Here is a 55426-nt window from a genome sequence, read left to right as displayed (position 1 = left end):
GTGCAGGACACATCGGTGCTGAATCGCGTGCTGCGCACACACCCGGCGCAGGACGCAGCCAAGGCCGCGAGCCTGGCGCTTTCGAGCCTTGGCGATGCCCTTGCAGGCGCTGGACAGCCGGCCCTCGGCGCGCTTCAGGCGGTGGCGGTGTCATCATCGGCCACATCGCCGGATTCACCCCGCGCCGATGCGCTGCTGGCCGGACCGCTCCATTTCCTGCTCGAAGACCTGCAGCGCCTGGCGAGCCTGTCGTCGAAACTGAGCGCCTGAGTTGTGCCGCAATTCTGTGGATAACGTTGTGTGTAGCGGCGGGAGACCCTTGCACGGCGCCTGATCTGGCGCGGGTTTCCGCCGCATTGCCTCCCGAATAAGCACCTGAAGAACCATTCATGACCACCATCCAGTTCAGGCGCCGACTCATCGTGATCATCCTGCTGTGCGTCGCCGTCGGAGGCGCCTTCGTGCGGCATTTCGCGGCGCCCGGATCGACCTTGCGCGACATCGGCACGCTGATGCTGCTGCTGTGGGTGCCGATCATCGGCAACGTGATCGCCTGGCTCATCGGGCGGATGCGGCGTCCGGCAGCGCCCGCGGCCTCACCCTTCGACGCGCGTGGGCCCTTCGAACCTCATGCGCTCGTCGAACTGACGCTGCGACCGCCCAAGCTGCCCTCCCACGACGCCCCGGTCGCCGAAGGCGAGCATCGCTGCGCGCTCGTCGTCGACAACGAGGCCTTCTCGGTCAGATGGTGGGTGCAGCCCGGTGAAGGTTTTCGACGCGGAACGGCGCAGGCGATCGAAGTCGAGTTCCTGGCTCCGGCGCTGGCGCGCCCCCGGTTCCTGCGCGATACCGCATTCCGGATGTTGGTGGGCGAGTCGTTCATCGGGGACGGTCGCGTGCTCCGCCTGCTCGACCCGACCTGAAGGGAACGCCGCTACGCGGCAGCCGCAGCCCGAATGAACCCTCGGTGGTTCAGCGAACGTCGCGACGCGCCAGCAACACGTTGCCGCCGGTGGTGTTGAACGAGATGGTCGGTGCACTGAAATCGCTGAGCGGTGCCCCCAGGCCGATCTCGCCGCTGCCGTGAAGCACGCATTCGTCGCGCCTCAACGCGATCTCGCCGCTGGCCCCTGCCGTTCCGTGAAAGCGGACCCAGGTGCCATAGGTGCTGACATCGACCAGCACGCAACTCCCCTGGCGCGCTTCGATGCGCGCATGGAGGCGCGACACGCGCGGGTCGTTCACCACGAACTGGGCCTCGTCGACCCGTCCGAGGTGGATGGGCAGTTCCGCAGCACGGAACATCGAACGCACGTCGAGCCACGCCAGTTCGATCTGTCCGAAGGACGAATCCGCGCCGCGCGCCGGCTGGATCAGCGCCGCGGGCATCGTGAGGAACTCGGACACCTCGTCCTGCCAGTCGACGCGATGAACGACAGGCATCTCGTTCTTGCCGCGGATGTTGATCGGACCGAGGTTGCGGTGGCGGACTTCGCCTTCATGCAGTTGCTCGATGACCGATTCGGTCGCCCAGATCTGGCCGGGGCCGGCCAGGTCGCTGAGACGGGAGGCCAGGTTGACCGCGTCGCCGTAGCAATCGCCATCGACTTCGACCACCTCGCCGCTCGCGACGCCGATCTGGAGTTCCATGCGCAAGGGCGCCGGCCAGGTCTGCAGTCGCTTCTGGTGGTTGCGCTGCATCTCCAGCACGGCCCGCGTGGCCGTCACGCCGTTCGTGAAGATGGCGAAGACCCCGTCGCCCAGCGACTTCACGACGCGGCCGCCATGGGCTTCGCACACGCCGCCGATCCACTGGGTCAGCCGCGTCACCGTCTCGGTCGCACGCGCATTCCCCATGGCCTCGAAGACCCTGGTGCTCCCCGTCAAGTCAGCAAATACGACAGTGGAATTCGCGCCCATGTTTTGTGCAGTTTTTGGTAGCTCTCGCTGTTCGATTATGGCAAAGGAGCGGGAAAACACCGTCACAGGCGCTCAAATCGTGCCGGATGTCCGCAAAGCTGTTGCTTTTTCATTTCGTGACATCGAGTACGCAACGTTTCATTTTTGAAAGTAACACTTAGGTATCCATTCTTCAGCCAACACTCGAGCAGTTCCGTGAAGTATGTTGTTTTTAAACATGAATAATTGTTTCCACCCTTGTGCGGCCGGGAACCCAGCCTTAACGTAGCGGCCATCAAGGCTCACGGCAACTCGCCTTCATCTCCATGGCCCTCACCAGGTTCTTCCGCTTTCTGTCCCTCCCCGGGCTCGGCTTTCGCCGTTCCGCGGATCGCCAGATGGGTCAGATCCGTACCGCCATGCTGTCGCTGCTGCAGGTCCATGGCGGCCATTCCATCCAGCGCGTTGCACAACGCGTTCGCTTTGCGGGTGATCTCGAAGCGCTCTGGTATCTCCGCCAGGACGTGCTGACGGCCCTCAGCGCTGTCGATGGCGAAGTCGCCGCCCGTCGCCAGATGCGACAGATCAATCGCCTCTTCAAGGGCGGTCTTCCCGGCACGATGGGCCCGAGAGCCCACAACCGCATCACCACCTGACCCGGCGCGCCGCCCTCGTGGCCGACGCGCTTTCCGGCTCGCTCAGTGGGAATGGGCGTGCCGATGCCCCCACACCATGAAGACGTCGCGCCCGTCGGCGGCCAGTTCCACCTTGGCGCCAACCGGCAGGAGCACCTTGGTCGGCACGTGACCGAAAGGCAGCCCGGTCAGGACCGGCGGCTTGATCAGCTCGCGCAGTCGCGCGGTGACGGTCTGCATGCCGAATCCACGATCGTGCGGCACCTTCTTCGTGCCGGTGAACGAGCCCAGGATCACGGCTTTCTGGCGGCCCAGTACGCCCGCGTGACGCAACTGGTCGATCATGCGTTCGACGCGGTACGGATGCTCATTGACGTCCTCGAGGAACAGCACACCCTTGTCGATCGCCGGGAAATACGGCGTGCCGAGCAGGCTGGTCAGAACGCAAAGGTTGCCGCCCCACAGCACGGCATCGTGGATGCTGCGAATCTTCGGCAGGTCGGCGCTGTCGCGCGCCGGCATGCGCCAGCCGGTGCCCTCGCCCTGCCCGCTGAGCAGGTCGTCGAAGCAGGCTTCCATGATGTCGTCCGCGCCGGCCTCGGCGCCGAAGTCTTCGCCGACCGCGGGGCCGGCCCAGGTCACGGCGCCGGTCTTGGCCAGCAGCGCACTCTGGAAGGCCGTGAAGTCGCTGACGCCGACGAACTCCGTGCCGTGATGGATGGCCTTGGCCACCGCCTTGTAGGGGATCGCATCGAGGATGCGCGTGAGCCCGTAGCCTCCGCGCGAGATGAGCGCGATGTCGGCCCCGCTGGCCGCGGCGCGCGAGATGGCAGCCAGCCGCGTGGCGTCGTCACCTGCGAAACGCTGGTGGGTGGCAAGGGTGGCTTCGTCGATCTCGACTTCGTGACCCAGTGCCTTGAGGCGTTTGACGCCACGCTTGAATGCAGCCTTGTCGCGCACGGCGCTGGAGGGCGAATAGATGTAGATGTGCTTTTTCACGGGGCGAAGTATCCCATTGCGTCCCGGGCCAACTGGGCCGCCTGGGAGGCCGTAGGGCCGGAGCGATGCTTCGGAATGGGGCCCAGCGCGCGCAGTGCGGCCTCGTAGCCGCGATCGGGAAAAGGCGCGCGCCACGCATCGGAGGCAGATTCACCGCCATCCGGCGCGACCATCACCCAGGGGAACTGCCCAGGCGCCGCTTCGACGAGAAGCGACGCCAGCGGCGACGCACTTGCACTGTGGACCAGCGCCAGCAATCCGGGCTGCAGGTCGTCGAGCCATTCGATCAGCACATCGCGATGCCATGCCAGTTGATGCACGACCTCGCGCTTGGGCTTGTCGCTCTGGCCGAAGCCGATCAGGTCGGGCGCCAGGACACGCAGCCCCTCCAAACCCACGAGATGCCTGAACAAGTAGCTCCATTCGCCCGGACCGTGGAGGCAAAGACATGCATGGCCCGCGTCGCGCGGACCCTCGTCCAGGTAGTGCATCCGCCAGCCCTTCAGGCTCGGAAGATCGCTCACGTAGTGCGGCTCGAAGACATAGTCGGACAGCGCGCTGAAGCACTCGGCCGGCGTGCGAAGCGCATCGTCGCGCAACGGTTCGGCCGCCTCGCGTGCCGCGCTTCGTCGGCCGCGAAAGAAGGCCTGCAGGAGCGACTGGCATTCCTCCGCCAGGACACCGCCCTGCACCTGCGTGTGATGGTTGAGCTGCGGCTGTCCGAGCAGGTCGATCACCGAGCCAGCAGCGCCAGTCTTCGGGTCCGCCGCACCGAACACCAAGCGAGCGAGCCGCGCATGCAGCATCGCACCGGCGCACATCGCGCACGGCTCCAGCGTGACGAAGAGCTCACAACCGTCCAGCCGGTAGTTGCCGAGCGCGGCGCCCGCTGCGCGCAGCGCGTTGATCTCGGCATGCGCGCTCGGATCATGCAGCGCCACCGGCGCATTGCGGCCGCTGGCGATGAGTACGCCATCCTTCACCAGCACGGCGCCGACAGGCACTTCACCGGCATCGGCGGCCTGTCGCGCTTCGGCCAGCGCAAGACCCATCCAATACGCGTCAGTTGTCATCGGGGACGGGACGACGCTGCTGCATCGCGGCGTCGAGCGACTGCTTGAACTGCTGCTGGATCTGCTGGCTCTGCGCACGGGCATCGCCCGCCGGTGCGCTACCGCCCGGCGCCGGGGCGGACGACAGTGCGGGCGCCGCGATGCTGCTCATCTGCTTCTTGACGAGCAATCCGACGATCGCAAGCGCGAGGACGAGGCCGATCAGTCCGATGACTCGCATCTCAGGTCTCCGCCGCCGGGACTGCGTCGCTGATGTTCATGCCCAATCGCTTCATCCAGCCGGCCAGCGCCTGCTCGTCGGACGATCCCACGCTGTAGCGCGCATGCATCGCTGCGTGCGATTCCTTGCGGTGCTGGTTGAGCTTGAGCTTGCATTGCAGCGCCGTCACGCGCAGTTCGAAACCGACGATGCCGTTGAGCATCTTGAGCTGGAACTCCTCGCCGAGGTCGCGCCACTGCTGCGCATACGCCGGCTCATGCTCGCCGATCAGGCGCTTGAGCAGCGCATCCTTCTCGACGGGTGTTTCGATCAGCCGGGCTTCGACCGTGCAGTTCACCGCAAGGTAGTTCCATGTCGGAACGCGCGCCAGGTCCGGATAGACCGACGGCGACAGGTAGGCATGCGGACCCAGGAAATCCACGACCGCCGTCGGCCGGGCCTGCAAGTAGCGCCAATGGGGATTGGGCTTGGCGCAGTGGCCCAGCAGAGCGAAGCCGCCCTCCTCGCCGCGATCGTCCAGCACGAGCGGCAGGTGCGTGACGAAAGGCAATCCGTCGTTGTCGTTCGAGATCAGCGTCGCGAAGGGATGCGCGCGCATCAGTTCCGCGGCGATCGCGCGGTCGGTGGCGTTGAACTGGGGTGGCATGTACATGGGGCGGCCCTGCGAAAAGGATCGCCCGATTGTCCCCGAGCCGCCCTACTTTGCGCCCGAGGCCTTCAGCTTTTCGACCATCGCGTTGTAGCCGCGCGCCTTGGCCAGTTGCAGCGGCGTGTTGCCCTGCCGGTCGGCGAGCTGCAGATTGGCGCCCGCATCGACCAGCGCGACGAGCGTGCGCTGACGGCGCGGTCCGCCATCGCCGAGCACGATCGACTCGATCAGCGCGGTCCAGTGCAGGTTATTGACGTGGTCGAGCGGCGCGCCTGCCGCGATCAAGCGGCGCACGACCTCGTCGTGCCCAAGGTGTGCCGCCGCAATGAGAGCGGTGCCGTCATAGCGGCTCGTGGTCTGTCCGGGGCTCGCGCCGAGCGACAGCAGCAGCGCGAGCGTCGGCACGTCGTCCGCGACCGCGGCGATGGTGACGGCGTCATAGCGATCGTCTTCCAGGCGATCGAGATTCGCTCCCGCCTTGGCCAGTGCGGTGACGGCTTCGCGCTGGCGCGCATAGGTCGCGACGTGCAAGGGCGTGCGCCCCAGCCCATCGCGCGCATCGAGGTTCGCGCCGGCCGCGATCAGCATCTTCAGCCTGGGCGTGTCGCCGCGCCACGCCGCCTGATGCAGCCCCTGGTAGGCCTGCACCTCGGTGGTCGTCGGCGGCACCTGCGCCAGCGATGTGCCGCCGCCCGACAGCAGCAGCGCCGCAACAACGGCAAGGCACGAACGGCGGAGCGCGGCTTTCGTCATGATCAGCCCAGTTGGCCCTTGACCTTTTCGAGCGCCGCGTTGGCACACTGATCGTCGAGGTGGCCGCCCGGCGCGCCGCCCACGCCGACGGCGCCGATCACTTCGTTGCCGGACTTCACCGGCACGCCGCCGCCGAGCAGCAGGAAGCCGGGGATGTTCACGAGGTTCGCCGCGCCGGGGTTCTTCTGCGCGTTTTCCATCATGGCGAGGGTCGGCGTCTTGGCCGATGCCGAGGTCCATGCCTTGCGCTCGCTGGCGGCCACAGTGTGCGCACCGGCGTTGTCGGCGCGCTGCACGGCACGCACGGTGCCGGCGCGGTCAACCACGGTCGCGGCCACGGCATAGCCGTTGGCGGCGCAGGCGGCGACGCTAGCGGCAGCGATCTGGTTCGCGAGTTCGAGCGACATGTTCTTTTCGGCGCGCACGGCCGGGCTGGGCGCCTGGGCTTGCGCCTGCGCGGTCATCGCGGAAGCGGCGAGCAGGACGGCGAGGCCGCCGAGGCGAAGGGTCGAATGCATGGAGTTCTCCGATGTTGATGGGTTGCTTGCGCCGGCATTCCGCCGATCGCCTGGCAACTGTAGAAACCGCCCGGCCCGGAGACCATTCGTACGGCTACGCCCGCCGCTCCGTAGAACTACGGAATGTCGACCAGCGCCGCGTAGCGCCGGATCAGCTGCGCGAGCGAATCGCACTCCAGCTTGGCGAACAGATTGGCGCGGTGCGTCTCGACCGTACGCGGCGACAGCGACAACGCGCGGGCGATTTCCTTGTTGGTCAGCCCGGTCACGATGTAGCCCAGCACCTCGCGCTCGCGATCGGAGAGCTGCTGGTAGCGTTCGCGTGCCGCCTGGTCGGCCTGTGTGCGCTCGCGCGAGTTGACGTGCTGCCGCACCGCGTGCTGCAAGGCTTCGAGCAACTGCTCGTCGTCCACCGGCTTTTCGAGGAATTCCGCGGCGCCGGCCTTGAAGGCGCGCCGGCACATTTCCACCGTGCCGTGGCCGGTGAGCATGATCACCGGCTGGTCCACACCCTGCGCGATCAGGGTGCCGAGCACCGTGAGGCCGCTGATGCCCGGCATGCGCACGTCGAGCACGATCGCGCCGATGCTGCTGCGGTCGAAGCCGTCGATGAAGGCCTGCGGATCCGCCCACGCTTGCGTGCGCAGCCCCACCGTGCCGATCAGCAGTGCGAGGCTCTCGCGCACGGCGAGGTCATCGTCGATCAGGTGGATGAGGGGCGACAGCGGCTCGTTCATGCGTGCCGCTCCGTCGAAGTACGCGCCGATGCCGCCAGCGGCAGCCGCAGCGTGAAGCGCGCGCCGCGCGGCGAGGCGGACTCGGCGCCGAGCGAGCCGCCCATGCCGACGGCCAGCGTCTCGCAGAGGCTCAGGCCAAGCCCCAGGCCCCCTTCGCGCGTGCTAAAGAAGGGATCGAAGATGCGCGGCATGGCCTCCGGCGAAATACCGCGTCCGTTGTCCGTCACGGTCAGCACGCCCTGGCTTCCTTCGCGGCTGGCCGAGATTCGAAGGCCGCGTTCGCCCGCAGGCACGTCCTCCAGCGCCTGCAAGGAATTCATCAGCAGGTTGTGCAAGATCTGTTCGAGCGCGATTGGATCGGCCTGCACGGCGATCGGTACATGGCCCGTATCGTCGACGGTCGGCGCGACTGCACGCTGGTCGAACTCGGGTGCGAGCAGATGCAGCGCACCGCGCAGCGCCTCCTGCAGCGCGATCGGCCGCGTCTCGGCTTGGCGGTCAGGTTTGGCGATCACGCGGCGGAGTCGGCCGATCACGTCCGCCGCCCGACGCGCCTGCTCCGCGGCCTGCTGCATTGCGGTGCGTGCGGTTGCCAGTTCGGGCGGCTCGTCATTCAGCAGTCGCTGGGCCGCCTGCGTGTTCGCAAGCACGGCCGTGAGCGGCTGATTGAGTTCGTGGGCCATCCCGGCTGCGAGCTCGCCCAGCGCATTGAGCCGCGCCACCTGCCCGAGCCGCAACAACTCTTCAGCGCGCCGCCGGGCGATGCGCTGCCGAAGCAGTGTGCAGGCGCCGCCGAGCACGACCCCTGCCGCGATGGCCCAGGCAGCCATCGAAGCCCAAGGCAGTTCGCGCCAGGACACGACGCGCTCCGCCACGAGATCGAAGGACTGGCTCTCGGAAGCCAGTGCCTTGCGGAAATCGAAGCGCCAGCCATTGGGCGCGGTCGCATCGCCCGGCTGCACCAGGAAGGACTGCCCTGCCCTTTCGAGCGTCACGCGCACCGGGCTGGTCTTCGGATCCATCGGCCAGTCGCGCCAGGGGACGGCGGTCGCGAGGTCGATGTCGAGCGCGTAACTGGTCGGCACTGCGCCGATCACCAGCCGGTAGCGCCCGCTCGCGAAGTCAGCCGTCGCAAGTTCCGGGCGCCGCAGTTCACGCGATCGGGACTCGGCATCCGCCAGCGCCGGGTCGGGCCAGGACGCACCAGCCTCGCGCCGCTGCACGTCGAGGATCGAGGGATAGACCGACGGCAGCCGCCGCTCGGGCTGGTTGGCGCCCGGCATGGGTTCGAGCAGCGCGAGCGTCGCGAGCACGGCGTCGTACTGCACCACTTGCTGGCTCATCAAGCGGTGCGCGATGCGCCCGTTGACCTCGAAATCCTCATGCAGTTGCTGGATCTCGGCGCGCGCGATCCAGACCGCGCCGGCGCCGGTGACCAGCAGCCATGCGAGCCACCAGCCACCTTGCGAACGCAACCATTGCCTCATGGCGCGGATTGTGCCTGCGCCGTCCTCCGCCAGAATTGCGTCCATGAGCGATCGTCGAATCCCACTCATCCCCTTGGTCCTCGTGCTTCTTGCCTGGGTCACGGGCTGCACCACGGCCGTGAAGACGTCGATGGCCGAAGCGCGCGTCGAATCCCTCATCGGTCGCATGACGGTGGAAGAAAAGGTCGGCCAGCTCAGCCTGTATGCACCGGCTGGCGTGGACATCGTCGCCAATCCGCAGGCCGCGCAGCAAAGCCTCGACCAGCAGCTGGCCGACATCCGCGCCGGCCGCGTCACGGGCCTGTTCAACAACGAGGGCCTGGAGGGCAAGCGCCGCGCACAGCAGGTCGCGGTCAATGAATCGCGGCTCGGGATTCCGCTGATCTTCGGCGCGGACATCATCCATGGCTTTCGCACCGTTTTTCCGGTGCCGCTGGCGGAGACGGCCAGTTGGGAACCCGCGCTGGCCGAGCGCACCGCGCGCGCCTCGGCAGAGGAAGCGAGCGCCGACGGCTTCCGCTGGACTTTCGCGCCGATGGTCGACATTGCGCGCGACGCCCGATGGGGCCGCGGTGTCGAAGGCGCGGGCGAAGACGTCTACCTCGGTCGGCAGTTCGCCGCGACGCGCGTGCGCGGGTTCCAGGGTAGCGACCTCTCGCGCGGCGATGCCATGCTTGCAACGCCCAAGCATTTCGCCGGCTACGGCGCTGCGGAGGGCGGCCTGGACTACAACACCGTCGATCTGTCGGAGCGCACCCTGCGCGAGGTCTACCTGCCGCCCTTCCGCTCGGCGATCGACGCAGGCGCACTCTCGATCATGAGTGCGTTCAACGAGATCGGCGGCATTCCGTCGAACGCGAATGCCTCGCTGCTGACCGGTGTCCTGCGCAAGGAGTGGCACTTCCAGGGCTTTGTCGTGTCCGACTACACCGCCGACGAGGAACTCATCGCGCATGGCTTCGCGGCCGACGGACGCGAAGCCGCCCGGCGCGCCTTCATGGCCGGCACCGACGTCAGCATGCAGAGCGGCCTCTACATGAAGTACCTGCCCGTCCTCGTCGAGTCCGGCGAAGTGCCGAAGTCGCGGCTCGACGACGCAGTGCGCCGCGTGCTGCGGGTCAAGGCCAAGCTCGGCTTGTTCGACCAGCCTTTCCGCGGGCTGGACGACCCGAAAGGCCCGCGCTTCGACATGGCGGCCCATCAGGCGCTCGCGCGGGAATCGGCGAGCCGCTCCATCGTGCTGCTGAAGAACGATGGCGATGTGCTGCCGCTGCCCAGGTCCGGCAAGAAGATCGCGCTGATCGGCCCCTTCGCCGGCACGTCGGACCTGTTCGGCCCGTGGCGCCTCTTCCCGGACCAGGCGCCGCCCGTCGGCATCGAGGAGGCGATGCGCAGCGGGCTGGCTTCGCCCGAAGCGCTGACGGTGGTGCGTGGCTCGGATGTCGATACACCCATCGCTGGCGGCATCGCAGCGGCGGTCGCAGCGGCGCGCGAGGCCGACATCGTGGTGCTGTCGATCGGCGAAAACGAGCAGATGTCGGGCGAGGCACGCTCGCGGTCGGACATCGAGATCCCGAAAGCACAGCAGGACCTCGCCGACGCCGTGGTCGCGGCAGGCAAGCCGGTCGTCATCCTCCTGCGCAACGGCCGCGCCCTCGCGCTCAAGGGCGGCGTGCGGCAGGCCAACGCGATCCTCGTCACCTGGTTCCTGGGATCGCAGACCGGCGGCGCGATTGCCGATGTGCTGTATGGCGACGTCAATCCCTCGGGGCGGCTGCCGGTGAGCTTTCCGCAGACGCCGGGCCAGGTGCCCTACTACTACAGCCACAAGCGCACCGGCAGGCCGCAGCTCCCGGATGCACCGGCGCAGATGTACAAGGCCCGCTATCTCGACGCGACCAACGACGCGCTCTACCCCTTCGGCTACGGGCTGGGCTATGCGCGGGTGCGCTACGACACGCTCGAAGTCCAGTCGGGCCGCATGGCGTGGGACGGCGCGCTCAAGGTCCGCGCGCGCGTCACCAACACCGGCCGGCGCGAGGCCGACGAAGTGGTGCAGCTCTACATCGGTGCGCGGTCGGCCAGCGTGACGCGACCGGTGCGCGAGCTCAAGGGCTTTCGCAAGGTGCGCATTCCGCCGGGCGCTTCGACGGACGTGGAATTCACGCTCTCGCGCGCAGACCTGATGTTCATCGGCCAGGACCTGAAGCCGACCGTCGAGTCGGGGCCTTTCGACCTCTGGGTCGGCCCGTCGGCCACGCAGGGATTGAAGAGCAGCTTCGTCCTCGCGCCGGAATGAGGCACCGGAGGCTCAACTTTGGCGAAAGGCTGCCGATATACCGGGCAGCGGGTAGGCCCGCGCCGGGGTCGGGTTGGCGTGCGGGACAATGTGCGTTCCTCGCACCTGCCGCACGATGCAAGATTCGCTTTTCGACGACCTCGAACAACCCGCTCCGGCTGCTGCTCCTTCGCCCGTGTCGCAGAAGCCGCAGAAGCGCGCAACCGAACTACGTGCAAGGGTGCAGGCAGCGCCGCCCGATGCATCACTACAGGCATTGGCCGACGCGCTTCCTGCGACGCTGAGAATAGGCACATCCTCGTGGTCCTTCCCCGGCTGGACCGGCATGGTGTGGGGGGGCCAGTACGAGCCGTCTGTGCTGTCGAAGCACGGGCTCGCCGCGTATGCCCACCATCCGCTGTTCCGTACCGTGAGCATCGACCGCAGCTTCTACAAGCCCCTGTCGGCCAGCCAGTTCGCCGCCTACGCATCGCAAGTGCCGGAAGAATTTCGCTTCGTCGTGAAAGCGCCGAGCCTCGTCGCAGACGCCATGGTGCGCGGCGAAGATGGGCGCGGCATGGAGCCCAACCCCGCCTTCCTGGACGCGGCACTGGCCGCCGGCGAGTTCGTGCAGCCGGCGCTCGACGGGCTCGGCCACAAGCTCGGCGTGCTGGTGTTCCAGATGAGCCCGCTGCCCGGCGCGCTCCTCGCGCGCATGCCCGAAGTCCTGGCTCGGCTCGGCGCGATGCTGCGCGCCCTGCCGAGCCTGCGGCCGACGGCTCCGGACGCCGTGATCGCCGTCGAAGTGCGCAATCCCGAGTTCCTCACGCCGCAGTTCGTCGATGTCCTGCGCGAAGCCGGCGCGACCTATTGCCTCGGCCTGCATTCGAAGATGCCGCCGATCGCCGATCAACTGCCGCTGTTGCGTGCGCTCTGGCCCGGACCTCTGGTGTGCCGCTGGAACCTGCATCGGATGCATGGCGCGTACGGGTACGAGGAAGCCAAGACGCTGTACGAGCCTTTCGACAAGCTGGTCGACCCCGACCTCGATACGCGCGGCGCGCTGGCCCGCGTCATCGCCGGCACAACGAATGCCGGCCAGAACGCGTATGTCACGATCAGCAACGAGGCAGAAGGCTCCGCGCCGCTCACGGCGCTGGCGCTGGCGGAGGAATTGCGACGATTGGGGCGCTGAGGCCCTTTACTCCCACTCCATCATCAACAGGCCGTCCAAACCCATATGGTCCAAGGACTTGGCTGTGATCGACATGGATCTTTACCGTCGCTTCTACCGTCAGAAGCGATTTCATGCCTGGCCATGGTGTCCTCCTGAAACGGGTGCAGAGAGGTCAAAAATCAGGCACGTCGTGGTCGCGTCCGCACACGGAGTGCGTCAACTACGCATCAAGGGGAGCCGACAGCCTCGACAGGACTGCCGCACGGCAGACATCCAGAATTTCATCGGCAAGTGGCGAGTCGTCAGGACACGCCCGCGACAGCACTATCGCGCCGATCACCTGCGCAAGGACATCGATGCGCCTGGCGCGCAGGTCGCTTTCCCGGTTGCCATCCTCGGGCGCGCCGTGCTGGTTTGCCAGGGTCTCTAGCAGGCTTTCAACGCCGGTCGCAAAAGCCGTCTTGATCGACTGCGGCTGACGCGCAGCGTCTGCGCACAGCGCGGCCATCGTGCAACCTTCACCCCGAGCGTCGCGATGCTCTCGGGACAGGTATTGCTTGACGACTTCCACCGCATCGACCCCTTCGGCTTTGGCGGCCGACTGCGCAAAACCACAGGTCGCCGCTTCCGCCAGCAGTTCGGCCTTGGAGCCGAAGTGCTTATAGAACCCACCATGGGTAAAGCCTGCGACCGCCATCAAGTCCGCGATCCCCACCCCGTCATAGCCTCGCTCGCGAAACAGCGTGGAGGCCGTCTCGACAATGCGCGCCCGGTTCGCCTGTGCCTGCGCTTTGGTGACCTTCATGTCCAGGATCTCTCTAGATATGCCATCAGTGAAGTCGTGAATATACATTGATGTCAATCATCATCAAAGTCCTTGACAATAAAGATGATGATCGACATCATTAAGCCAACTTACCTTGGAAGGCTTCCGGATATGAGCGACACCCACCTGACCGCCCCCACCCGCTTCGTCGAAGTGGATGGCGACAAATTCGCCTATCGCCGCTGGGGCAACACCTCCGGCGGACAGCCCCCTCTGTTCTTCGTCCAGCATTTCCGTGGCGGCATGGACCACTGGGACCCCCTGTTGACTGATGGGCTGGCCGCAGGCCGCGAAGTCATCCTCTACAACGGTCGTGGCATTGCCTCATCGACTGGCGCGCCCCGCAACCGGATCGAAGACATGGCAGACGACATCGCCCTGGTGATCCGGGCGCTGGGCCTGTCCCGGGTCGATCTGCTTGGCTTCTCGATCGGGGGCTTCCAGGTGCAGGAGGTCGCACTGCGTCACCCGCCACTGGTTCGCAAGCTCCTTCTGCTCGGCACCGGACTGCGCGGCGGCGATCCGAAGATGGAGCCCAGGGTGCTGCAAGTCGCGCCCAATCCCGTGCCAACCGCGGATGACTTCCTCTACCTGTTCTTTGGCCGCTCGGAGGCTGCCAAGCAGGCGGGCCTGGCCTTCTGGGAGCGCCGTCACCAGCGCGTCGACCAGGACCCGCCCAGTTCCATGGCGGTCGCTCAAGCCCAGACCGAGGCGCACGCCGCCTACCTCCAGCCATTGCCGGGTGCGAATCCCTATGCCTTCCTGAACGCCGTCACGCAGCCGACCCTGGTGCTCAACGGCGTCCACGACATCATGATCCCGACGATCAACTCCTGGCATCTGTCGCAGAACATTCCCAACGCGCAGCTGTTGATCTACCCCGACGCCGGACACGGCGCGCAGTTCCAGCATCCCGAGCGCTTCCTCCAACACGCGATCCAGTTTCTGAAGGAGTGATGCCACCCGCATCCCCTTTTCCTGTCTGACCAACGACCTTTTCGATCAAGAGAAAACACATGACCTCCCATTCCACTGTTCTCATCACGGGCGCCTCGACCGGCATTGGCGCCATCTATGCCGACCGCTTCGCACGCCGCGGCCACGACCTTGTGCTGGTGGCACGCGACAAGGCACGCCTGGAAACACTCGCTACGCGCCTGCGCGAGGAAACCGGCGCTGCCGTCGATATCCTGCCGGCCGATCTGACCCAGCCTGGCGATCTGGCCGCAGTCGAGGCGCGCCTGCGCGAGGACACCAGGATCGAAACCCTGATCAACAACGCCGGGGCCGCGCTATCCGGTCAGTTCATCGACCAGTCGACAGACGATGTCGCCCGCCTGGTCAGCCTCAACACCACCGCACTCGTCAGGCTGGCGAGCGCCATCGCCCCGCGCCTGGCGCAGGCCGGCAAAGGCGCCATCGTCAACATCGGCTCGGTGGTCGGCCTGGCGCCCGAGTTCGGCATGTCGGTCTACGGCGCGACCAAGGCCTTCGTGCTGTTCCTGTCCCAGGGGCTGAGCCTGGAGCTCACGCCCAAGGGCGTCTACGTGCAGGCGGTGTTGCCTGCCGGCACTCGTACCGAGATCTGGGAGCGCGCGGGCATCGACAGCAGTGCGATGCCTGATCTGATGGGAGTGGAAGAGCTGGTAGATGCCGCGCTGGTCGGATTCGACCGCCGCGAACTCGTGACCATCCCGCCGCTGCATGATGCCGCGCGCTGGGAGGTGCTGAACGCCGCACGGCAGACCCTGATCGCAAACATCCGGCAGGCGCATGTGGCAGAGCGCTATCGAACCGCCGCCTGAAACGGCAAAAAGCTCCAGAACGGAACGGACAGCACATGACGTTCAAGGCACTGCTCGCCAGCAAGACCGGCGACACCATTACAAGCAGCCTGGTCGACTTCAAGGACGAGGATCTGATGCCGGGCGACGTCACCGTCGCGGTCGAGTACTCGACGGTGAACTACAAGGACGCGATGGCGCTCAGCGGCCGGTCACCGGTCATTCGCCAGTTTCCGCTGATTCCGGGCATCGACTTTGCCGGTGTCGTCGAGTCATCGACCTATCCCGGCCTCGTCGCCGGCGACCGTGTGCTGGCGACCGGCTGGGGACTGAGCCAGACGCACCACGGTGGCTTCGCGCAGAAGGCGCGGGTGAGCGGTGATTGGCTGGTCAAGGTCCCGGGAGTCTTTTCGACCCGGGATGCCATGGCCGTCGGCACCGCCGGGTTCACCGCCATGTTGTCCGTGCTCGCACTGGAGCATGGCGGCCTGACGCCCGAGCGTGGCGACATCCTGGTGACCGGCGCCAATGGCGGCTCCGGCTCTGTGGCCATCGCGTTGCTGTCGGGCCTGGGCTATCGCGTGATCGCGTCGACCGGCCGCCTCGACGAAGCCGCCTACCTGCGTGCGCTGGGCGCGGCGGACGTCATCGACCGCCGCACCCTGTCCGAAGCGGGCGCACCGATCGCCAAGGAGCGGTGGGCCGGGGCCATCGATTCGGTCGGCAGCCATACGTTGGCGAACGTCCTGGCGCAGACCCGGTATCGCGGCGTGGTCGCGGCCTTCGGCCTCGCACAGGGCGCGGACCTGCCGGCATCCGTCCTGCCCTTCATCCTGCGCAACGTCACCCTCGCCGGTATCGACTCGGTCAATGCGCCCCAGCCTGTGCGGCTGCAGGCGTGGTCGCGTCTGGCCAGCGACCTGGATCTGGACAAGCTTGCACGGACCACCAAGGTGATTGGCCTGGCAGATGTGCCTGAAGTCGCCAGCCAAGTCCTCGCAGGGAAGGTTCAGGGGCGCACCATCGTCGATGTGAACGCCTGACCACCAACGCGATGACGATGCCCCCTACCGACAAGCACCCAGGATCGCACGTGCCCTACATCGACACCCCCAACCGATCGATCGATGTCGACGGGACTGCATTCGCGTACCGCGACCTGGGGCCGCGCAACGGCGTGCCGCTGATTCTGCTCAACCACTGGGGCGCGGTCCTCGACAATTTCGACCCGCGTATCGTCGATGGGCTTTCTCGCAGGCATCGCATCATCGCCATCGACTACCGGGGAATTGGCGCTTCGGGCGGAACGGCACCTGTGACCATCGACGCGATGGCACGGGATGCGATCGCACTGATCCACGCACTGGGTTTCGAGAAGGTCGATCTGCTTGGCTTCTCCCTCGGAGGTTTCGTGGCGCAGGACATGGTGCTGAAAGCCCCCGGCCTGGTGCGCCGACTCATACTGACCGGCACGGGGCCGGCAGGCGGCAAAGGCATCGAACGGGTCGGAGCGGTCTCCTGGCCGCTGATAGCCAAAGGCTTGTTGACGCTGCGTGATCCAAAGACCTACCTGTTCTTCACCTCCACGGCCAATGGCCGGCAAGCCGCGAAGGCCTTCCTGGAGCGACTGAAGGAGCGCAAGGCGGATCGGGACAAGGAGCCGACGCCCAGTGCCTTCCTACGACAGCTGAAGGCCATCAAGGCCTGGGGCCGGCAGGCGCCGCAGGATCTGGGCGGCATCCGCATCCCTGTGCTGATCGCCAATGGCGACAACGACATCATGGTGCCCACCGTGAACAGTCATGACATGGCGCGTCGCATTCCTGGCTCACAACTGGTCATCTACAAGGACGCCGGGCACGGCGGGATCTTCCAGTACCACGGCGAGTTCGTGCCCAAGGCGTTGGCCTTCCTCAATGACTGAACAATCAAAAACCCTGAAAAAAAGTCCCCCATGAAAGCTTTCATCATCGATCGGTACGGAAAGAAGGAAGTTGGCCGCATCGGCGAAATGCCCGACCCCGAGGTCCGGGACGATGACGTCCTGATCCGGATCCGCGCGGCGAGCATCAATCCCCTGGACTCGAAGACCAAGAGCGGTGAATTCAAGCTGATTCTTCCCTACCGCCTCCCCCTGATCCTGGGCAACGACATGGCCGGAACGGTCGTGCGGGTCGGCGCTCGCGTTCGCAACTTCAAGCCCGGTGATGAGGTCTATGCACGCCCCGACGACGATCGCATCGGCACCTTCGCCGAGTTCATTGCCGTCAAAGAATCGTCGCTGGCGCTGAAGCCCGCGAATCTCAGCATGGTCGAGGCCGCCTCCCTTCCCCTGGTGGCCCTGACGGCCTGGCAGACGCTGGTCGAAACCGCCAAGCTGAAAAAGGGGCAGAAGGTGCTGATCCATGCCGGCTCCGGCGGCGTAGGCACCATCGCCATCCAGCTTGCCAAGCATCTCGGGGCGTTCGTGGCCACGACCACCAGTACGGCCAACATCGCCTGGATGAAGGCCTTGGGCGCGGACGTTGTCATCGATTACAAGCAACAGGACTTCGCCACGGTGCTTCGTGGCTACGACGTGGTGCTGAACAGCCTCGGCACCAACGAGCTGAACAAATCCCTCCAGGTTCTCAAGCCCGGCGGGCATCTCATCTCCATCTCGGGGCCGCCCACCCCGGCGTTCGCCGTCGCGCGAGGACTGGCTTGGCCGCTCCAGCAGGTGCTGCGCCTGCTGAGTTTCGGCATCAGGAAGAAGGCAAAAAAGATCGGGGGCGAATACTCGTTCGTCTTCATGCGGGCCGATGGGGCGCAGTTGCGTGAGATCACTTCCCTCATCGAATCAGGCGCAATCCACCCGGTCGTCGACAAGGTATTTCCGTTTCAGGACACCCACAAAGCTTTGGCCTACGTCGACAGTGGGCGCGCAAAGGGCAAGGTCGTGGTGCAAATGCTGTAGCTGACGCGCATGCGGCACGACACGGAGAACGATATGAGTACCCACACAACCATCAACATCGGCAAGCGCGCGCTTGTGACCGGCGCATCCAGCGGCATCGGCGCGGCCATCGCGCGTGAGCTCGCGGCACTCGGCGTCGATCTCGTGCTGACGGCGCGACGCCGCGATGCGCTCGACGCGGTCGCCGCAAGCTGCAAGGGCGTGAAGGTCGAGATCGTCACCGCGGATCTCGGCAAGCCCGATGCCGCGCGCGCTGTGGGACGCCGCGATCGCCAGCGGCCCGATCGATACATCCTGATCAACAACGCCGGGTTCGCGTCGACCGGGGCGTACCAGTCCGTGCCGAACATGGCGCTGTACGCCGCGTCGAAGGCGTTCGTGCGCAACTTCAGCGAGGGTCTCCGTGACGAGCACCGCGGCACGCCGCGATCTGCGCGATGCTGCGCGGCAAGCGCACGGTGGTGCCCGGGCTGTTCAACAAGCTGTCGTGCTTCGGCGTGCGTTTCCTGACGCGGCGGTTCGCGTCGCGGGTGGCGACTCAAGTGCTTGGCAAGCCGCGGTTGGCACTGCCGGCGAGAAAAGGGACTTGAGACCGCGGGCAACCATCGCAGACAACTGCAGGGGCGCCCTCACTCCCACTCAATTGTTTCCCAGGTCCCGAAAGCCGCGTAAACACTAGGTTTGTCAGTCCGATCCATCGGCTTTTACCGTCGCTTTTGCCGTCATACCAATCCAACTCTGTGTGGCTGCGACCGAGTGCTCCCGGATACTCCAGAGGTTGCAAAACGGACTGTGCCCGAATCGTCGCATATCGAATCTCGAAAAGCTTCGTTGCCCTCACCGGGTTCCGCAACCAGACTCCAACATTTTCTGGAGCCCCCGATGCCTAACACGAATCTCGCCGCAGAACGCCAGTTGCGCGTCACCGAAGCGATGGACCGGTTGACCGCGATCGAAAAGGCCCACGGCGCGACGCGCGAAGGTGTCGACTTGATGCGCGACGAACTGCTCAAGCTCGCCAAGTACAAGCGGCTGTTCGTCACGTCCGAATTCGAACCGGCCAAGCGCGGCACCTTCAAGGACTTCGTCGCGTACCGGCTGAACGAACAAGACGACACCAAGCGCGCGCTGTATGTGTCCCTCGCGCTTCCCGGCAAGTCGAGCCCGCCCCACAACCACAACAACTGGGCGGTGCTGGTCGGGCTCGAAGGCGTCGAAGAAAACCGGCTGTACCGCGCCGACCCGGAGCACGGCTTCCAGCAGATCGATTCGATCGAAGTCGGCCCGGGCGTCGGCCTGGCGCTGCTCGGTCACGAGATCCACAGCATCCACGTTCAGGGCGAAGGCGATGTGCCGGTGTGGCAATTGCGCTTCTATGAACGTGCACTCGAGTTGCAGACTGACCGCGTGCAGTTCGACGAGAGCGGCAACACCACCTTCTTTCCGCCGAACCAGAACACGAAGGACGCGACCGTGCAGGCAGACGAAGCGCTGGCGCAATCATGAAGCGCCGCAGCTTCAATGCCTTCTCGGCCCTGTCGGCGTTCTCTAAAGTCCCGGCGTTCTCTGCGCTGGCCGGAACCGGACTGCTCGCATCCCGCCCCGCCTTCGCCAAGGACTATCCGGACCATCCGCTGACCTTCATCGTCGCCTACACGCCGGGCTCGGCCAACGACATCCTGGTGCGCATCATCGCGCCCGCACTCGGCAAGGAGCTGGGCCAGGCCATCGTGATCGAGAACCGGCCCGGTGCCGGCGGCACGCTCGGCGGTGCGCAGGTCGCCAAGGCGCCAGCCGACGGCTACACGCTGGGGCTCGGCTCCACCGCCACGGTCGCGATCAATCGCGCCCTCTTCAAGGGCTTGAGCTACGACCCGTGGAAGTCTTTCGCGCCGGTGATCCCGTTCGGCACCACGCCCAACGTACTGGTCGTCTCGCCGGCCAGCGGCATCACATCCATCGCCGCGCTGAAAGCCGCAGCGGCCACGCGACCACTGAACTACAGCTCGTCGGGCAACGGCACCACGCAGCATCTGGCCGGCGTACTGCTGCAGCAGACGCTCGACCTCCGCACCACCGAGCACGTTCCCTTCAAGGGCCCCGCGGAGCAGGTCGCTGCGATCGCCGGCAACCAGGTCGACTTCGGTTTCGTGTCGCTGCCCTCGGGCCAGGCGTTGATCAGGGACGGCCGGCTGCGCGCGCTCGGCGTTACGTCGAGCAAGCCCGCGGCATCGCTGCCGCAAGTACCGACGCTCGCCGCTGCCGGCCTCAAAGGCTTCGAGCAGACCGGCGTCTGGTTCGGCCTGGTGGTCGGGGCCGGTTCGCCAGCCAAGGTGATCGAGCGACTGCATGGCGCTGCCGCACGCGCACTTGCCGAGCCCGAATTGCAGAAGCGCTTGACCGATGCCGGCTACGAACTTTCGCCGCCGAGCAGCCCGGCCGAGTTCTCCGCGTTCGTCGAGCAGCAGGTCGGCTTCTGGCATCAGTTGGTCACGTCGTCGGGTGCGGTCGTCGGTTGATTGCCCGACGCGTTCACGAGGCTTTCCCATTGCCGTCAAATAGGCAGCCTCAACAGAGGATTTCGTGACCAATCGCTCCGTGCCAATCGATTCCAAGACACCCCGCCAACCCGCCTCCCCTGCCCCGATCGACGCCGCCACGCTGCAACGCTGGCTCGGCGACAGAGACGAGATCGCCCTGCTCGATGTCCGTGAGCACGGGCAATACGGTGAAGGCCATCCGTTATTCGCGGTGCACGCGCCGTACAGCCGGCTCGAACTCGACATCGTTCGACTGGTGCCGCGCTTGCAGACGCGCATCGTGCTGTTCGACGATGGCGATGCGTCGGCGCGGCTCTCCGCACGTGCAGCCCGCTGCCTGGCGACCTTGGGCTACTCGAATCTTTCGGTGCTCACAGGCGGCGCACCCGCCTGGGGCCGCAGCGGCCACGCCTTGTTCAAGGGCGTCAACGTGCCCTCGAAGACCTTCGGCGAAGTGGTCGAGCATGCACTGCACGTGCCGCACATCGCTGCCGCCGAACTGGTCGCGCGCCGAGCAGCTGGCGAGCGCTTCATCCTGCTGGACGGGCGCACGCTCGAAGAGCACCGCAAGATGACCTTGCCGGGCGCGGTGCCGGTGCCCAATGGCGAGCTGGCCTTGCGGTGGTCGTCGCAACTGGCCGATGAAGCAGACCGGACAACACCGATCGTCGTGCACTGCGCCGGCCGCACGCGCAGCATCGTGGGTGCACAGATACTGCGCGATGTCGGCGTGCCCAACCCGGTCTACGCATTCGAGAACGGGACGCAGGGATGGGCGTTGGCCGGCCTCGAGTTGGAGCGCGGCAGCACCCGAACGCTACCGGCGGCAGCACCGTTGAATTCGCCGCAGAGCGCGTCTGCAAAAGTGGCACTCGACGCGGCATTGAAGCAGAACGGCGTGCAAACGCTCAGCACGGCTGCGGCGCAAGACTGGATCGACGATCCGGGCCGCACGACTTTCGTCTTCGACGTGCGCACGCCCGAAGAATGTGCGCAAGGCAGTCTGCCGGGCGCCCGCAATGCGCCGGGCGGGCAGTTGATCCAGGCACTCGATCTGCAAGTCGGCGTGCGTCACGCGCGCATCCTTCTGCTCGATGACGACGGCATTCGCGCAAGCGTCGTCGCGCTCTGGCTGAATCGACTCGGTTGGCAAGCGGCCGCCGTGTCGGAAGGCATTGGCAGCGGCCTGCGCGTGGCACCGGCCGAGGCGATCGGCGCGCTGGCCGACCTGGCGCCGGTGGCAAGACAAAGCACGCAAGCACTGGTCGGCTTGCGAAAGGCCGCGTCAACCCGACCGGCCGCCGTCATCGATCTTCGGCCATCGCAAGACTTTAGGCGTTCGCATGCCGTGGGCGCGGTCTGGTCGATCCGCCCGCGGCTGGTGGCAGACGTTCGCGCACTGACCTCGGGGGACCATGGCAGCCCGGTCTTGTTGCTCGCAGCGGAAGAGTCGATTGCGCGACTGGCGGCGCAAGACCTGCACGAAGCCGGCTGGCTGCAGGTGTCCTGGGCACCAGCCGAGTCGACCGACGCGGCCGACTGGCCATCCGTCGCCACACCGGGCCAGCCTTCGGATGACGAAGCGATCGACTTCCTGCGCTTCGTGCATGACCGGCACGACGGCAACCTCGATGCTGCGCGCCGCTATCTCGAATGGGAGACCGGGCTCATCGCACAATGCACGCCCGACGAACTGGGGTCTTTCAATCTCGGCAGCCAGCCGACGCCATAGGCCGGATCGGCTGCGAGATCAAGCCCTGAATCAAGCTGCGACGGGCGCCAGCCTGATCGACACATCGGTCTCGCGTTCGAGCTGCGCGACCAGACCCAGCTCCCAGTCGAGATAGGCCCGAAAGCCCGCATCGCGCGCGGCCAGGTCGGCATGCGCATACGGGCTGAACCAGTGGTCGTCGTCGCCGGTCAGCACGCCCTCGGCTCCCTTGGCTACCGGCAACCCGGCAGCAACCCACGCCTCGGTTCCGCCGGCGATGGCACGCACATCGCGCCCGGTGCGCTCTGCCAGTTCGGCGGCCACGCTGCGTGCCAGCACGCCATCCGGGGACGCCAGCAGCACGATGCCTTTCGGTTCCTTCTCGAGGATGACCGGCAGTCGGTCGGGTACCGCGAAGCGGCTGCCCTGCACATGCCGGCGTTCGTAGCCGGCACGCCGGTCGATATCGAACACGAGCGCATTGCCCGACTCGATCCATTGCGATGCCTGCGCCGGTGACAACAGCGGCGCCGAAGGCAGATAAGGCAGCACACGAACCAGCTCCGGGCCCGTGACCAGCGTCGGCAACGGCGGCGGCGCATACACGTAGACCTCGTATCCGCCCAGCTGCGACAACCAGGCCGCGGTGGTAAGCGCACGAACGCCTTCCCAGTCGGCCAGCACGATGCGGGAACCACGTGTGCCGACGTACTCGTCGGTAGCCTGCACCAATTGGCCGCCCGGTGCCCAGCGCCAGCCTTCCAGATGGCCGGCCACGTACTCTTCGCGCGTCCGCACATCGAAGCGGTAGAGGCTGCGCGTGCCTTGCTCGGCTTCGAGCGACTGCAGCGCCTTGTCGTCGATGAACTTCACGCCGGCACGCGATGCCGATGCCCTGGCATGTTGCCGTGCCGACCTGAGCGTGGTTGCGCTGGGCTCGGGCAGCGTGGCGCTGCGCCCATGCGCCAGCGTGCGGCCCGACAACAGCCACGCCATCGTTCCGTCCTTTAGCGACACCACCCGATTCGGAATGCCGGCATCGATCAGCGTCTGCGCACCGACGATGCTGCGTGTGCGCCCGGCGCAATTGATCACCACCAATGTCTCCGGATCGGGCGCCAGTTCGCCGATGCGATAGACCAGCTCGGCGCCCGGCAGGCTACGCGCAAAGGGCAAGCTGAACTGCACAAACTCCTCGGGCGTGCGGCTGTCGACGACGACGAGGTTGTCCCCGCGCTCGATGCGTGCGTTCAGGTCGTCGACATCGATCCACGGCGTGTGCTTCTGGTGCTCGACGACCTCGCCCAACGCCTTGCTCGGCACGTTGGTGCCGCTGAAGATCTCGAAGCCCGCCGCTGCCCAGCCTTCGGTGCCGCCTTGCAGAACAGAAACGTTGCGCCAGCCGAGTGCGGCGAGTTTTGTTGCCGCGGCGTGCGCAATGTCTTCGCGACCGTCGACCAGCACGATGCGTGTGTCACGACGCGGTACCAGGCGGTCGATCGAGAGTTCGAGCCGCCATGCGGGCGCCGACACTGCGAGCAGCAGATGCCGATGCGCAAACACGCCGGTTTCGCGCACGTCGAGCAACGCAAGCTCGTCCTTGCTCGCCAGCAGCGTCTTGAGCGCTTGCGGCGTGAGAACAGGATGGGTGGTCGTTGTGGCTTTGGTTTGCAGCGATTGAGTCATGGTGGGTGCGATCGAAGCGCGATCGAAGGGAAGAGCCATAGACCCTAGCGTCGCACGCTGTACGCGGCAAAGCAGAAAAACGCCTATCGATAGTCGGAGGGATTCGTTGGCACGACGGCGCGGAATTTCTAGAGTCAGCGGCTTCCCTCTGCAATGCCGCTGCCTGCGGATTTCTCGATGCGCCGCTCACTCACTCCCCGTCTTCACGCCCGCCTGCTCGCCTTCCTTCCGGCGGCTGCACTGATGCTCGCCGTGGCCCATGGCACGAGCCACGCAGGAGATGCCACGACCTTCCCCGCCAAGCCCGTTCACATTGTCGTGCCAGTCTCGCCCGGCGGCAGTGCCGACAAGTTAACGCGCATCCTCGGCGAGAGGCTGAGCACGCTCTGGGGCCAGACCGTGGTCGTCGAGAACGTGACAGGCGCCAGCGGCACGATCGGTGCCGCGCGGGTCGCCAAGGCCGCGCCGGATGGCTACACGCTGTTGCAGCAAGGCGAAGGGCTCACGCTCAACGCGATCCTGTTTCCCGATCTTTCCTACGACGGGCAGAAAGCCTTCGCACCGGTCATCAAGGCGGTGGTCAATCCGCAAATCCTGGTCGTCAACCCGCGCACGGGCATCAACACTTTCGCCGACTATCTGGCCCGCGCCAAGGCCAATCCGGAGAGCATCAGTCTCGCCTTGCCGGGCAATGGCGGCATCGCGCACGTGGCCCATGAAATCATCGCGCAGGAGACCGGCGCCAAGGTTAACTACATCCCTTATCCGGGCGGCGGGCCCGCCACGCTCGACGTGCTCGGCGGCCATGCCGATGCAACACTCATCACGCTGGCGGCCGTCACTGAATATGTGCGCGCTGGCAAGTTGCGGGCACTCGCAGTGACCACCGCTTACCGCTCGCCCGCCTTGCCCGACGTGCCGACCATGGCCCAAGCCGGACTGCCCGGTTTTGCGGTCGAAAGCTGGCAAGGCTACTTCGCGCCGGCCGGCACGCCGCCGGACGTGGTGCAGAAGATCAACCGCGACATCCAGACCGTGCTGGCCTCACCCGAGGTGCGAGCCAAGCTCGAGGACATGGGCTTCAAGGTCGCCGGCGGCAGCCCGGCAGACCTCACTGCGAGCCTGCGTGTGGAGCGTCCCAAGTACGCCCAGGCGATCAAGGCATCCGGCATCGAGCTTCGTTGAAGCACGCCGCATGACCGATCTGAACTCCGCGATCGTCCGGCGCGCCGGCCCCGGCGACGACGCCGACAGCCCGCTTGGGCAAGTGCTGCGGCAGCCGCTCATCATGGGCTTGTTCCTCCCGATCCAGCAAGGCGGCTGGACGCCATCGACCTTGCCGCGAACCACCGACTGGAGCTGGCACTACAACGCCGCATTGACGAAGCGTGCCGAGACCATCGGCTTCGACCTGGTGTTCGGCCTGGCGCAATGGACTTCCAAGGGCGGCTACGGCGGCGATACCTCGTACCGCGAGATCTCGCTCGATGCCTTCATGACCACCGCGGCGCTGGCGGGTATCACCGATCGCATCCTGTTGATCTCAACCATCCACGTGCTGTATGGCCCGTGGCACCCGGTGCACCTGGCCAAGTTCGGTGCCACGCTCGACCATATCTCTCGCGGCCGTTGGGGCATCAATGTAGTCACCGGCTACGCAGAGCGCGAGCCCGCCATGTTCGGCATGAAGAAGGTCGAGCACGACAAGCGTTACGAGATGGCCGACGTGTTCGTCGAGCGGCTGCAGCAGCTGTGGTCTGGCACCGAGAACCTGACCGTCGACGGTCCGTTCTGGTCGATGGAAGACGCTTTCATCACGCCCAAGCCGCGCTATGGCCGGCCGATATTGGTCAACGCCGCCGGCTCGCCAGCGGGCATCGACTACGGCACGCGGCACTCCGACCTGATGTTCATCACCAGCCCCGGCGGCAACCAGATGGAAGATGCCATCGCGACCTTGCCGCCGCACATCGCGGCGATCCGGGCATCGGCCGCAGCCCGCGGACGCCAAGTGCGGACCATCATCAATCCGATGGTGATCTGCCGGGCCACCGAGCGCGAGGCCCTGGCCTACCGCGACGCGATCGAAGGCGCGGCCGACACCGGTGCCGTCGAGGGCTTTGCCGATCACGGCCGACGCGGCGATGCGCAAGCCTGGGCCAACCAGAAACGATCGCACCGTGCCATCGGCGGCAACCTGCATCTGGTCGGCAGCCCGGAGCAGATCGTCGAAGGCTTCCTGAAGCTGAAGGCGCTTGGCTGCGACGGCGTGCAGATCACCTTCTACGACTTCGCCAAAGATCTCGAGCACTTCGCGCAGCACGTGCTGCCGCTGATGGTCGAAGCCGGGCTTCGCTTGCCGGCCGTCGAGCCAGCCGCTGCCGAGCCGGCGGTAATCGCGGGCTGACGTCGACCAAGCCACGCACCGATTCAATTTTTCTTTCCAAGGTTTTCATGACTGTCGAACTTTCTCGGCTCAGCCGCCGCGCGTTCCTGCGCCAATCGCAATGGGCGCTGGCCAGCACGGTCGCTGGCGCGGCGCTGCCGTCGCTGACATGGGCGCAAGAGACTTCGGGCAGCCGCACGCTGGTGGCAAACATCGTTCCCGAGCCGCAAGGCCTGGTCGGCGGCATCGCGATTTCGGCACCGGCGCTGGCGATCTCCAGCAACATCTTCGATGCGCTGGTCGAGTACGACGCGGACTTCAAGCCGACCCCGTCGCTGGCCGAAAGCTGGGAAGAGTCCGCCGACGGCAAGTCGATCACCTTCCGGCTGCGCCAGGGTGTGAAGTGGCACGACGGAAAGCCGTTCACTTCGGCCGACGTGCAGTTCTCCATCATGGAACTGATGAAGAAGGTGCACCCGCGCGGCGGTGGCTTCTATGCAGCGCTGACCGGCGTCGACACACCCGATCCGCGCACGGCGATCTTCCGCTTCTCGCGCCGCGCGCCGGTGGTCTGGTCGGTGCTGAACCAGGAGACGCAGATCCTGCCGCGCCACTTGTACGAAGGCACCGACCTGCTGACGAACCCCTGGAACCAGAAGCCGATCGGCACCGGCGCCTTCGTCTTCAAGGAATGGGCGCGCGGCGATTACGTGCTGCTCGAACGCAACTCGGACTACTGGGACAAGTCGCGCCCCAACGTGCGACGCATCCGCTTCCGCTTCATCCCCGATTCCGGCGCACGCGCCGCCGCGCTGGAGACCGGCGAAGTGCAATACACGCCCTTGAGTCCGGTGCCGCTGGCCGACGTGCCGCGCCTCAAGCGCAACGCCAAGCTGGTCATCGAGACGCGCGGCAACGAGGCCAGCGCGCCGATGTTCTTCTTCGACTTCAACCTGCGCCGGCCGCAATTCCAGGACGTGCGGGTACGCCGCGCCTTCGCACACGCCATCGACAAGAAGGCGCTGGCCGAAAAGGTCTGGTACGGCTTTGCGACGCCTGCCACCGGCCCGGTGCCGTCTTATCAGGCGAGCTTCTACACCGCCGACGTTCCAACCTACGCGTTCGATCCGGCGCTGGCCGAACGCCTGCTCGACGAGGCCGGTCACAAGCGCGGCGCCGACGGCATTCGCATGCGCATCACGCACGACCCGATGCCCTATGGCGATGAATACCGCCAGACCGGCGAGTTCATCCGCGAGTCGCTGAAGGCGGTCGGCATCGAGGTCACGCTGCGCAACAACGACCTGCCGACCTTTCTGCGCAAGGTCTTCACCGACAACGACTTCGACACGCTCAACTCTTTCTACGCGGCGTATTCCGATCCGCAGATCGGCGTGCACCGGCGCTTCTGGAGCAAGGCGATCAAGAAAGGCACGCCGTGGTCCAACGCGTCGGGCTATTCGAGCGAAAAAGCCGACGCGCTGATCGACACCATCCAGACCGAAGGCGATGTCGCCAAGCGCCGGCAAGCCATCCACGCATTGCAACACCTGGCACAGACCGACCTGCCTTCGATCACGCTGCTCGAACAGCATCCATTCCGTGTGTTTTCGAGCCGACTGTCCGGCGTCAACGTTAACCCGGACGGCAACGGCGCGTCGCTGAAGAATGTCTCTCTTGCGGCTTGATCGAACCACGCTGGCACGCGAGGCGCGCGCTATCCGGCGCGAGCTCGCGGGCACGGCATCGCAGCGCGACATCGACGCGACCTTGCCGGTCGGTGCCATCCGTCGCATTCGCGAAGCGGGCCTCGGCGCGCTTCGCGTGCCGACGCAATACGGTGGCGCGGGGCTGAGTTTCGAGGCCTTGGTCGATCTGGTGCTGCAGATTGCGGCCGGCGACGCCAGCGTGGCGCAATCACTACAGCCGCATTTCATCTTTCTGGAACGCGTGCGTTTGATGGGCAGCGAGGTGCAGCGTCGGCGCTACCTCGGTGCGGCGGCGGAAGGCATGTTCTTCGGCAATGCGATCTCGGAAGTCGGTGGTGGCGCGGGCGAGTGGCGCACTCGGCTTGCGCAGAATGGCGATGGTTGGCGCCTGGATGGCAGCAAGTTCTACGCGACCGGCACAGCGCTGGCCGACTACACCTTCGTCGGCGCGCTGGACCTTGAAGGACGGCGTTTTCTTGCCATCGTGCCGGTGACGCGACAAGGGGTCGAATTGGGCGACGACTGGCGCACCATCGGCCAGCGCGCAACGGCCAGCGGTACCGCGCGCTTCGACAACGTGGCGGTCGCGCAGGACGAATTGATCGCGCTCGCACCATGGGAACAACGCCGCCACCATACCGGCGCGGGCTCGCAGATCATCCATTGCGCCATCGACGCCGGCATCGCAGCCGCAGCGCTCGACGACGCCGTGCTCCATGCGCGGACGAAGGCCCGCCCCTCGCGAGACAGCGGCCATGCCCGCGTGGTCGACGACCCTGTCGTGCATCACGTCGTGGGCGAGATCGCCGCGGCTGCATTCGCGGCCGAAGCATCGGTGCTGCTGGCGGCGCGGACGCTCGACCTGGCGTCCGAAGCGCTGTATGCGACGCCTGCTGACAGGGTGAACACGCCCGAAGTCGATGCCTTGCTGATCGACGCGTCGATCGCCGTCGCCAACGCCAAGATCGTCAGCACCCGCGCCGCCCTGCTCGCGTCCGAAAAACTGTTCGAGGTCGGCGGCGCATCGGCCGCGGCCAGCGCGCTCAACCTCGACCGCCACTGGCGCAACGCGCGCACCCACACGCTGCACGACCCTCTCGCGCACAAGTTCCGCGTGATCGGCGAACGCTTGCTGAGCGGCAAGGCGCCGCCCAACACCTTCACCTATTAAAGACTCCCTGGAAAACGCATGACCCTCAGCCGTCACTTCACCCGTCGCCAACTGATCGGCAGCACCCTCGGCACCACGGTCGGACTTTCGCTCGGCCTTCCCGGCCTGCTGCACGCAGCCGATGCTGTCCAGCGCGGCGGCACCCTGGTCGTTAACCTCGAACCCGAGCCGTCGAGCTTTCTCTTCAACTCGAACACTGCCGGTATCCTGGCGGCGCAAGTCGTCGAAGGCCTCGTCGAATACGACCAGAACTTCAAGCCCACACCGTCGCTGGCCGAGCGCTGGGAGGCATCGCCTGACGGAAAGACGATCACGTTCCACCTGCGTCCCGACGTGAAGTGGCACGACGGCAAGCCCTTTACCTCGGCCGACGTGCAGTACACCGTGCTGGAAGTCATCAAGAAGGTCAACCCGCGTGCCGGCACCGCCTACAAGGCGGTGGAAGCCGTCGATACGCCCGATGCCTACACGGCCATCTTCAGGCTGTCGGAGCCCTCGCCCGCGATCTGGTCAGTGCTTTCGAGCGCCGAGGCTGCCATCCTGCCGCGCCATCTGTACGAGGGCAGTTCGCCGCTCAGCAATCCGTGGAACGGCAAGCTGGTCGGCACCGGTCCGTTCGTCTTCAAGGAGTGGGTGCGCGGGCAGTACGTGCTGCTCGAGAAGAACCCGAACTACTGGCGAAAGGATCGCCCGTACGTGAACCGCATCCGCTTCCGGACGATCCCCGATCCGGGCGCACGCGCGGCCGCGCTCGAGGCTGGCGAAGTGCACTACGCGCCGTTCAGCGCGGTACCGCCTGCCGATGTGCAGCGGCTGAAGACGCTGAAGAACATCCATGTCGAAACCGGTGGATACGGCACCTTCGTGCCGGTGTTCTTCTTCGACTTCAACCTCGATCGCCCGCAGTTCAAGGATAAGCGGGTGCGCGCCGCCTTCGCGCACGCCATCGACCGTCAGGCGCTGGCCGACCGAGTCTGGTACGGCTTCGCCAAGCCCGCGACCGGCCCGATCCCGCGCACGCATGCTGAGCTCTACGCCGCCGAAACCACGCAATACCCGTTCGACCCGAAAAAGGCCGTGGCATTGCTCGATGCGGCCGATCTGAAGCCCGATGCCAACGGCGTGCGCCTGCGCATCAACCACTACACGATGCCGTACGGCGACCTCTTCAAGCGTGCCGGCGAATTCATGCGCGAGTCGCTGAAACAGGTCGGCATCGACCTGCACTTGGTCAACCTCGACCTGGCGCCGTTCCTGCGGCAGATCTACGGCGAGCGCGACTTCGACACCTACAGCACCTACTACAACTCGGCGGCCGACCCGCAGTTCGGCGTGCTGCGCCGCTACTGGAGCAAGTCGATCCTGAAGGGCGTGGCCTGGTCGAACGGGCCGGGCTACGTCAACCCGAAAGCCGACAAGCTGATCGAGGCCAGCTTTACGGAGAACGACGCGAAGAAGCGGCGCGATCTGCTGGTGCAACTGCAGCAAATCGCGCAGGACGACCTGCCATCGGTCAACCTGCTGGAGATCCAGCACTTCAGCATCGTCGGCAACAACCTTCAGGGCCTGAACACCTGGCGCGACGGCTACGCGAAAGCGCTCGACCAGGCCTGGCTCGACAAGCAGGGCTGACCCGCATGCGCCACCTTCGCTATCTGTTGTCGCGGCTGGGCCAAGTCGTACCCGTCGCGTTCTTCATCATCCTGGTCAACTTCTTCCTGCTGCGGCTCGCGCCCGGCGACCTGGCCGACGTGATGGCGGGCGAAGCCGGTGCGGCGACACCCGAGTTCATGGCGGCGCTGCGCCAGCAGTTCGGAACGGACCAGCCGGTGTGGGAGCAATTGCTGCACTACTGCCAGAAGGTCTTGACCTTCGATCTCGGCTACTCGTTTCGCAACGGCGGCGAGGTAACCGACCTCATCCGCTCGCGCCTGCCGGCGACAATTCTGCTGGTCGGCTCGAGTCTGGCGGTGGCTGCCATCGTCGGCGTTTCTGTCGGTTGGTTCGCGGCGGTCACCCGGCGCCGCTGGGCCGGCCGCCTGGCGTCCATCGCGACGACCGTCGGCTTCGCCACGCCGCTGTTCTGGGTCGGGCTGATGCTGATTGTGCTGTTCTCGATCGAGCTCAAGTGGCTGCCGACCGGCGGCATCTACGACCTCGACGCGGACTACGAAGGCTGGGCGTATGCGCTCGACGTTGCCAAGCACATGGTGATGCCGGTACTGACCCTGTCGATCTTCTACATCGCGATCTATGCGCGGCTGACGCAGGTCTCGGTGCTCGAAGTGCTGCAGATGGACTACGTGCGCACGGCCCGCGCCAAGGGCCTCCCGCACGGGCGCATCTCGCGCATGCACGTGTTGCGCAATGCGTTGCTGCCGGTGCTCACCGTCACCGGCATGCAGATCGGCGCGCTCATCGGCGGCTCGGTCGTGGTCGAGACGGTGTTCTCGTGGCCCGGCATGGGGCGACTGGCTTTCGATGCGGTCATGCAGCGCGACCTGAACCTGCTGCTCGGCATCCTCTTTTGCACCTCGCTGCTGGTGATCGCTGCCAACCTGGTGACCGACTTTCTCTATGCCGCGCTCGACCCGCGCATCCAGCTGCAATGAACGTTCGCCTTCGTGCTTTCTACGTTCGCTTCGGGCGCGACCGCGCATCGCTCGTCGCCTTGTTCGGCCTGGCGCTGGCCGCCCTGTTGGCGGTCGGTGCGCCGCTCATCTTCCAGCGCGACGCGTTCGCGATGGTGGCCGCGCCCTTTCTCTGGCCGGGCGCCGACGTGCATCACCCACTCGGCACCGACATGTTCGGCCGCGACATCCTGACCGGCGTGGTCTATGGCGCGCGCGTGTCGTTGCTGGTCGGCGCCATCGCAGCATCGATCTCGACGGCGATCGGCATCGCCGTCGGGTTGGCGGCCGGCTACTTCGGCAAGTGGGTCGACCATGCGCTGATGCGCGTGACCGAGCTGTTTCAGACGATGCCGCCACTCGTCTTCGTGGTGACGATCGTCGCGATCTTGCAGCCGTCGATCTTCAGCATCGTGACTGCCATCAGCATCACCAGCTGGACGCAGACGGCGCGGCTCATCCGTGCCGAGACGTTGCGCATCCGTGAGAGCGAATACGTTCAGGCAGCGTTTGCGCTCGGCATCCGGCCGATCAACATCATCGTGCGGCACATCCTGCTCAACGCCATCTCGCCGGCCATCGTGACCGGCACGCTGCTGGCGGGTTCGGCCATCCTGACCGAGGCGGCCCTGTCGTTTCTGGGCCTGGGTGACCCGAACGTCATGTCGTGGGGAAGCATGGTCGGCTCGGGCCGGCAGGTGCTCCGCACGGCCTGGTACATCACCGCCATTCCGGGGCTCGCCATCGTGCTGACGGTGCTGGCCATCACCGCGTTCGGCAACGGCCTGAACCGCATCCTGAATCCACGGGCCGATCGCTGAAAGGCATCGCGCTCACCCACACGCTCGCCTTCAAGAAAGCTTTCTCTCATGTCCAACGACGTCATCGATTCGGCGCGGCCTGCTAATGCGGGGCACGCTGCTGTTGCTGCGCCCGAGCGCGCGTCCGGGCGCGCCCACGTGCAGCCCGGCACAGCAGCGCGCCGTCTCTCCTCCGACGCCGAAGCGATCGCCGAGACACTGCGCATTGCCGGCGAGGTTCGCCAAGGCGCCATCGAGCGTGACCGGCAACGCCGCCTGCCGCACGACGAGATCGCAGCGCTCAAGCAAGCCGGCATTTTCGCGATCACGGTACCGCGCGCACACGGCGGGCTGGACGCCAGTGCGGTCACGGTCGCCGAGGTCATCCGCATCCTCTCCGGGGCCGACCCGAGCGTGGGGCAAATCCCGCAGAACCACTTCTGCTTCCTGCCGGTGTTCTCTTTCGGCACGCCGGAGCAGGCCGCTTTCTTCTATGGCCGCGTACTGGCCGGCGACAGCATCGGCAACGCCCATTCGGAGAACACGCGCAACCGGGCTGGCGTCTACGAGCATGACTTGAAGAAAGTGAAAGGCGGCTGGCGCATCACCGGCAAGAAGTTCTATTCGACCGGCGCCAGCTTCGCGCAGTGGATTCCTTTCATCGGCTTCGATGGCGACGGCAAGCAGTTCATGTTCTTCGTCGACGCGAAGGCCGCTGGCGTGACCCTGTTCGACGACTGGACCGGCATGGGCCAGCGCACCACGGCCAGCGGCACCACCCTGTTTGAAGACGTCTTCGTCCCCGACTTCCATGTCTTCCCCTACGAGAAGGCAGGCGACCGCGATCGCCCGACCCGCCTGCTCGCAGCGCTGATCCATTCGGCCATCGACCTGGGCATCGCAGAAGAAGCCCTGGCCGACACACGCGCCTACATCCTCGACAGCAACCGGCCGTGGATCGACAACCCGAACGCGACGCACGCCGAAGAACCCTTCGTGATCCAGGGCTTCGGCGAACTCGGGCTGCAGGTGCGTACGGCGCAACGGCTGCTTCGGCACGCGGCGCACGAGATCGACGCGGCCCGCACGTCCGGCGACTCGGCCCGAGCGCTCGAAGCCGGCCTCGCCACGGCAGATGCACGCATCGCCTGCGGCCGCGCCGCACTCGCGGCCGGCGACCAGCTGTTCGCGCTGACCGGCGCGCGCGCCACGCAGGAGAAGTTCGATCTCGACCGGCACTGGCGCAACGCGCGCACGCACACGCTGCACGATCCGCTGCGGTGGAAGCTCTATCACCTGGGCAACTACTTCCTGAACGGCGTCGAGCCCGGCCCGCGCTCCCTTATCTGACATCTGCCCTGCATGAACGACATCCTGTTTTCTCCGCTGGTCGGTGCCGGCCGCAAGGCACGCGCGACGTCCACGACGCCTTCGACAACCGCCGCACGAGCTTCTGACGGCACCCCGCCGGGAACGGTGCTCGATGTCTCGTCGCTGACCTCATCCTTTCTCATGGCGGGCCAGTGGCGGCCGGTCATCCGCGATGTCTCGTTCACGGTCGGACCCGGCGAGACAGTCGCCATCGTCGGCGAATCGGGCTCGGGCAAGAGCGTGACGGCACTTTCGGTGATGCGGCTCCTGGCGCCCGATACCAGCCGCGTGACCGGCAGTGTCCGCCTCGCGGGGCGAGAGCTGCTTGGCCTCGAAGACGACGAGATGTCCCGCGTTCGCGGCAACGAGATCGCGATGATCTTCCAGGAGCCGATGACCAGCATGAACCCGGTGCTGACCGTCGGCGTCCAGATCGCCGAGTCGCTGGTCTTTCACCGCGGGCTGTCGTGGAAGGAAGCTCGGACCGAAGCCATCCGCCTGCTCGATCGCGTTCGCATCCCGTCGGCGGCCTCGCGGTACGACGAGTACCCGCACCGCTTTTCCGGCGGTATGCGGCAACGCGTCATGATCGCGATGGCGCTTGCCTGCAAGCCGAAACTGCTGATCGCAGACGAGCCGACGACCGCCCTCGACGTCACCATCCAGGCGCAGATCCTCGACCTCGTCAAGGAGCTGCAATCCGAAGAAGGCACCGCCGTTCTCTTCATCACGCACGACATGGGCGTGGTGGCCGAGATCGCCGACCGCACTGTCGTCATGCACCAGGGCGTGCATGTCGAGGCGGGTCCGACGACGCAGATCTTCAAGCAGCCGGCGCATCCGTACACGCGTGCGTTGCTGGCCGCAGTGCCGCAGTTGGGTTCGATGGCCCACGAGTCGCAGCCGCTCGCCTTCGACATCGTGAACCCGACCACCGGCATCGCACTGCCGGCGCTGCGCCTGCCCGACACGGTGGCACGCACGGCAACACCGATCCTCGAAGTAACCGGGCTCACCACCCGCTTCGACGTCCGCGGCGGGTTGTTCCGCCGCGTAACCGGCCGGGTGCATGCGGTCGAGAACGTCTCGTTCTCGCTGCAGCCCGGCGAGACGCTGGCGCTGGTCGGCGAATCGGGCTGCGGCAAGTCGACCACCGGCCGATCGATCGTCGGTCTTACGCGGCCGACCCAAGGAGTCATCAAGATCGACGGGCAAGATCTCTCGACGCTCGAAGGCGAAGAACGTCGCCGGATGCGCGCACGCGTGCAGATGATTTTTCAGGACCCGTTCGCCAGTCTCGACCCGCGCCAGACGATCGGCTCCGCCATCGTGGAGCCGTTGCTGGCGCACAGGCTCATCGAGCGCGACGGCGTACCCGACGAGCTTGCGCGGCTGCTTGTGCAAGTGGGCCTCGAGCCCGGCATGGCCAGCCGCTATCCGCATGAGTTTTCAGGCGGGCAACGCCAGCGCATCTGCATCGCGCGTGCGCTCGCGCTGAAGCCCGATCTCATCGTCGCCGATGAGGCGGTATCGGCCCTGGATGTGTCGATCAAGGCGCAGGTCGTCAACCTGCTGCTCGAACTGCAGGCCAGCCTGAAGCTTGCCTACGTCTTCATCTCGCACGACATGGCCGTCGTGGAGCGCGTCAGTCACCGCGTAGCGGTCATGTACATGGGGGAGATCGTCGAGATCGGCCCGCGCTCAGCAGTTTTCAATGATTCGCAGCATCCGTACACGAAGCGTCTGTTGGCTGCCGTGCCGGTGCCCGACCCTAGGCGACGTGGTTCTCGGCACGCCGGCAAAAAAACACATGAGATCCTCGGCACGGTCCGGTCCCTAGACTTCATTTCGCCCGCCAGATCCTATTGTGAAGTGACGCCCGGACACTTCTTCTTGGCGTAGACCGTGGCGGGCGTGGAAATGGAACGAAGCGATTTTGGACAGGGGCAGCTCGGGTCTTACTCTCACCGCCGATCGGTACGATCATTCGAGTCGGCACCGTCAGAGTAGCCAAAAGAAAATCGCTTCGCCCTCCCTGGTACGCCCCGGCTCGCTGAGAAGCGCTGCCATACCCCTCACTCCCACTCCATCATCTTGAAGGCCTGAAAAGCCGCGTCAACCCTGGACTTCGATGAAAACTCGCGGCGCTTTACCGTCAGTTTTACCGTTCAATCCATTGCTGTGCGACAGCTTGCGATCGAGCACTTTGTCACGCTGCAACATCCACACGCAGATGGCATGAGCACTTGAGATTGGCGGCGGCGGCTGGCGTGCAAGCCGGACCGGAAAACGGCCAACTTGCTCGCGCCGTGACCCCGTTCACGCCTACGAGGCCAATGTGGGACCAGCCAAAGGGTCGGGCCGTCGATAGCCTTCGCGCCCTTCAGCACTTCGTCAATAGTGGTTTGCGCCTTGAGCAGCCGATCCCGCGTCACCAGGACCAGTGCTAGGCCTGGCGTATGACAAGCAGCCTCTCCTATCGTCATTCCCAGCCGCGTCCCCCGGACTGCCGGACTGGCGTTCAGGAACTGGGCCAATGCCAGCTCGGACAGCAGATGCCACGCATGTTGCCCTATGTCGCATAGTGGAGAGATTCAGGCTTCTGCCGAAGCGATGGAAAATCGTTTGGAGTACTCTTTCGGGCTTACGCCTAGTCGACGGGCGAATGCCTTTCGGAGCACATCGACACTCCGATAACCACACCGCCGCGCAATCTCCTCCAAAGAGCGTCCACCTAGTTCCAGCGCCCTGCAAACGGCTTCAAGGCGCGCTTCTTCGACGTACTTCGCCGGCGTAGTACCGAACTCTCGCTCGAAAACTCGAATCAGCGTTCGCACACTGGTGGCCGACTTGTCCGCAAGGACTTCGACTGTGAGGTCTGTGTGCAGATGTTCGGTGATCCAGGCGCGCAGTTCCTCAAGCTTCGAACTGAGTCCATGCTGCGCTTGCAAGGACACACTGAACTGTGCCTGTCCACCAGGACGCTGAAGAAAGAGGACCAAATTCTTGGCAATTTCCAAAGCGATGTCCCTGCCCAGGTCCTCGCCCACCAGGGCGAGCGCGAGGTCGATGCCTGCCGATATGCCGGCGGAGGTGTACACGTTGCCGTCCTTTATCCAGATTGGGTTCGCGTCAACTCGAACCGCAGGATAAAGTTCAGCCAGACGTCGCGCCATTCCCCAGTGCGTCGTCGCCCGACGGCCATCCAGCAGGCCCGCGTCGGCGAGAGCAAAAGCTCCCACGCATATCGAGCACACCCGCTTTACTGTGCGCGAGCGCGTTCGAATCCACTCGATGGCCGTGCGGTCCAGGCTTTGCTCAGGGCTGAACCCTGCGGTCACGACCAACGTGTCGATGGGCTTGCTTGAACGTCGCTCTTGCTCGAGCGTGCGGTGTGCTGTCAGCGCGATTCCTGTTTCACTCTGCAGATTGAGGTCGCTCCCTGAGCACACCAGATCGAGGATGTACGGCGGAGGGTGGGATCCGCTCAGGCGATTCGCCAGCGTGAAGACCTCTGCCGGACCGATGACATCAAGGGCAACCACAGGCACCAGGCCGAGGATGACGATGCGCCTTCGCGCCGCCACCTGGAGTGCCTTGCCGGGCAGCTTTCGTTTGGTCATTTGGGCTCCGTCGGGTAGTTCCATTTCGGCATAAATCGTCCATGAACTGTCACTTTTGTCTTGCCATGACTTCTACAGTGATCGCCTGTCAACGAAACTTTCAGGAGCATGCGACATGGAAACTCCGCTTCCCTTCGGAGGAATCAGCGCTGCGAGTTCTGCAATGACCCGCATGTCATTCCCGCTTACAAGGCGGGTCCATGCACCCGCCATGAAGAACCGTGCGCACCTGACTTTGCGGTGGTGACCAACTCAGGCTCCGCATCGAGGCCTGCCGTACGCAAACTCACGACGCGGTGCCTTGCCTCCGCAAGCGCGCTTTGTCCGCCTGTCTGGCAGGACCGTCATGCTCAGCCGGTCTGCAACCAGTCAGGCTTACCGCCGCCGTGCACCCAGATGTCGAAGCTCTCCAGAGGAGAATTGAAATGACCCCGCTAAACAGAAGCCCGATATCACGCCGCGACCTCCTGTTCGCAGCTGCCGCCGGCGGTCTGACGCTCTCCCTGCCGAAATCAGCTCGCGCAGCAGAGGCCCCATACAACCTTGCGCCTCCGATGGCCTCAGCGGTCCCGTACCGCGAGCATCGCATACCGCATGACGGCCACATGACTTACGTTCGTGAATATCCGGGGCAGGGTCCTGCCTACGTCATGATGCACGGATTCCCGGACAATCTCCATATCTACGACTACGTCGTACCGTACCTGACGAAGGCCGGCCGGCACGTGGTCGTTTTCGACTTTCTTGGCTTCGGACAGTCGGAAAAGGTTGCATCTGCGGACTTTCGCTACACGTTCGATCAGCAGGTAGGCGACTTGGCTGCCGTGGCCGACGCGCTGAAGCTCAAGAAGTTCATCCCCGTCGGTCATGACGCCGGCGGTCCGATTGCCATCAACTACGCGATAGACCATCCTGATCGGATCCAGTGGCTTTGTCTGATGAACTGCTATTACGCGGAATCGCCGACGTTGAGGCTTCCGGAGATCATCGAAGTATTTGGAAACCCATCGTTGAAAGATCTCGCGGACACGCTTCTGAAGACGCCTGAGATGATGAACTGGCTACTGAGCTTTCAGGACAGCCATTTCCAGGCCAAGATGCCTCCTGCGCTCCAGGAGCGCTTCAACGGTATCCTGCGGCCGATAGTTCGCGAGAACTTCGCGGCCGGGGCAGGACCAGCTTTTCGTCAGATGACCTCTCAGGTCAGGGACAACGTGGCCTACAACACGACCCGACTTTCTGACGTCCGCAAGTTCGCCCCGAAGGTATCGCTCATCTGGGGAACTGAGGATCCCTACCTGACTCCGGAAGCCGCCAATGCAATCGCAGCGAACTTTCCACATGCCACGGTGAAGTCGGTGGAGGCGGGTCACTGGCTGATGATCGACAAACCCGAGGAGGTCGGGAGACTTATTCTGCAAGGGGCATAGGTGCTACCCAGCTTAGCGTTCAACCTCCGATGGTTTCGAGCAGTCGCACGACACTCCCGCCGCAGCTCATGTGCTGAAGGCATTCGAACAACCTTACATTGGACGCTGAATGTCGACCATTCGCCCGATACCGACCTCCATATTGCTAAGTCCCGGTTGAATCTTTCAACCTGAGATCCGACGCCTGCCGCTAGGCGGGCGACCACAGGAGCCAGGCTGAGGATGACGATGCGTCTGCGCGGGCGCCTGGAGTGGCTTACCGGGCAGTTTCGCTGGGTGATGGCGGTCCCGGCGGACAGGTCAATCTTTGGCGTAAATCGTCCACAAACAGTCATTTATGTCTATTCGTCGGCTCCTACAGTGAAGGCCTGTCAACAAGACCTTCAGGAACACCCGACATGGAAACTCCCGTCCTCATCGGAGGAGTAAGCGCTCCGAGTTCTGCACTGACCCGCAAGGCATCCTCACTCGTAGAGCAGGTTCACTCGCCTGCGATGAAGAACCATCTGCATCGAACCTGGTGGTTCTCCGAGTTCCTCGGCCGCAAGCGCGGCATGAAATACGACCGTGAGGCGGTCTACCTTGCCTCTCTCCTTCATGACCTGGGTCTGACGAACGAATATGCAGCAGACAACAGGTTCGAGGTTGATGGCGCAGACGCCGCCAGTCGGATCCTGATTGCGGACGGCTACGCTGAAGCGAAAGCGCGGCTTGTCTGGGACGCCATTGCCTTGCACTCGAGTGCCGGCATCGCGGACCGTGGGGCGCCCGAGGTGGCTCTGGTTCACATGGGCGCTCATGTGGACGTGATGGGGCTGCGCATTGACGAGATTGCGCCATCGCTCATCGACGACACGCTTGCGCTGTACCCGCGCGTCGGATTCAAGGTTGCTTTTCAGCAAGCCTTGGCAGAGGTAGCCAGAAAGAAGCCGCACACCACGGTGGGCACCGGCTTGGCAGATATCGGTCGCCGTCATGTACATGGCTTCGAGATTCCCGACGTCTGCGATTTGCTGGACCACGCTCCCTTTGAGAGCTGACGCGTTCCCGGAAGAAAGTGGCCTTGTGCCTCCACTGAACGGGCACAGTCTTGTCGACTACGAGCATATGCCCGTACCGGCTGAAGGAAATGAAATCATGATTCAAGCAGACATCCTCGTGAGTGGCGCTACCGGCCGTACCGGCGGCGCCGCGATTGACACATTGTTGAAGATGGACAGGCGCGTGCGGGCCTATGTGCGCGCTGATGGTGACGCTGCGCAGGCGTTGCGCGACAAGGGCGTCGAGATTGCCGTGGGCGACTTCACTGACCTCGATGCCATCCGCTCTGCGATGGAGGGAATTCGCTCCGCCTATTTCCTGCATCCCCTCAGCCCGGGCATCGTGCACGCAAGCGCATTCTTTGCGCAGGCTGCGAAGGAGGCGGGTGTCGAAGCCATCGTCAACATGTCGCAGATTTCAGCCCGGCGGGACTCGAAGAGCCATGCCGCGCAGGACCACTGGGTTGCAGAACGTGTTTTCGACTGGTCAGGCGTGGCGACGACCCACCTGCGTCCCACCTTCTTTGCCGACTGGCTCGTCTATCCTCATTTCGCGCATGAGATCTGGGCGAGGAAGCGCATTCAGTTTCCGTTTGGAGGTGGGCGTCACGCGCCCATCAGCACCGACGACCAGGGCCGCGTCATTGCACACATCCTAGCCAACCCTTCATCACACGGGGGCAAGACTTACACCCTTCATGGTCCGGTCGAGATGAATCATGACCAGATTGCCGCAGCCATGAGCGAAGTACTTGGCGCGAAGATCGAATATGCCCCACTCTCCATCGAAGAGTTCCGGCATGAGATGCAGCACACCTACAAGTTCAACCCATTCCTCGTTCAACACCTGGTCGAGGTGGCGCAGGACTATCAGAACGGAGTGTTCGCGGGAACAAACGATGCCGTCGAGGAGGTGACGGGCAAGCCGGCCCTATCCGTTGCCGACTTCATCGCGAAGAACCGGGACGCGTTTGTCTGAAGGGTTGAGTCAGTTCGGAATCCAGGAGCTTGGTATGTCCGTAGTCGATGCGCCCGCACGAATCGAGGATTGCAACTGCTTTGCCATCAAGAAGGCGGCCCGGCAGGCGGCGAGGCTGTATGACGCGCATCTGCAGCCGACTGGACTACGGATATCGCAGTTTCTGATTCTGGCCTTGCTCGAAGAGGTTAAGAGTGCGCCCATCAACACCCTTGCTGAACGCCTCGACACCGAACGGACGGCCATGGGAAAGATGGCCTCCGTTCTGGAGCGAGATGGCCTGGTTCAGATTGGACCCGCGCCAACTGATGGCCGCACGCGCTTGGTAGAGCTCACACAGGCAGGGCAACGACTCCTTCGCCAGGCCTTTCCCCTTTGGCTGCAAGCGCAGCGCCGGATGGAAGTATTGAATGGAACGCAGAGAGTAGTCGCGCTCAAGATGGAGTTGGCTAGCCTGGATATGCGCCACACATCCGTTTGCGTGAGTTGAACTGTTGAATTGGCTGGAAATCGAGCCGCAGCCGCTGGCTCACTGAAAGGAACCATCATGTCAAGAACATGGCTTATCACTGGCACCAGCAGCGGCTTCGGCCGCCAGCTCACCGAGATTCTCCTGCAACGAGGTGACCGAGTCGCGGCCACCGTTCGCAAGGAAGGCGCTCTGGACGATCTGAAGAAGGCGCACGGCGACCGACTCTGGGTGGAGATCCTCGACGTCGTGCACGCCGACGACGTTCGACGTGTCGTCGGGAAAGCGTTCTCCGACCTCAAGCGTATCGACGTTGTTGTCAGCAATGCAGGATATGCATTGCTCGGCGCGGCAGAAGAAGTTGATGACGCACAGATCGAGCGGCAGGTCGACACCAACTTGCTTGGCTCAATCCATATCGCCCGGGCCGTGATTCCGCACTTGCGCAGTCAAGGCGGCGGGCGAATCGTTCAGATTTCGTCCATGGTTGGCCAAGGCTCGTATCCGACGATGGGCGTCTACGCGGCGACCAAGTGGGGTATCGAGGGCTTCTATGAAGGAACGATTCCAGAAATCGCTGGCTTCGGAATCGAGGTAACGCTCGTCGAGCCTGGTGCCTCCCGCACAAACTTTGGGACCTCGAGCGCCGCATTCGGTAAGGCGATGGAGGTCTACGATAAGACGGCCGTCGGGGACTTCAGGCGCATGGTTGCTTCCGCAGGACTTTCCATGTTCCGCGGTGACCCGCGCAAAGTTGCTCAAGCGATTATCGATTCGACCTCACAAAGCCCTGCGCCGAGGCGACTTACATTGGGAAGTGATGCTTACGCCTTTGTCCACGAAGCTCTGACCTCGAGGCTCTCTGCCCTTGAGGCCCAGAAGGCGTTGGCGCATTCGACCGAGTTCGACGAGTGAGGGGCGGTCGCTGGGCGCTGTCGACCTTTTTCTGCGGCAGTCATATTTGTCTTCACGACATCACAAGGCCGCTTTGGAGAAAGTTCTACAGCCGCTTCGGGCTGATCTTCGAGGCCCCTTATGTGAGCTGACCGTCGATTGAGTCTACGGATCTCATTCTTGGCAGGAATGACACGCTCCAGATTATTTATGCCAGAATCGCTTCTTCGTCACGTGAAACCAGAATGAAGAAGCGAACGAAGTCCGAAAGCGCGCCCACGGGTTCTGCGCGAAAGCGGGTGGTCATCCTGGGCTTGGTGCCCGTGGATGCGCTGGACGTCATAGGTCCGGCCGAAGTTTTCGGCTTGGCCAGCAGAATGCATAAGGGAGAAACCGCGCCGTATTCGCTTGAACTGATAAGTTCAGGTTCCGATGTCCATCTGGAAAGCGAAACAGGCATTGGACTCAGGGGTCACAGGACGTTGGACGAAGAGCGGCGGGCAAGTCTGCCCATCGATACCCTCATCGTCGCCTCCGGCATGTCTTCGCCGGAGCAACTGGACCCCCGTGCTATCGATTGGATCAAGACTCGCGCCAAGAACGTGCGGCGTGTGTGCTCGATATGTGTTGGTGCATTTGCTTTGGCGGAGGCCGGACTTCTGGATGGCCGGCGAGCGACGACCCATTGGTCCGCAGCACAGCGCCTGGCGGACCGTTACCCGAAGGTGCAGGTGGAACCGAATCCGATCTGGGTGAAAGACGGCAATGTATATACGTCTGCTGGAATCTCATCGGGAATTGACCTCGCTTTGTCCCTGGTGGGAGAGGACCTGGGAAACGAGTTCGCCTTGGAACTCGCAAAGTATTTGGTGCTATTCCTCCGGCGCCCGGGAGGGCAGGCGCAGTTCAGCGTAGCGCTCCGGGCCCAGCAAGGGCKGGGCCCCACTCTTGACGGCCTACGTCATTGGATAAACGAGCACCTGAATACCGAGATGACGGTCGAAATGCTTGCTGACGTCGCAGCGACGAGCGTGAGAACACTGGTGCGGCTGTTCCAGAGAGAATTGAAGACGACCCCCGCCAAGTACGTCGAGGACGTTCGGCTCGAAGCGGTCTGCCGAGCTCTGGAACTCGGGGGACGGTCATTGGAGACGATTGCGCGCCGGTGTGGTTATCAGAGTGTGGACGTTCTGCGGAGGGCGTTTGTGCGCCGCCTCGGCGTGACCCCAAAGGAGTACGCTCAACGGTTCGCTATAGAAAGCAAGCGTGCCTGACTGACGGGTGCAACGGAACGGGTTTCGCGTCAGCTAGATCATGCGCCGGTGAATCCCATTCTCTGCGTGGCACGAAAGCGCCCCGAAGCGGCGCTCGTACCACTGGTCGTTTTCAAGATCGATGTGAGATTGCTGTAGAGCAAGCTAGCTTGCCGGCTTCGCCATGACGCTAAACCTCCGGCGGTAGTCGCTAGGAGTGAGGCCGGTCACGCGAAGGAAGATCTTCCTGAACGCGCCGGGGTCGCTGTAGCCGACCTCCCACGCGATCGACTCTACTGGCGATTTGCTGAACTGCAGCAGTTCTCGTGCTTTTCCGACACGAAGTCGTTGGCAATAGTCGATAGGCGTAAGACCGGTAGCCTTTCTGAAGCGCCTAAGAAGCGTTCTCTCCTCCAACCCTGCACATGAAGCTAGGGATGCCAGATCGGCGTCCTTCGCTCCTGTCGATTGCAACCAATGCTGGACCTTCAGCACCGCCGCGTCTCCATGCGCCAAGACTGGCGAAAATGCGCTGTAGAAGCGCTGTTCCCGCCCTGGTAGGTCGACCAACAAGTAGCGCGCCGTCTCAGCCATGATGACTGGCCCCAATAAGCGATCCACCAAGCGCAGCCCAAGGTCCACCCAAGCCATCATTCCGCCCGCAGTCATGATGTCTCCATCGTCGATGATGATCCTGTCGATGTCGAGATGCACATCGGGAAATCTCGCCCGGAACTTCTCAGCGTGAACCCAATGGGTCGTCGCCGCACGTCCGACCAGAAGTCCAGTCTCGGCCAGGACGAAGGCTCCGCCACAAACCGATGCGAGCGTTGTGCCCAAGTGGTGGCGGTCAACGAGCCAATCCACCAGAGGCTCAGCATCCTCTGCGCTGGGGGGGACCCAGGTGCTCGGTGGCAGAACGAGCACCTCTGGCGCGGAGTTCTCATCTCGCCCTCCACGGTCCTCATCGCGAATAGGCATCTTGCCTAGTGCTGGCGTCTTCCAATGGCTCACGCGCAAGAAGGTAGGCGACTCAACACAATGCTGCACCGCGAGGCGATTTGCTGCCTCGAATAGATCAGTCAAGCCATGCACAGCGGCGAGCTGGGCGCCCGGGTACCTGACGACCCCGATCTCCGCCGGCTTATGAAATGTCATGTCGGAAGTGCCCCTTGAAATGTCGATATCGCCACTGTGCATCTTGACGTCTCGGCTCGAAACTGTCCACGCTTCTTCAACAAACAATCTGGATAGCAATGACCGATCAAGCAGCAGCGGACGCCAGCGTTACTCCGGCGTGGCGGATCGCCGGCGAGTGGTTCGACGTGTGCTCCTGTAACTCCCCGTGCCCCTGCACCTATGCACAGCCTCCGACTCGCAACCACTGTGAAGTCATGTGGGCGTACAGAATCAACGAAGGTCACTACGGCGACGTCGCGATGGCCGGACTAAAGGTTGTCCTGCTTTCTGCGTTCGACGGGAATCTCTGGGATGGCGGCATGCTGGACACTGGAATCTTTTTCGACGCAGCAGCCAACGAGGAACAGCGAAAGGCACTCGTCGCCATCTTCACCGGGCAGGCTGGCGGATGGATGACTCAGTTCGTGCCGACGCATGTCCGCGACGTTCGAGGCGTTGAGTTCGCAGATATCTCGATCGAGGTCGACCATGCGCTCGAACATTGGAGCGTGAAGGTGGAAGATAAGGTTGAGGCAAGCGGCAAGCCCATGAGCGGCCCAACCTCCGATCCAACCAAGCTGCTTCAGAGCTACAACCCTCCCGGCAGCGAAGTTGGCCCAACAAGTGATCCAGTGACCTGGGGCAAGAGCGTCGTGGGCCGCTGGGACGCCTTCGGCTTCGACCAGGTCATCCCGGCCGGTCAGGCCAGCAAGCACATTCCCTTTGATTGGCACGGACCAGACGCGCAATGAATGCGAGCCCGACCGCATCAAGCGGACAACGCCGACGCGGACTGAGGGTCAACAGTTGGACGATGATCGTCGTAGCCATCGGCGTCGCATCATGGCTAGCTGTTCTGGTCTTGATGTCCGGGATGGACGAGGGCCCCGGAACACAACTTCACGAGCTTCCGATCTTCCTGTTGGGGTGGACAGTGATGCTGACTGCCATGATGCTTCCATCGGAACTGAATTACGTCGGAGCCTTCGGCGCCGTGCTTAAGGCGCGGGGAAGAAGTTCGTCGATGCGTTCCCAAGCCTTAGTCAGTTTCATGTCGGGCTATGGAATTGCCTGGATCGCCTACGGTTTGGGCGCGTACGTCCTAGATTTCGCCGTTCGAGCTATCAGCCCCGACTTCATCGCGTGGAATCGAGCCGGACCACAGTTGGCTGGTGCAATTTTGATTGGCGCGGGTTTCTATCAGCTCTCAACGCTCAAGCACTCCTGCCTGAAAGGATGCCGGTCGCCGCTTGCATTCTTCGCTCGCCACTGGCAAGAGGGAAACCTCGGCGCTGTGGCAATGGGTGCCCGACATGGACTGGTCTGCGTCGGCTGCTGTTGGGCCTTGATGGCAGTCATGTTTGCTGTCGGTGCCATGAGCCTCACTTGGATGGCTCTTCTGACGGCTTTCATGTTCGCGGAGAAAGTCTTGCCGAAAGGTCGCGCTCTCACAGTGCCGATTGCAATCTTCCTTTGGGCAATGGGCCTTTGGATCGCAGTGTCGCCGGACACCGCACCTCTACTCAAAGACCCCATGATGTTTGGCAGTGTCTGCAAAGGATTGTTCTGAAATTGAACACTGAGTTTGAGAAGCCTCTGGTGCACCTCCGTTCGGCTTCAAACGAGAATGCAAGGTGCCTTCAAGGAGTGTGCACCCCGCCCTGCCCATGCAATCCGTCAATGCGCTCCCAACCTGCGCTGGCCCCGACGGCTGATGCCGATGCCATGCTCGCGCGGGCGCGCATCACCTTCGACATCGAGGCTGCGGCCGTGCTCGGCGTCAAGCAGCGCATCGGCCCCAGCTTCGTAAAGGCCGTTCGGAAGATTCTCGAAGTGCGCGGGCGCGTGGTCGTCATGGGCATGGGCAAGAGCGGTCACGTGGCCCGCAAGATTGCCGCTACTCTCGCGTCGATGGGTACTCCAGCCATGTTCGTGCATCCGGCCGAAGCGAGCCACGGCGACCTCGGCATGATCAAGGCAGTCGATCTCGTGCTCGCCATTTCCAACAGCGGCGAAGTCGAAGAACTCAACGTCATCCTTCCGGCCGTCAAGCGGCTAGGCGTGCCGCTGATCGCCATGACCGGCGATGCGGACTCCACCCTGGCGCGTCATGCAGACATTGTCCTGGACAGCGGAGTCGAGAAGGAGGCCTGTCCTCTCAACCTCACGCCCACTGCCAGCACCGCTGCGCAGATGGCCCTCGGCGACGCGCTCGCCGTCGCGTTGCTCGACGCGCGCGGCTTCGGCACCGAAGACTTTGCCCGCTCGCACCCCAGCGGCGCGCTGGGACGCAAGCTCCTGACGCATGTGAGCGACGTCATGCGCTCCGGCGATGCGGTGCCGCGCGTCGGGCCCAACGCCAGCCTGAGCGAACTGATGCGCGAGATGAGCGCAAAGGGATTGGGCGCCACCGCCGTGGTCGATTCAGAAGGCCGTGCCATTGGCATCTTCACGGACGGCGACCTCCGCCGACAGGTCGACACGGGCGCGGACCTGCGGACCCTAAAGGCCGGCGACGTGATGCACGTCGGCCCGCACACGCTGCGCGCCGAGGCACTCGCGGCCGAGGCCGCCGAGTTGATGGAGCAGCACCGCATCGCGAGCGTACTGGTGGTCGATGCCGCCGGCGTCCTGATCGGCGCGCTCAGCGTCAACGACCTGTTGCGCGCGAAGGTTATCTGATACCTACGAAGTCAAGTAGAGACATTGCTTGGCGCCTAGGAGGGCTGATAGCGCCGGACGTGCAGATGACGACTGCCAACCCGACGTCCAGTTCGCTCGACGCGTTCCACTGCTCCGCGTCACTTGCGCGCAAGTGGAATCTGCAGATTAGTCGGACGGTTCTGCTCACTATCAAAACCGCGGCCATCCACGTTTCGGGCGCCCCAGAACAACAGCCCGTGCGCCACGTAGACCAGGTCGTACTCCATGAAATCCTTGCCTGCCGTGAGGCCGAATGGCGCAAAATCCTTGCCGAAGACGCTTTGCGCTTGGCCAACTTCCCATTTGGCATAGCCCTGGGCAGACACCTGGTTAAGCAGGTCGGCAAAGCCCCGCACCAGTGGCATAACTTCGTAGGCTTCGTCGGCGACGAAGTCCACCTTCTGCGCGCCGGAGGCAATAGGGTGATCGCCGCGCCAGTGGATGTGGCCCCTGATCAGGATCTTTGTCATTGGTACCTTGCCGTAAGGGTCCGCCGAATTGATGACGATCAGCTCGAATCGGTCGTCCGCCAAAGCCTTGAACTCGCGCTTCAAGTAAAAGGGCTTGAGTGTGCCGTCCGCGTTCTTGAGGGCGCTGGGACGAATCTCGGGAGCGAGGCTGATCCAGTCGCCGGCAATGGCCTGCTTGGTCTGTTCGAGAGTCATGGGGGATGCTCCTGGAGTGGATGAAGGGAACGCGGAGGGCATGGCACTGCAGGCGGCCAAGGCCAACGGCAGCAGCATGAGAAGCAGGGCAAGGCGGCGGCGTGACATGGTCGCGTTCCTTTAGTTCGTTGCGAGGGCCAGCGAGAACTCGGAGGCCGCCTACGCGGTCTTCTACGCGGACAAGAGCACCGACAACGCAATGCGCCAAAGACTGATGTGCACCACCTTCGAGTTGCCGGGAGAGGTCCACCTCAGCAGACGCGTAGCGAACTGAGTATGGGCGTCGTGCCTTTCATCGAGATCGCGAACAGGCTTGGCCGTACTTAATTCACAAGCGCGGTATCTGGAATCGTCGAATCCACGATCGCGCCGAGACTGGCTCGTCAAGCAGTTCACGAGAACGCAGGCGATAGACGAATCGCGCGAACCCAGGTCCACGTCATGAAACCAGCGAGCAGGACGACGGGGAGCATGGCCGCATTGAGCGCTGCCCATCCAAAGTAGTCTAGTGCGGGGCCGGCGGCCAGCGTAGCGAAAGCTGTGAACCCATTTCGCAGCAACTCACCAGCACCTTGCACTCGCCCTCGCTCGCTAGGCCGATGGGATTGCGCCAGCAGCGTTGTCCCGCCAACGAACATAAAGTTCCAGCCCACGCCCAAGAAGAGCAGCGCGGCGAAGAACGCTGGCAGCGAGGTGGAGCTCATCGCCACCAACGATGCCAGCACGTTCAAAACCATGCCGAGCGTCAGCACTCGCGAAAGTCCAATCTTCTTGATCAAGGCGCCAGCGAAGAGTGAGGGAGCGAACATGCCGAAAAGGTGCCACTGCATGATGTTCGCGCCCTCGCTGATGCTGTGGTTACAGCCAACCGCAGCGAGCGGGGCAGCCGTCATGATGAACATCATCGAAACGGACCCAACGACGCTGTTCGCCAATGCCGCAACGAAGATGGGAGTACGCGCGATCTCGCGCAATGGCCGTGGGGGCAGATGATCATCGGCCGCCGGCGCTGCATTTGGGCCGTCCGCATCGCGATACATCAAGAGCAAGAGCAGTACCGAGATCGCTCCCAACAGAGCGATCATCAGATAGGCCCCTGCAAACAGTGCTACCGGAAACAGGTCCCTACTCCATGCGGCCAATGCTGGGCCGACAATGGCAGCAATGACGCCACCCGCGAGCACGGTCGACACGGCCCTGCCCTTGTCCTCAGCCGACACCGCGTCAGCTGCCGCCAGTCGGTAGTACTGTGCAAAGGCTTGGAAGGCTCCAACCAACGACGTGCCAGCACAGAACACCCAGAAGTTCTCGTGAAAGACGGCGAATACGGAAATGAGGCCTCCCAGGGTCCCGCACGCGGCACCAAGTGCAAAGCCAGCGCGTCGCCCAATACGCTGCATCAGGAGGGACGCGAACCAAGTCACCACGGCACCAGCGACTGTGATGAGCGCAAAAGGCAGTGTGGCAAGAGCCTTATCGGGCGCGAGCTGGTGGCCAGTGATGGCCGTCAGCGTGAGGTCAATGGAAATAGCCGCAGTAAAGAGCCCTTGACACGTGGCTAGCACGCGGGCGTTCCTCCGGCCGTCGCGGGCGTCAGACATAGTCACCTCAGCAAACAGGAATTGATCGCAAGTTTTGCGCAGGTGTCACACCGACGTGTGACACATTTCAGGCTTTTACTGACACAACCGCTCCGGCACCGATTCCCTTCGAGCGCCTGACCGACCCCACACGTCAAGGTCTCGAGCGCATGCAAATCAACTGGATGTACAGCTACGAACGAGTCCTCCTTCGCATCACGTCATAGATTGGAGATACATCTGACCGCGAACGGCAATCGGATCGACCGGTCGCACCGCACGCCTAATGTTCGGCTTGTCTCATGACCCCTGTCTTTTCGAGACAAGAGAAATTGCTTGAATTGATAGAGACAGCTACGCAGAGCGCTTCAAGGCGAGTTGAAGGACTGTGCGAGCCTGGATTTTCGACCTCGACGGCCATGGCGCTCCGCGGCGGTGCGATGCACGACCAACGTTGGTGCGGACAAAATCGTCTCCAGCTCCTACCTCTGCGAACTGGTCGCGCAGCCGCTCGGTAAGGTGTATGGCGAGGAGCCGTGAAGGCTGCGACGCTCGACGACGATAGCTGGGTGAAGCCGGAGATCCAGATTTTTTCTGACACGGAAAAGCACTATTGCACACCGAACGACGAGCTCAAGAAGTGGCCGCGAAATCCGGCCTTCTAGTCATAGACGTCGTCCTGCGCGACTCCGTTGAAGGTTGGCAGAACGCGAAGAGACACTTGCCTGCGTCCACACCCGGTCGGGAGTGCTCCCGCCCTCGACATCAATCACCTAAGCTGCTAGCCATTGACCGCTCGCATGCGGGCCACGCCCACGCCCTGATATCAGCGGCTGACCGGCGTCACCTTGCGCGACCGCTTGTACGTCGAACGGCACAGCACATACGTCACTCGGAAATTGCCTGGGCGACCGCGTAAAGTGTTGCCGCTTCGGGGTGCCGCCCCGGCCGCTCGGCGCAGCGGCCTGGTTTGGCGCGGCAACGTGAGGTCCCGCGATTCTCAGACTTGGCTTCGAGAGTTGCGACCCACTGCAAGCACGAGATGGCCGATAGCGAGAAGTGCGAGCTTCATCAAGCTCTCAGCGTCCCCCCAGAGACAGCCGGAAACCAAAAACCGACAACTCCCCCTGTAGGAAATCTAGGTCGGGGGACCTTGCGAAACCAAGCCGCTCGTACATCCCCCATGCGGTCTGCATCGCTTTGGTGGTGTGCAGGATGACTTCGCTATGCTCTTGCTCACGAGCTGCAGCAATACAGGCAATCGCGAGCGCCTTGCCGATTCCCATGTTCTGGCACTTGGGATGAACACCAAGGAGGCGGATGCCCGAGGCCTGTTTGACGTCCACTGCGATAGCGGGGCCGTACTGACTCATATCTCCAAAGTAGACAACTCCTCCAGCGAGTTCCCCGGACGCCAAGAGTGCGACGAGCACCCTTGCGCCGGGCTTTTTCGTGAACTCGCCAATGCCCTTCAGCATTTCATAGTAGGCGGGCTGTTCGAGAGGCGTTGGAAAGTTAACGAGTGTCGAATAGACATCGACGAGAAGTTCCCCAAGCGCCACAAACTCCTCAGGCTTAATGTCTCGGACAAAGACTTGCGTTTCCATGTGGATCCTCTTTGGTGTCGGACTTTCAATGGGAAAAATCGCTCGTTGCGGCGGCGTCATCGATGAAGTCGTTGGCGCCGATGTCACTCACCGATGGTATATGTTCGTGCTGTCAGGTGCCACTCGAATCTCGTCTTTGCATCCCCATTCAAAAGTGACGTGCAGCTCGCGTCTTGGCCGGAATCGGTCTCCATTCCCGCATGCGGCGAGCCATGGCTAATCGATCTGTGCTCCAGTTCGGGCCAACCCGCCAAGAGCGTTGGTTGATTGCGAAAGGGGCGCCCCAGCGGAATGTGAACTCTGCTTAACAGAGTAGCGCCCATCAGTTCATGTCGGGTTCGGGCTGGGGATATCCCGCACCACTTCGACCAGTTCACCACTATCGATGTTGTAGAAAAAGCCATAGAGATTCAAGTGCTTCGGAACGCCCGTGTTAGAACGCAAAAGAGCCACGTCGTACTTAAGCGACTTCTCGTAGTCAGCGATGCTGAGACTTTCTCGGTCGTATGCCGAGGAGATGTCAACACCTTCTTCCTTTTTAAATGCCTCAATGAGGCCTTCGGGCGTGAACGACGTCGCGCCACAGAATGAATGGTGTACTACAACGACGTTCTTGAAGTTGAATAGGTACTGCATCGTCGATATCGACTGCAGGGCTCCGATAGCGCGGCCGCCAGCATTTGCTACGGCAAACAACGTTGTCGTCGCACCAACCTTGTTGCCAGACTCGTCAAGAATGACCTCTCCTGGGTAAATCTCATCTCCAAAATGCTCGGCTACGGCTTTTGGAATCCCACTCACTCGCGGATCGATGCAATAGACCACCAGTGTCTTCATCGGGACAAACGTAGGAAACAACGAGCGCAATGATGCTTCGTCGAGTCCGGGGAGATTCAAAAATCTAAATTTCGCGAAATCGCACATGTTCTACTCCAGTCATGTTCGTTGATGACGCTGCGACCAACGCTCGGAGGATCGCGAACCACAACTGAATTCTGGCCGCCGTCCTTCTCTTGGCAGGCAGCTCGTCGGAGAGAATAGCCCCCGGGAGTGAGGCAGTAATGACAGAACGCGGTTGATTTCTGCCATGCGGGGAATCTGCACGATCTCAGCGCGCGGCGCGTTCCTTGAGCATTCTTGACAGAGAGATGGTCGCCCCGGGTTGGCTGGTTTCTGGGCCAAGTAACGAAATCGCTGTCCGTGTGCGCGTTGTGTTCATGCGCATGTCAATGTGGTGCTCGGACTCCGAATTTGTTCTTGACGGTACCTTTGAGCGAAGCGCGGTCTACAGCAAAGGCACCGGACTCGGCGAATCGGACCGCCGAATTGATATGGTGCTCCTCACCAAGGATTGGCTTATTGATCAACGGAGCGCCGGCTGAACGCGTGCAGCCCACGTTGCACCGCGGGTCGTGCCAAGACTCGCTGATACCACTCATGCAACTGCGGGACGTTCGGCAAATCCATTCGTTCCCGGAACGCCCAGATGATGGTAAACGCCGCGATGTCAGCGATCGAAAACTTGTCGCCCGCCATGTAATCAGACGCGGCGAGAAATCGCTCGGCTTGAGTGGCGCGATCGATGACGTGGTCATAAAGGACATCGCCTCCAGGAATTTCTCGGCTCTTGAGAAAGAAGCCTGTCGCGCTGAAACCAATCACGTCCGTCAAAAAGTAGAAGAATCTCTCCAAGACCGCGAAATACGCAGTGCTCCCAGCTTCAGGCAGCAGGTCACCGTTGCTGCGCGCAGCCGCGTAGAACATGATGGCGTTGGATTGCGGAAGAATCAGACGCGCTTGGTCAGACGTCTCGATAAGAACTGGCACCTGAGCCGCCGGATTTAAGGCAAGAAATTCTGGGGTTCTTTGCTCTCCTCCTCGTAGATCCACGCGCCGGACCGAATAGGCGACGCCAGCCTCCTCAAGCGCGATAGCCGCTCTGAGGGAGTTTCCCGTGTGCGCTCCCCAGAGTTCCACGTTGATGTTCATTCGTGCTCCTGGCGCCTACGTGCTTAGGCGAGAACGTGCCTCGGAGAGGATCTGACTTGCAAGCTTCGGGTCGTCCACCATGCGAGCCATGGTCAGTGCGCCAATCATAGACGTGGCCACCCCGAGCGCGTGTGACCAAGCGTCCTTGTCGCCCTCGGCCAAGCCCGGACCAGCGTGGGCATGTGCTCGCCGCGCTCGGTCGTCAATGCCTTCTATGAGCACGTCAACCAGGATGGTGAGGATGTGGTGCTCGAGTTCAGGCCGCGGCCGCAGCAGGACATGCTGGTCGCATGCCTCTGGTCCGCATGGTCGGCGCCCGGCGAGCCCGATCTGCTCTCCGCCATTACCGATGAACCTCCGGTGGAGATTGCGGCGGTGGGCCACGACCGCTGCATCATCCCGATCAAGCCGGAGAACGTCGATGCTTGGCTGAAGCCGGATCGCGCGAACCTCCAGGCCTCGCACGCGATCCTCGAGGACCGCCAGCGGCCGTATTACGAGCACAGGGGCGGCGTAGAGCTATGCGCAGCCGCCGTTTTGCCAACGGCAACTTTAGACTGGCCAGACTCCTAGGGATGGTCTGCAAAACAGGCCCGTCCCTTGCATGATCTGAACCCATGATTGCGAAACGCGTGACTCCCCCGAATCAGTTGGGCCTCGGTCTGAACCTGTCGACGAAGAAGACGCGCAAGCGCGAGTTTCTCGATGAGATGGATCGGGTAGTGCCCTGGGGCGCGCTGGTGCAGATCGTCGAGCCTCACAGCCCTCGGGCCAAGACTGGCCGGCCGCCTTTTGCGATCGAGACGATGCTTCGTATTCATTACTTGCAGCAATGGTTCGGGCTGAGCGACCCGGCCATGGAAGAGGCACTGCACGATGTGCCGCTGTACCGGGAGTTCGCTGGCCTGGGCGACGGCGTGAGCCGCTTGCCTGATGAGACCACCATCCTGCGGTTTCGCCATCTGCTGGAGGCTCACGACCTGGCCGTCGACATGCTGCGGTTGGTCAACGACATCCTTCAGGCCAAGGGCCTGATGCTGCGCGCGGGCACTGCGGTGGACGCCACGCTGATCGCGGCACCGACGTCGACCAAGAACGCCGAGGGCGAGCGCGACCCGGAAATGCATCAGGTCAAGAAGGGCAACCAGTGGTACTTCGGCATGAAATGTGGTCGACCACATTTCATCCCCAATGTGGCGTTGATTCATATGTGGTGCCCGGGGGCCTTTCCCTGCGAGCGATCGTCGGGGTCGCCACATAAATCTCGGGGTCGCAACGACCTGCGGATGACCAAGCCAGGACGCGCGGATTCCGATAAGCGGAATCGAACACGCTGGAGTCTCCTTTGTGAACTTGGAGGGAGCCGACACGTTCCGGTGAAATTTATGTGGCGCTCAAGGCCCGGCCTCCCCAGCGCAACACAGCCGGGCGCCACATATGGAGCAGCGCCACATTAGGCATGAAAGCTCACATCGGCGTGGATGCCGCGTCGGGGCTGGTGCATACGGTGGTCGGTACCGCAGCGAACGTCAGCGACATCAACGTCGCTGGAGCATTGCTGCATGGCGAGGAGCATGCAGCCTTCGGGGACTCGGGTTACCAGGGCGTGCACAAGCGAGCGGAGGCGGCAGGGCCGACCTGGCATGTGGCGATGCGCCCAGGCAAGCGCAGGCTGCTCAATCCGTTCATCGAGCCTGAATTCTTGGCCGAGCGTGTGGAGAAGATGAAGGCCAGCATCAGAGCCAAGGTCGAGCACCCGTTTCGGGTGATCAAGCAGCAGTTCGCGTTCACGAAAGTTCGCTATCGCGGCTTGGCGAAGAACACGGCGCAGGTCGTCACGCTGTTTGCTCTGTCGAATCTGTGGATGGTGCGTCGAAAGTTGATGGAGGCCAAGGGATGAGTGCGTCTGCAAGGCCCGAATCGGGCTCGCCAACGCCGCGCAATGGCTGCGGCGCGCCGCAAATCGATGCCCAGCGTGCTCGATCGACCCGTCTGCCTGTGTCGACATCACTTTATCCAT

52 protein-coding genes and 4 pseudogenes (1 of these 56 only partly in view) are annotated in these 55426 nt (G+C 63.8%); 38 read left to right on the top strand and 18 right to left on the bottom strand.

Translation table 11 applies throughout. The features are described from left to right. Together AC1D3B_RS07230 and AC1D3B_RS07225 are read left to right on the top strand one after the other, a co-directional pair. Positions 1–270 carry the end of an FUSC family protein gene (locus AC1D3B_RS07230; RefSeq protein WP_478189967.1) on the top strand. 750 nt of this gene lie to the left of the window's left edge, so only the last 270 of its 1020 coding nucleotides appear in the window; the start codon falls outside the window, past its left edge; the stop codon is at positions 268–270. A gap of 119 nt (positions 271–389) precedes the next feature. Beyond that, positions 390–923 (top strand): hypothetical protein, encoded by a 534-nt coding sequence (locus AC1D3B_RS07225; protein WP_478189966.1) that lies wholly within the window; start codon positions 390–392, stop codon positions 921–923. A gap of 49 nt (positions 924–972) precedes the next feature. On the opposite strand, the gene AC1D3B_RS07220 is transcribed toward AC1D3B_RS07225, so the two are convergent. After that, a complete protein-coding gene (locus AC1D3B_RS07220; protein ID WP_478189965.1) occupies positions 973–1920 on the bottom strand; it encodes an adenylate/guanylate cyclase domain-containing protein in 948 nt (315 codons plus the stop codon). Here AC1D3B_RS07220 and AC1D3B_RS07215 point away from each other — a divergent pair. Continuing rightward, positions 1856–2068, top strand: a complete 213-nt coding sequence (locus tag AC1D3B_RS07215) for a hypothetical protein (protein ID WP_478190017.1) — start codon at positions 1856–1858, stop codon at positions 2066–2068. The genes AC1D3B_RS07220 and AC1D3B_RS07215 overlap by 65 nt on opposite strands. A 229-nt stretch (positions 2069–2297) precedes the next feature. After that, positions 2298–2555 (top strand): hypothetical protein, encoded by a 258-nt coding sequence (locus AC1D3B_RS07210; RefSeq protein ID WP_478189964.1) that lies wholly within the window; start codon positions 2298–2300, stop codon positions 2553–2555. A 42-nt stretch (positions 2556–2597) separates the two neighbouring features. Here the strand turns inward: AC1D3B_RS07210 and AC1D3B_RS07205 are convergent, their stop codons facing one another. The 8 genes from AC1D3B_RS07205 to AC1D3B_RS07170 form a co-directional block, all read right to left on the bottom strand. Next, positions 2598–3533 carry an LD-carboxypeptidase gene (locus AC1D3B_RS07205; protein ID WP_478189963.1) on the bottom strand — a complete coding sequence of 312 codons (936 nt, stop codon included), beginning with the start codon at positions 3531–3533 and terminating at the stop codon, positions 2598–2600. Continuing rightward, on the bottom strand, positions 3530–4606 hold the full coding sequence (gene tadA, locus AC1D3B_RS07200; RefSeq protein ID WP_478189962.1) for a tRNA adenosine(34) deaminase TadA: 1077 nt from the start codon (positions 4604–4606) through the stop codon (positions 3530–3532). The genes AC1D3B_RS07205 and tadA overlap by 4 nt, the downstream gene beginning before the upstream one ends. After that, the gene (locus AC1D3B_RS07195) at positions 4596–4826 is read right to left on the bottom strand and encodes a hypothetical protein (protein WP_478189961.1); all 231 of its coding nucleotides are present in this window, start codon (positions 4824–4826) and stop codon (positions 4596–4598) included. Before AC1D3B_RS07195 ends, tadA begins: the two co-directional genes overlap by 11 nt. A gap of 1 nt (position 4827) precedes the next feature. After that, on the bottom strand, positions 4828–5478 hold the full coding sequence (locus AC1D3B_RS07190; protein WP_478189960.1) for an FMN-binding negative transcriptional regulator: 651 nt from the start codon (positions 5476–5478) through the stop codon (positions 4828–4830). A gap of 45 nt (positions 5479–5523) precedes the next feature. Beyond that, on the bottom strand, positions 5524–6228 hold the full coding sequence (locus AC1D3B_RS07185) for an ankyrin repeat domain-containing protein (RefSeq protein WP_478189959.1): 705 nt from the start codon (positions 6226–6228) through the stop codon (positions 5524–5526). Positions 6229–6230: 2 nt separating this feature from the next. After that, positions 6231–6746 carry a GlcG/HbpS family heme-binding protein gene (locus tag AC1D3B_RS07180; RefSeq protein WP_478189958.1) on the bottom strand — a complete coding sequence of 172 codons (516 nt, stop codon included), beginning with the start codon at positions 6744–6746 and terminating at the stop codon, positions 6231–6233. 116 nt (positions 6747–6862) lie between these two features. Next, positions 6863–7483: a response regulator transcription factor gene (locus AC1D3B_RS07175; RefSeq protein WP_478189957.1), complete on the bottom strand. Its 621-nt coding sequence runs from the start codon at positions 7481–7483 to the stop codon at positions 6863–6865. Continuing rightward, positions 7480–8970 carry a sensor histidine kinase gene (locus AC1D3B_RS07170; RefSeq protein WP_478190015.1) on the bottom strand — a complete coding sequence of 497 codons (1491 nt, stop codon included), beginning with the start codon at positions 8968–8970 and terminating at the stop codon, positions 7480–7482. The genes AC1D3B_RS07175 and AC1D3B_RS07170 overlap by 4 nt, the downstream gene beginning before the upstream one ends. Positions 8971–9013: 43 nt before the next feature. Between AC1D3B_RS07170 and AC1D3B_RS07165 the strand changes: the two genes are divergently transcribed. Together AC1D3B_RS07165 and AC1D3B_RS07160 are read left to right on the top strand one after the other, a co-directional pair. Then, the gene (locus tag AC1D3B_RS07165) at positions 9014–11269 is read left to right on the top strand and encodes a glycoside hydrolase family 3 N-terminal domain-containing protein (protein ID WP_478189956.1); all 2256 of its coding nucleotides are present in this window, start codon (positions 9014–9016) and stop codon (positions 11267–11269) included. A 115-nt stretch (positions 11270–11384) separates the two neighbouring features. After that, positions 11385–12443: a DUF72 domain-containing protein gene (locus tag AC1D3B_RS07160; protein ID WP_478189955.1), complete on the top strand. Its 1059-nt coding sequence runs from the start codon at positions 11385–11387 to the stop codon at positions 12441–12443. Positions 12444–12645: 202 nt separating this feature from the next. Here AC1D3B_RS07160 and AC1D3B_RS07155 read toward each other — a convergent pair whose 3' ends face one another. Next, the gene (locus tag AC1D3B_RS07155) at positions 12646–13230 is read right to left on the bottom strand and encodes a TetR/AcrR family transcriptional regulator (protein ID WP_478190014.1); all 585 of its coding nucleotides are present in this window, start codon (positions 13228–13230) and stop codon (positions 12646–12648) included. 132 nt (positions 13231–13362) lie between these two features. On the opposite strand from AC1D3B_RS07155, the gene AC1D3B_RS07150 reads away from it, so the two are divergent. From AC1D3B_RS07150 to AC1D3B_RS07110, 9 genes are all read left to right on the top strand, one after another. Further along, positions 13363–14208, top strand: coding sequence for an alpha/beta fold hydrolase (locus AC1D3B_RS07150; protein ID WP_478189954.1), 846 nt, complete (start codon positions 13363–13365; stop codon positions 14206–14208). A gap of 59 nt (positions 14209–14267) precedes the next feature. Continuing rightward, positions 14268–15056, top strand: a complete 789-nt coding sequence (locus AC1D3B_RS07145) for an SDR family NAD(P)-dependent oxidoreductase (RefSeq protein WP_478189953.1) — start codon at positions 14268–14270, stop codon at positions 15054–15056. Positions 15057–15091: 35 nt separating this feature from the next. Beyond that, on the top strand, positions 15092–16078 hold the full coding sequence (acuI, locus tag AC1D3B_RS07140) for an acrylyl-CoA reductase (NADPH) (protein WP_478189952.1): 987 nt from the start codon (positions 15092–15094) through the stop codon (positions 16076–16078). A gap of 17 nt (positions 16079–16095) precedes the next feature. Next, positions 16096–16959, top strand: a complete 864-nt coding sequence (locus AC1D3B_RS07135; RefSeq protein WP_478189951.1) for an alpha/beta fold hydrolase — start codon at positions 16096–16098, stop codon at positions 16957–16959. Positions 16960–16989: 30 nt separating this feature from the next. Continuing rightward, positions 16990–17991, top strand: coding sequence for an NADP-dependent oxidoreductase (locus tag AC1D3B_RS07130; protein WP_478189950.1), 1002 nt, complete (start codon positions 16990–16992; stop codon positions 17989–17991). A 33-nt stretch (positions 17992–18024) separates the two neighbouring features. Beyond that, the gene (locus AC1D3B_RS07125; RefSeq protein ID WP_478189949.1) at positions 18025–18501 is read left to right on the top strand and encodes an SDR family NAD(P)-dependent oxidoreductase; all 477 of its coding nucleotides are present in this window, start codon (positions 18025–18027) and stop codon (positions 18499–18501) included. A 372-nt stretch (positions 18502–18873) separates the two neighbouring features. Beyond that, entirely contained in the window at positions 18874–19497 is a 624-nt protein-coding gene (locus AC1D3B_RS07120; RefSeq protein ID WP_478189948.1) for a hypothetical protein, read from the top strand. Next, a complete protein-coding gene (locus AC1D3B_RS07115; RefSeq protein ID WP_478189947.1) occupies positions 19494–20510 on the top strand; it encodes a Bug family tripartite tricarboxylate transporter substrate binding protein in 1017 nt (338 codons plus the stop codon). The genes AC1D3B_RS07120 and AC1D3B_RS07115 overlap by 4 nt, the downstream gene beginning before the upstream one ends. 64 nt (positions 20511–20574) lie before the next feature. Beyond that, complete coding sequence (locus AC1D3B_RS07110; protein ID WP_478189946.1) at positions 20575–22263, top strand: rhodanese-like domain-containing protein; 1689 nt, start codon at positions 20575–20577, stop codon at positions 22261–22263. A gap of 30 nt (positions 22264–22293) precedes the next feature. Here the strand turns inward: AC1D3B_RS07110 and AC1D3B_RS07105 are convergent. Beyond that, a pseudogene (locus AC1D3B_RS07105) lies at positions 22294–23889 on the bottom strand (rhodanese-like domain-containing protein); the annotation flags it as partial. Positions 23890–24105: 216 nt separating this feature from the next. Between AC1D3B_RS07105 and AC1D3B_RS07100 the strand changes: the two are divergent. The 9 genes from AC1D3B_RS07100 to AC1D3B_RS07060 are packed head-to-tail and all read left to right on the top strand — an operon-like array spanning position 24106 to position 35897. Continuing rightward, on the top strand, positions 24106–25113 hold the full coding sequence (locus AC1D3B_RS07100; RefSeq protein WP_478189945.1) for a tripartite tricarboxylate transporter substrate binding protein: 1008 nt from the start codon (positions 24106–24108) through the stop codon (positions 25111–25113). A 10-nt stretch (positions 25114–25123) separates the two neighbouring features. After that, the gene (locus tag AC1D3B_RS07095) at positions 25124–26335 is read left to right on the top strand and encodes an LLM class flavin-dependent oxidoreductase (protein WP_478189944.1); all 1212 of its coding nucleotides are present in this window, start codon (positions 25124–25126) and stop codon (positions 26333–26335) included. Positions 26336–26382: 47 nt separating this feature from the next. Continuing rightward, positions 26383–28002, top strand: a complete 1620-nt coding sequence (locus AC1D3B_RS07090) for an ABC transporter substrate-binding protein (protein ID WP_478189943.1) — start codon at positions 26383–26385, stop codon at positions 28000–28002. Further along, positions 27992–29194 carry an acyl-CoA dehydrogenase family protein gene (locus tag AC1D3B_RS07085; protein WP_478189942.1) on the top strand — a complete coding sequence of 401 codons (1203 nt, stop codon included), beginning with the start codon at positions 27992–27994 and terminating at the stop codon, positions 29192–29194. Before AC1D3B_RS07090 ends, AC1D3B_RS07085 begins: the two co-directional genes overlap by 11 nt. 18 nt (positions 29195–29212) lie before the next feature. Continuing rightward, positions 29213–30826: an ABC transporter substrate-binding protein gene (locus AC1D3B_RS07080; protein WP_478189941.1), complete on the top strand. Its 1614-nt coding sequence runs from the start codon at positions 29213–29215 to the stop codon at positions 30824–30826. Between the two features lie 5 nt (positions 30827–30831). Next, positions 30832–31806 (top strand): ABC transporter permease, encoded by a 975-nt coding sequence (locus AC1D3B_RS07075; RefSeq protein WP_478189940.1) that lies wholly within the window; start codon positions 30832–30834, stop codon positions 31804–31806. Then, positions 31803–32645, top strand: coding sequence for an ABC transporter permease (locus tag AC1D3B_RS07070; RefSeq protein ID WP_478189939.1), 843 nt, complete (start codon positions 31803–31805; stop codon positions 32643–32645). Before AC1D3B_RS07075 ends, AC1D3B_RS07070 begins: the two co-directional genes overlap by 4 nt. A gap of 48 nt (positions 32646–32693) precedes the next feature. Further along, on the top strand, positions 32694–33974 hold the full coding sequence (locus AC1D3B_RS07065) for an SfnB family sulfur acquisition oxidoreductase (RefSeq protein ID WP_478189938.1): 1281 nt from the start codon (positions 32694–32696) through the stop codon (positions 33972–33974). A 12-nt stretch (positions 33975–33986) separates the two neighbouring features. Then, positions 33987–35897, top strand: a complete 1911-nt coding sequence (locus AC1D3B_RS07060; protein ID WP_478189937.1) for an ABC transporter ATP-binding protein — start codon at positions 33987–33989, stop codon at positions 35895–35897. A gap of 692 nt (positions 35898–36589) precedes the next feature. Here AC1D3B_RS07060 and AC1D3B_RS07055 read toward each other — a convergent pair. After that, a complete protein-coding gene (locus AC1D3B_RS07055; protein ID WP_478189936.1) occupies positions 36590–37618 on the bottom strand; it encodes a GlxA family transcriptional regulator in 1029 nt (342 codons plus the stop codon). A 425-nt stretch (positions 37619–38043) separates the two neighbouring features. Here AC1D3B_RS07055 and AC1D3B_RS07050 point away from each other — a divergent pair, with 425 nt between their 5' ends. From AC1D3B_RS07050 to AC1D3B_RS07025, 6 genes are all read left to right on the top strand, one after another. After that, complete coding sequence (locus tag AC1D3B_RS07050) at positions 38044–39048, top strand: alpha/beta fold hydrolase (RefSeq protein ID WP_478189935.1); 1005 nt, start codon at positions 38044–38046, stop codon at positions 39046–39048. Between the two features lie 398 nt (positions 39049–39446). After that, the gene (locus AC1D3B_RS07045) at positions 39447–40088 is read left to right on the top strand and encodes an HD domain-containing protein (protein WP_062365168.1); all 642 of its coding nucleotides are present in this window, start codon (positions 39447–39449) and stop codon (positions 40086–40088) included. 97 nt (positions 40089–40185) lie between these two features. Further along, on the top strand, positions 40186–41067 hold the full coding sequence (locus tag AC1D3B_RS07040) for an NmrA family NAD(P)-binding protein (RefSeq protein WP_062365167.1): 882 nt from the start codon (positions 40186–40188) through the stop codon (positions 41065–41067). 34 nt (positions 41068–41101) lie between these two features. After that, a complete protein-coding gene (locus AC1D3B_RS07035; RefSeq protein WP_478189934.1) occupies positions 41102–41557 on the top strand; it encodes a MarR family winged helix-turn-helix transcriptional regulator in 456 nt (151 codons plus the stop codon). 57 nt (positions 41558–41614) lie between these two features. Next, on the top strand, positions 41615–42451 hold the full coding sequence (locus AC1D3B_RS07030) for an SDR family oxidoreductase (protein WP_478189933.1): 837 nt from the start codon (positions 41615–41617) through the stop codon (positions 42449–42451). 224 nt (positions 42452–42675) lie between these two features. Then, positions 42676–43704 (top strand): GlxA family transcriptional regulator, encoded by a 1029-nt coding sequence (locus tag AC1D3B_RS07025; RefSeq protein ID WP_478189932.1) that lies wholly within the window; start codon positions 42676–42678, stop codon positions 43702–43704. 144 nt (positions 43705–43848) lie between these two features. Here the strand turns inward: AC1D3B_RS07025 and AC1D3B_RS07020 are convergent, their stop codons facing one another. Beyond that, the gene (locus tag AC1D3B_RS07020; RefSeq protein ID WP_478190013.1) at positions 43849–44664 is read right to left on the bottom strand and encodes a GlxA family transcriptional regulator; all 816 of its coding nucleotides are present in this window, start codon (positions 44662–44664) and stop codon (positions 43849–43851) included. A gap of 275 nt (positions 44665–44939) precedes the next feature. On the opposite strand from AC1D3B_RS07020, the gene AC1D3B_RS07015 reads away from it, so the two are divergent. The 3 genes from AC1D3B_RS07015 (at position 44940) to AC1D3B_RS07005 (ending at position 47544) form a co-directional block, all read left to right on the top strand. Continuing rightward, entirely contained in the window at positions 44940–45614 is a 675-nt protein-coding gene (locus AC1D3B_RS07015; RefSeq protein ID WP_478189931.1) for a DUF1326 domain-containing protein, read from the top strand. Between the two features lie 62 nt (positions 45615–45676). Continuing rightward, positions 45677–46432, top strand: a complete 756-nt coding sequence (locus AC1D3B_RS07010; RefSeq protein ID WP_478189930.1) for a DUF2182 domain-containing protein — start codon at positions 45677–45679, stop codon at positions 46430–46432. Positions 46433–46542: 110 nt separating this feature from the next. Further along, positions 46543–47544 (top strand): KpsF/GutQ family sugar-phosphate isomerase, encoded by a 1002-nt coding sequence (locus AC1D3B_RS07005; protein ID WP_478189929.1) that lies wholly within the window; start codon positions 46543–46545, stop codon positions 47542–47544. Between the two features lie 119 nt (positions 47545–47663). Here the strand turns inward: AC1D3B_RS07005 and AC1D3B_RS07000 are convergent, their stop codons facing one another. Both AC1D3B_RS07000 and AC1D3B_RS06995 read right to left on the bottom strand, forming a co-directional pair. Beyond that, on the bottom strand, positions 47664–48230 hold the full coding sequence (locus AC1D3B_RS07000) for a hypothetical protein (protein ID WP_478189928.1): 567 nt from the start codon (positions 48228–48230) through the stop codon (positions 47664–47666). Between the two features lie 392 nt (positions 48231–48622). Then, positions 48623–49831 carry an MFS transporter gene (locus AC1D3B_RS06995; protein WP_478189927.1) on the bottom strand — a complete coding sequence of 403 codons (1209 nt, stop codon included), beginning with the start codon at positions 49829–49831 and terminating at the stop codon, positions 48623–48625. Positions 49832–50346: 515 nt separating this feature from the next. Between AC1D3B_RS06995 and AC1D3B_RS06990 the strand changes: the two genes are divergently transcribed. After that, positions 50347–50475 (top strand): hypothetical protein, encoded by a 129-nt coding sequence (locus AC1D3B_RS06990; protein WP_478189926.1) that lies wholly within the window; start codon positions 50347–50349, stop codon positions 50473–50475. 414 nt (positions 50476–50889) lie between these two features. On the opposite strand, the gene AC1D3B_RS06985 is transcribed toward AC1D3B_RS06990, so the two are convergent. Both AC1D3B_RS06985 and AC1D3B_RS06980 read right to left on the bottom strand, forming a co-directional pair. Beyond that, positions 50890–51417 (bottom strand): GNAT family N-acetyltransferase, encoded by a 528-nt coding sequence (locus AC1D3B_RS06985; protein WP_478189925.1) that lies wholly within the window; start codon positions 51415–51417, stop codon positions 50890–50892. Positions 51418–51744: 327 nt separating this feature from the next. Then, positions 51745–52341: a carbonic anhydrase gene (locus tag AC1D3B_RS06980; protein WP_478189924.1), complete on the bottom strand. Its 597-nt coding sequence runs from the start codon at positions 52339–52341 to the stop codon at positions 51745–51747. Between the two features lie 203 nt (positions 52342–52544). Between AC1D3B_RS06980 and AC1D3B_RS06975 the strand changes: the two genes are divergently transcribed. After that, positions 52545–52799, top strand: coding sequence for a hypothetical protein (locus AC1D3B_RS06975; RefSeq protein WP_478189923.1), 255 nt, complete (start codon positions 52545–52547; stop codon positions 52797–52799). Here AC1D3B_RS06975 and AC1D3B_RS06970 read toward each other — a convergent pair. Then, positions 52774–53406, bottom strand: coding sequence for a glutathione S-transferase family protein (locus AC1D3B_RS06970; protein ID WP_478189922.1), 633 nt, complete (start codon positions 53404–53406; stop codon positions 52774–52776). The genes AC1D3B_RS06975 and AC1D3B_RS06970 overlap by 26 nt on opposite strands. Before the next feature lie 198 nt (positions 53407–53604). On the opposite strand from AC1D3B_RS06970, the pseudogene AC1D3B_RS06965 reads away from it, so the two are divergent. The 3 pseudogenes from AC1D3B_RS06965 to AC1D3B_RS06955 all read left to right on the top strand — a co-directional run. After that, positions 53605–53979 (top strand): annotated as a pseudogene (locus AC1D3B_RS06965) (SOS response-associated peptidase family protein); the annotation flags it as partial. 44 nt (positions 53980–54023) lie between these two features. Beyond that, a pseudogene (locus tag AC1D3B_RS06960) lies at positions 54024–54572 on the top strand (IS5 family transposase); the annotation flags it as partial. Between the two features lie 290 nt (positions 54573–54862). Then, positions 54863–55306: pseudogene (locus AC1D3B_RS06955) on the top strand (IS5 family transposase); the annotation flags it as partial. Positions 55307–55426: the final 120 nt, after the last annotated feature.

This window comes from Variovorax sp. P5_A3, from assembly GCF_056400665.1.
The sequence above is the reverse complement of the archived record's forward strand: the minus strand, read 5'-3'. Positions and strand labels throughout refer to the sequence as shown.

Excerpts from the sequence above, each read along its gene's own strand:
- AC1D3B_RS07225 (WP_478189966.1), top strand. The coding sequence starts at position 390 with ATGACCACCATCCAGTTCAGGCGCCGACTCATCGTGATCATCCTGCTG.
- AC1D3B_RS07215 (WP_478190017.1), top strand. The coding sequence starts at position 1,856 with ATGGCCTCGAAGACCCTGGTGCTCCCCGTCAAGTCAGCAAATACGACA.
- AC1D3B_RS07220 (WP_478189965.1), bottom strand. The coding sequence starts at position 1,920 with ATGGGCGCGAATTCCACTGTCGTATTTGCTGACTTGACGGGGAGCACC.
- AC1D3B_RS07210 (WP_478189964.1), top strand. The coding sequence starts at position 2,298 with ATGGGTCAGATCCGTACCGCCATGCTGTCGCTGCTGCAGGTCCATGGC.
- tadA (WP_478189962.1), bottom strand. The coding sequence starts at position 4,606 with ATGACAACTGACGCGTATTGGATGGGTCTTGCGCTGGCCGAAGCGCGA.
- AC1D3B_RS07195 (WP_478189961.1), bottom strand. The coding sequence starts at position 4,826 with ATGCGAGTCATCGGACTGATCGGCCTCGTCCTCGCGCTTGCGATCGTC.
- AC1D3B_RS07190 (WP_478189960.1), bottom strand. The coding sequence starts at position 5,478 with ATGTACATGCCACCCCAGTTCAACGCCACCGACCGCGCGATCGCCGCG.
- AC1D3B_RS07185 (WP_478189959.1), bottom strand. The coding sequence starts at position 6,228 with ATGACGAAAGCCGCGCTCCGCCGTTCGTGCCTTGCCGTTGTTGCGGCG.
- AC1D3B_RS07180 (WP_478189958.1), bottom strand. The coding sequence starts at position 6,746 with ATGCATTCGACCCTTCGCCTCGGCGGCCTCGCCGTCCTGCTCGCCGCT.
- AC1D3B_RS07175 (WP_478189957.1), bottom strand. The coding sequence starts at position 7,483 with ATGAACGAGCCGCTGTCGCCCCTCATCCACCTGATCGACGATGACCTC.
- AC1D3B_RS07170 (WP_478190015.1), bottom strand. The coding sequence starts at position 8,970 with ATGAGGCAATGGTTGCGTTCGCAAGGTGGCTGGTGGCTCGCATGGCTG.
- AC1D3B_RS07165 (WP_478189956.1), top strand. The coding sequence starts at position 9,014 with ATGAGCGATCGTCGAATCCCACTCATCCCCTTGGTCCTCGTGCTTCTT.
- AC1D3B_RS07160 (WP_478189955.1), top strand. The coding sequence starts at position 11,385 with ATGCAAGATTCGCTTTTCGACGACCTCGAACAACCCGCTCCGGCTGCT.
- AC1D3B_RS07155 (WP_478190014.1), bottom strand. The coding sequence starts at position 13,230 with ATGAAGGTCACCAAAGCGCAGGCACAGGCGAACCGGGCGCGCATTGTC.
- AC1D3B_RS07150 (WP_478189954.1), top strand. The coding sequence starts at position 13,363 with ATGAGCGACACCCACCTGACCGCCCCCACCCGCTTCGTCGAAGTGGAT.
- AC1D3B_RS07145 (WP_478189953.1), top strand. The coding sequence starts at position 14,268 with ATGACCTCCCATTCCACTGTTCTCATCACGGGCGCCTCGACCGGCATT.
- acuI (WP_478189952.1), top strand. The coding sequence starts at position 15,092 with ATGACGTTCAAGGCACTGCTCGCCAGCAAGACCGGCGACACCATTACA.
- AC1D3B_RS07135 (WP_478189951.1), top strand. The coding sequence starts at position 16,096 with ATGCCCCCTACCGACAAGCACCCAGGATCGCACGTGCCCTACATCGAC.
- AC1D3B_RS07130 (WP_478189950.1), top strand. The coding sequence starts at position 16,990 with ATGAAAGCTTTCATCATCGATCGGTACGGAAAGAAGGAAGTTGGCCGC.
- AC1D3B_RS07125 (WP_478189949.1), top strand. The coding sequence starts at position 18,025 with ATGAGTACCCACACAACCATCAACATCGGCAAGCGCGCGCTTGTGACC.
- AC1D3B_RS07120 (WP_478189948.1), top strand. The coding sequence starts at position 18,874 with ATGCCTAACACGAATCTCGCCGCAGAACGCCAGTTGCGCGTCACCGAA.
- AC1D3B_RS07115 (WP_478189947.1), top strand. The coding sequence starts at position 19,494 with ATGAAGCGCCGCAGCTTCAATGCCTTCTCGGCCCTGTCGGCGTTCTCT.
- AC1D3B_RS07100 (WP_478189945.1), top strand. The coding sequence starts at position 24,106 with ATGCGCCGCTCACTCACTCCCCGTCTTCACGCCCGCCTGCTCGCCTTC.
- AC1D3B_RS07095 (WP_478189944.1), top strand. The coding sequence starts at position 25,124 with ATGACCGATCTGAACTCCGCGATCGTCCGGCGCGCCGGCCCCGGCGAC.
- AC1D3B_RS07090 (WP_478189943.1), top strand. The coding sequence starts at position 26,383 with ATGACTGTCGAACTTTCTCGGCTCAGCCGCCGCGCGTTCCTGCGCCAA.
- AC1D3B_RS07080 (WP_478189941.1), top strand. The coding sequence starts at position 29,213 with ATGACCCTCAGCCGTCACTTCACCCGTCGCCAACTGATCGGCAGCACC.
- AC1D3B_RS07075 (WP_478189940.1), top strand. The coding sequence starts at position 30,832 with ATGCGCCACCTTCGCTATCTGTTGTCGCGGCTGGGCCAAGTCGTACCC.
- AC1D3B_RS07070 (WP_478189939.1), top strand. The coding sequence starts at position 31,803 with ATGAACGTTCGCCTTCGTGCTTTCTACGTTCGCTTCGGGCGCGACCGC.
- AC1D3B_RS07065 (WP_478189938.1), top strand. The coding sequence starts at position 32,694 with ATGTCCAACGACGTCATCGATTCGGCGCGGCCTGCTAATGCGGGGCAC.
- AC1D3B_RS07060 (WP_478189937.1), top strand. The coding sequence starts at position 33,987 with ATGAACGACATCCTGTTTTCTCCGCTGGTCGGTGCCGGCCGCAAGGCA.
- AC1D3B_RS07055 (WP_478189936.1), bottom strand. The coding sequence starts at position 37,618 with ATGACCAAACGAAAGCTGCCCGGCAAGGCACTCCAGGTGGCGGCGCGA.
- AC1D3B_RS07050 (WP_478189935.1), top strand. The coding sequence starts at position 38,044 with ATGACCCCGCTAAACAGAAGCCCGATATCACGCCGCGACCTCCTGTTC.
- AC1D3B_RS07045 (WP_062365168.1), top strand. The coding sequence starts at position 39,447 with ATGGAAACTCCCGTCCTCATCGGAGGAGTAAGCGCTCCGAGTTCTGCA.
- AC1D3B_RS07040 (WP_062365167.1), top strand. The coding sequence starts at position 40,186 with ATGATTCAAGCAGACATCCTCGTGAGTGGCGCTACCGGCCGTACCGGC.
- AC1D3B_RS07035 (WP_478189934.1), top strand. The coding sequence starts at position 41,102 with ATGTCCGTAGTCGATGCGCCCGCACGAATCGAGGATTGCAACTGCTTT.
- AC1D3B_RS07030 (WP_478189933.1), top strand. The coding sequence starts at position 41,615 with ATGTCAAGAACATGGCTTATCACTGGCACCAGCAGCGGCTTCGGCCGC.
- AC1D3B_RS07020 (WP_478190013.1), bottom strand. The coding sequence starts at position 44,664 with ATGCCTATTCGCGATGAGGACCGTGGAGGGCGAGATGAGAACTCCGCG.
- AC1D3B_RS07015 (WP_478189931.1), top strand. The coding sequence starts at position 44,940 with ATGACCGATCAAGCAGCAGCGGACGCCAGCGTTACTCCGGCGTGGCGG.
- AC1D3B_RS07010 (WP_478189930.1), top strand. The coding sequence starts at position 45,677 with ATGATCGTCGTAGCCATCGGCGTCGCATCATGGCTAGCTGTTCTGGTC.
- AC1D3B_RS07005 (WP_478189929.1), top strand. The coding sequence starts at position 46,543 with ATGCGCTCCCAACCTGCGCTGGCCCCGACGGCTGATGCCGATGCCATG.
- AC1D3B_RS07000 (WP_478189928.1), bottom strand. The coding sequence starts at position 48,230 with ATGACTCTCGAACAGACCAAGCAGGCCATTGCCGGCGACTGGATCAGC.
- AC1D3B_RS06995 (WP_478189927.1), bottom strand. The coding sequence starts at position 49,831 with ATGTCTGACGCCCGCGACGGCCGGAGGAACGCCCGCGTGCTAGCCACG.
- AC1D3B_RS06985 (WP_478189925.1), bottom strand. The coding sequence starts at position 51,417 with ATGGAAACGCAAGTCTTTGTCCGAGACATTAAGCCTGAGGAGTTTGTG.
- AC1D3B_RS06980 (WP_478189924.1), bottom strand. The coding sequence starts at position 52,341 with ATGTGCGATTTCGCGAAATTTAGATTTTTGAATCTCCCCGGACTCGAC.
- AC1D3B_RS06970 (WP_478189922.1), bottom strand. The coding sequence starts at position 53,406 with ATGAACATCAACGTGGAACTCTGGGGAGCGCACACGGGAAACTCCCTC.